40 protein-coding genes (1 of these 40 running past the window's edge) are annotated in these 57,671 nt (G+C 34.0%); 22 read left to right on the top strand and 18 right to left on the bottom strand.

Features of this window, described 5'->3' with window-relative positions:
- The 9 genes from DB891_RS11660 to DB891_RS11615 form a co-directional block, all read left to right on the top strand.
- Positions 1-1,579 carry the 3' portion of a serine hydrolase domain-containing protein gene (locus tag DB891_RS11660; RefSeq protein WP_116763736.1) on the top strand. Its footprint begins 68 nt before the window's first position, so the window shows 1,579 of its 1,647 coding nt (coding positions 69-1,647); its start codon lies beyond the left edge, outside the window; it ends in the stop codon at positions 1,577-1,579.
- 368 nt (positions 1,580-1,947) lie between these two features.
- Positions 1,948-4,248 (top strand): type IA DNA topoisomerase, encoded by a 2,301-nt coding sequence (locus tag DB891_RS11650; RefSeq protein ID WP_116763733.1) that lies wholly within the window; start codon positions 1,948-1,950, stop codon positions 4,246-4,248.
- 449 nt (positions 4,249-4,697) lie between these two features.
- On the top strand, positions 4,698-5,177 hold the full coding sequence (locus DB891_RS11645; RefSeq protein WP_116763731.1) for a DUF6265 family protein: 480 nt from the start codon (positions 4,698-4,700) through the stop codon (positions 5,175-5,177).
- A gap of 195 nt (positions 5,178-5,372) precedes the next feature.
- A complete protein-coding gene (locus DB891_RS11640) occupies positions 5,373-7,739 on the top strand; it encodes a TonB-dependent siderophore receptor (protein WP_116763729.1) in 2,367 nt (788 codons plus the stop codon).
- Positions 7,740-7,804: 65 nt separating this feature from the next.
- Positions 7,805-8,359 carry a PepSY-associated TM helix domain-containing protein gene (locus tag DB891_RS11635; protein WP_116763727.1) on the top strand — a complete coding sequence of 185 codons (555 nt, stop codon included), beginning with the start codon at positions 7,805-7,807 and terminating at the stop codon, positions 8,357-8,359.
- Positions 8,360-8,572: 213 nt separating this feature from the next.
- Positions 8,573-12,640, top strand: coding sequence for a response regulator (locus DB891_RS11630; RefSeq protein ID WP_116763725.1), 4,068 nt, complete (start codon positions 8,573-8,575; stop codon positions 12,638-12,640).
- Positions 12,641-13,453 (top strand): CheR family methyltransferase, encoded by an 813-nt coding sequence (locus DB891_RS11625; protein ID WP_116763723.1) that lies wholly within the window; start codon positions 12,641-12,643, stop codon positions 13,451-13,453.
- 100 nt (positions 13,454-13,553) lie between these two features.
- A complete protein-coding gene (locus tag DB891_RS11620; RefSeq protein WP_116763721.1) occupies positions 13,554-14,117 on the top strand; it encodes a chemotaxis protein CheB in 564 nt (187 codons plus the stop codon).
- On the top strand, positions 14,107-15,204 hold the full coding sequence (locus DB891_RS11615; RefSeq protein ID WP_116763719.1) for a sensor histidine kinase: 1,098 nt from the start codon (positions 14,107-14,109) through the stop codon (positions 15,202-15,204). Before DB891_RS11620 ends, DB891_RS11615 begins: the two co-directional genes overlap by 11 nt.
- A 172-nt stretch (positions 15,205-15,376) precedes the next feature.
- Here DB891_RS11615 and DB891_RS11610 read toward each other — a convergent pair whose 3' ends face one another.
- Entirely contained in the window at positions 15,377-18,010 is a 2,634-nt protein-coding gene (locus tag DB891_RS11610; RefSeq protein WP_116763717.1) for a valine--tRNA ligase, read from the bottom strand.
- Between the two features lie 160 nt (positions 18,011-18,170).
- Here DB891_RS11610 and DB891_RS11605 point away from each other — a divergent pair, with 160 nt between their 5' ends.
- Positions 18,171-18,560: a DUF1573 domain-containing protein gene (locus DB891_RS11605; protein ID WP_116763714.1), complete on the top strand. Its 390-nt coding sequence runs from the start codon at positions 18,171-18,173 to the stop codon at positions 18,558-18,560.
- 57 nt (positions 18,561-18,617) lie between these two features.
- Here the strand turns inward: DB891_RS11605 and DB891_RS11600 are convergent, their stop codons facing one another.
- On the bottom strand, positions 18,618-19,949 hold the full coding sequence (locus DB891_RS11600) for a PDZ domain-containing protein (protein WP_116763713.1): 1,332 nt from the start codon (positions 19,947-19,949) through the stop codon (positions 18,618-18,620).
- Between the two features lie 126 nt (positions 19,950-20,075).
- Between DB891_RS11600 and DB891_RS11595 the strand changes: the two genes are divergently transcribed.
- The 6 genes from DB891_RS11595 (at position 20,076) to DB891_RS11570 (ending at position 26,437) form a co-directional block, all read left to right on the top strand.
- Entirely contained in the window at positions 20,076-21,296 is a 1,221-nt protein-coding gene (locus DB891_RS11595; protein ID WP_116763711.1) for a pyridoxal phosphate-dependent aminotransferase, read from the top strand.
- Between the two features lie 197 nt (positions 21,297-21,493).
- A complete protein-coding gene (gene folE / locus DB891_RS11590; RefSeq protein ID WP_116763709.1) occupies positions 21,494-22,165 on the top strand; it encodes a GTP cyclohydrolase I FolE in 672 nt (223 codons plus the stop codon).
- A 145-nt stretch (positions 22,166-22,310) separates the two neighbouring features.
- A complete protein-coding gene (gene cysS, locus DB891_RS11585) occupies positions 22,311-23,789 on the top strand; it encodes a cysteine--tRNA ligase (protein WP_116763707.1) in 1,479 nt (492 codons plus the stop codon).
- Positions 23,790-23,927: 138 nt separating this feature from the next.
- Positions 23,928-24,215 carry a membrane protein insertion efficiency factor YidD gene (gene yidD, locus DB891_RS11580; protein ID WP_223256094.1) on the top strand — a complete coding sequence of 96 codons (288 nt, stop codon included), beginning with the start codon at positions 23,928-23,930 and terminating at the stop codon, positions 24,213-24,215.
- A gap of 78 nt (positions 24,216-24,293) precedes the next feature.
- Positions 24,294-25,220, top strand: a complete 927-nt coding sequence (lgt, locus tag DB891_RS11575; protein WP_116763705.1) for a prolipoprotein diacylglyceryl transferase — start codon at positions 24,294-24,296, stop codon at positions 25,218-25,220.
- Positions 25,221-25,666: 446 nt separating this feature from the next.
- A complete protein-coding gene (locus DB891_RS11570; protein WP_116763703.1) occupies positions 25,667-26,437 on the top strand; it encodes a type IV pili methyl-accepting chemotaxis transducer N-terminal domain-containing protein in 771 nt (256 codons plus the stop codon).
- A gap of 848 nt (positions 26,438-27,285) precedes the next feature.
- On the opposite strand, the gene secDF is transcribed toward DB891_RS11570, so the two are convergent.
- From secDF to DB891_RS11530, 8 genes are all read right to left on the bottom strand, one after another.
- On the bottom strand, positions 27,286-30,255 hold the full coding sequence (secDF, locus tag DB891_RS11565; RefSeq protein WP_116763701.1) for a protein translocase subunit SecDF: 2,970 nt from the start codon (positions 30,253-30,255) through the stop codon (positions 27,286-27,288).
- A 224-nt stretch (positions 30,256-30,479) separates the two neighbouring features.
- Positions 30,480-31,415: a malate dehydrogenase gene (locus DB891_RS11560; RefSeq protein ID WP_116763699.1), complete on the bottom strand. Its 936-nt coding sequence runs from the start codon at positions 31,413-31,415 to the stop codon at positions 30,480-30,482.
- Positions 31,416-31,469: 54 nt separating this feature from the next.
- Complete coding sequence (gyrB, locus tag DB891_RS11555) at positions 31,470-33,413, bottom strand: DNA topoisomerase (ATP-hydrolyzing) subunit B (RefSeq protein WP_116763697.1); 1,944 nt, start codon at positions 33,411-33,413, stop codon at positions 31,470-31,472.
- Positions 33,414-33,593: 180 nt separating this feature from the next.
- Complete coding sequence (gene asnB, locus DB891_RS11550; RefSeq protein WP_116763695.1) at positions 33,594-35,270, bottom strand: asparagine synthase B; 1,677 nt, start codon at positions 35,268-35,270, stop codon at positions 33,594-33,596.
- Positions 35,271-35,461: 191 nt separating this feature from the next.
- A complete protein-coding gene (locus DB891_RS11545) occupies positions 35,462-35,911 on the bottom strand; it encodes a hypothetical protein (RefSeq protein WP_116763693.1) in 450 nt (149 codons plus the stop codon).
- A 52-nt stretch (positions 35,912-35,963) separates the two neighbouring features.
- Positions 35,964-37,796, bottom strand: a complete 1,833-nt coding sequence (locus DB891_RS11540; protein ID WP_223256093.1) for a TonB-dependent receptor — start codon at positions 37,794-37,796, stop codon at positions 35,964-35,966.
- A gap of 47 nt (positions 37,797-37,843) precedes the next feature.
- Positions 37,844-38,707, bottom strand: a complete 864-nt coding sequence (locus DB891_RS11535) for a PhzF family phenazine biosynthesis protein (protein WP_116763691.1) — start codon at positions 38,705-38,707, stop codon at positions 37,844-37,846.
- Positions 38,708-38,716: 9 nt separating this feature from the next.
- Complete coding sequence (locus DB891_RS11530; RefSeq protein ID WP_116763689.1) at positions 38,717-41,731, bottom strand: tetratricopeptide repeat protein; 3,015 nt, start codon at positions 41,729-41,731, stop codon at positions 38,717-38,719.
- Positions 41,732-41,991: 260 nt separating this feature from the next.
- Between DB891_RS11530 and DB891_RS11525 the strand changes: the two genes are divergently transcribed.
- Positions 41,992-42,675, top strand: a complete 684-nt coding sequence (locus DB891_RS11525; protein ID WP_116763687.1) for a cell division ATP-binding protein FtsE — start codon at positions 41,992-41,994, stop codon at positions 42,673-42,675.
- Entirely contained in the window at positions 42,675-43,559 is an 885-nt protein-coding gene (locus tag DB891_RS11520) for a glycosyltransferase (RefSeq protein WP_116763685.1), read from the top strand. Before DB891_RS11525 ends, DB891_RS11520 begins: the two co-directional genes overlap by 1 nt.
- A 3-nt stretch (positions 43,560-43,562) precedes the next feature.
- Here the strand turns inward: DB891_RS11520 and DB891_RS11515 are convergent, their stop codons facing one another.
- Genes DB891_RS11515 through DB891_RS11505 form a run of 3 tightly spaced genes read right to left on the bottom strand, consistent with a single transcriptional unit; the run spans position 43,563 to position 46,158 of the window.
- Positions 43,563-44,657, bottom strand: a complete 1,095-nt coding sequence (locus DB891_RS11515) for a glycosyltransferase family 4 protein (RefSeq protein WP_116763683.1) — start codon at positions 44,655-44,657, stop codon at positions 43,563-43,565.
- The gene (locus tag DB891_RS11510) at positions 44,654-45,058 is read right to left on the bottom strand and encodes a sugar 3,4-ketoisomerase (RefSeq protein ID WP_116763680.1); all 405 of its coding nucleotides are present in this window, start codon (positions 45,056-45,058) and stop codon (positions 44,654-44,656) included. Before DB891_RS11510 ends, DB891_RS11515 begins: the two co-directional genes overlap by 4 nt.
- Positions 45,059-45,060: 2 nt before the next feature.
- Positions 45,061-46,158, bottom strand: a complete 1,098-nt coding sequence (locus DB891_RS11505) for a glycosyltransferase (protein ID WP_189337139.1) — start codon at positions 46,156-46,158, stop codon at positions 45,061-45,063.
- Positions 46,159-46,210: 52 nt separating this feature from the next.
- Here DB891_RS11505 and DB891_RS11500 point away from each other — a divergent pair, with 52 nt between their 5' ends.
- On the top strand, positions 46,211-47,122 hold the full coding sequence (locus tag DB891_RS11500; RefSeq protein ID WP_116763662.1) for a glycosyltransferase family 2 protein: 912 nt from the start codon (positions 46,211-46,213) through the stop codon (positions 47,120-47,122).
- A 35-nt stretch (positions 47,123-47,157) separates the two neighbouring features.
- Here the strand turns inward: DB891_RS11500 and DB891_RS11495 are convergent, their stop codons facing one another.
- Genes DB891_RS11495 through DB891_RS11475 form a run of 5 tightly spaced genes read right to left on the bottom strand, consistent with a single transcriptional unit; the run spans position 47,158 to position 52,366 of the window.
- Positions 47,158-48,657 (bottom strand): oligosaccharide flippase family protein, encoded by a 1,500-nt coding sequence (locus DB891_RS11495; RefSeq protein WP_124019515.1) that lies wholly within the window; start codon positions 48,655-48,657, stop codon positions 47,158-47,160.
- Position 48,658: 1 nt separating this feature from the next.
- Entirely contained in the window at positions 48,659-49,678 is a 1,020-nt protein-coding gene (locus DB891_RS11490) for a glycosyltransferase family protein (protein ID WP_116763658.1), read from the bottom strand.
- Positions 49,666-50,781 (bottom strand): DegT/DnrJ/EryC1/StrS family aminotransferase, encoded by a 1,116-nt coding sequence (locus tag DB891_RS11485; RefSeq protein WP_116763656.1) that lies wholly within the window; start codon positions 50,779-50,781, stop codon positions 49,666-49,668. The genes DB891_RS11490 and DB891_RS11485 overlap by 13 nt, the downstream gene beginning before the upstream one ends.
- Positions 50,778-51,728: a FemAB family protein gene (locus DB891_RS11480; RefSeq protein WP_116763654.1), complete on the bottom strand. Its 951-nt coding sequence runs from the start codon at positions 51,726-51,728 to the stop codon at positions 50,778-50,780. Before DB891_RS11480 ends, DB891_RS11485 begins: the two co-directional genes overlap by 4 nt.
- Positions 51,729-51,760: 32 nt before the next feature.
- On the bottom strand, positions 51,761-52,366 hold the full coding sequence (locus DB891_RS11475; RefSeq protein ID WP_116763653.1) for a trimeric intracellular cation channel family protein: 606 nt from the start codon (positions 52,364-52,366) through the stop codon (positions 51,761-51,763).
- A gap of 198 nt (positions 52,367-52,564) precedes the next feature.
- On the opposite strand from DB891_RS11475, the gene DB891_RS11470 reads away from it, so the two are divergent.
- From DB891_RS11470 to DB891_RS11460, 3 genes are all read left to right on the top strand, one after another.
- Positions 52,565-53,350: a TrmH family RNA methyltransferase gene (locus DB891_RS11470; protein ID WP_116763652.1), complete on the top strand. Its 786-nt coding sequence runs from the start codon at positions 52,565-52,567 to the stop codon at positions 53,348-53,350.
- Between the two features lie 128 nt (positions 53,351-53,478).
- Positions 53,479-55,026: a serine hydrolase gene (locus DB891_RS11465; RefSeq protein ID WP_116763651.1), complete on the top strand. Its 1,548-nt coding sequence runs from the start codon at positions 53,479-53,481 to the stop codon at positions 55,024-55,026.
- 177 nt (positions 55,027-55,203) lie between these two features.
- Positions 55,204-57,423 (top strand): RelA/SpoT family protein, encoded by a 2,220-nt coding sequence (locus DB891_RS11460; RefSeq protein WP_116763650.1) that lies wholly within the window; start codon positions 55,204-55,206, stop codon positions 57,421-57,423.
- Positions 57,424-57,671 lie beyond the last annotated feature (248 nt).

Genomic DNA, 57,671 nt, shown 5'->3' with positions numbered 1-57,671 from the left:
CGAATTTATAAAAAGCGATAGCATAATTTATCCAATTCACAAATCAAACATTGGTAAAATTGCTTTTATGGGACAGGCAATTGCAATTGAAAACTTTAAAGAAACCGATTTTCTAAAATCATTTGAATTAAAAGAGAAAACCGATTTAAATATCAGAGTTTTTTTAGACAAATCTTTGACAAATTATCTTCATTTGCTATCACCTCAATCAACTGCTGACGAACTGACTAAAAACGGGAATTATCAATTTACATTTATTATTGACAGTAAAAAAATTTATGTTGAAAATCTAAATATTGGAGCAGGAAGTGCAGAAAGCAAAAATCAGAAAACAATTTTCAGAGTTCCTTTAATAAGTTCTACCAACGAAGATTCTTGGGGTAAATTTCTTTGGAATAGATTTTTAGGCAATGGCGGACAAGAAGCACTTTCAGAGGAAGAACATCTACTTAAAATTGAAATCAGACCCTATTTAAAACTGACAGAGGTTTTAACAGGAAACATAATTGCCGAAGGACAAATAAAAATTATCGTTCCAGAAATTAAAATTGATAAAAAACTGGTTAAAGTTCAATCGATAAAGCCAATTAAAGATTGGCAGATTTCAATAGAAAAAATTGATGTTGCTAAAATTGAAGAATTAAACCGAAATATCGCAAAGAAAACCTATAAAAATATCACCAGTATTGTTGCAATAAAAGATGGAAAAATTCTAATTGAAGAGTATTTCAATGGAGCAAATAGAAATACACTTCACGACACACGTTCTGTGGGAAAATCATTTGCATCAACTCTTTTAGGTATTGCAATCAAAGACAAATACATAAAAAGTGAAACGCAAACCTTAAAAGAATTTTACGACCTAAAATCCTTTCAAAACCATTCTACAGCAAAAGACAATATTACTTTAAAAAGCTTACTTACAATGAGTTCAACTTTTGAAGGTTCTGATATGAATACTGAATCAATTGGTCACGAAGAAAATATGTATCCTACTAAAAATTGGATTGATTTTACATTAAATCTTCCTATTGACAAAACAAAAGTAGCGTATAAGCAGTGGGATTACTTTACAGCAGGTGTTGTAGTTCTTGGCGACATCATCCATAAATCTGTACCAAATGGTTTAGAGAAATATGCCGACAAAAATTTATTTCGTCCTTTGAACATAACAAAATACAAATGGCAATTCACACCTCAAAAAGTAGCAAATACGGCAGGAAGTTTGCAATTAAGTTCATTAGACTATGCCAAATTTGGGCAATTATACAAAAACCAAGGAACTTGGAATGGCAAACAAATTTTGTCGCAGGAATGGATAGCAAAAAGTTTATCGCACCAAATGATAATATCTGAAAATGAATTTTATGGTTATCTATTTTTCAATAAAACATACAAAGTAAATGGTTTGGACTATGAAGTTTATTATTCAGACGGAAATGGTGGGAATAGAATTTATATTTTCAAAGACCAGCCTATTGTAATTGTAATTACTGCCACAGCATACAATACTCCATATGGTGAAAAACAAGTTGAAAAGATTATGCAAGAATATTTGATACCAGCAATGACGAAATAAAAAAATAAAAAAAGGCAGTTAAACCAGATTACTATGACTTTTTTACTTGTTTAAGTCATAGTAATCGGAAATACATTGCGGAATAGTATTGCGGTGATCCTCCCTTCGTCATGATGACAATATTGCGGGAAGTAGACTGCAAAAAAAACAATCAAAAGCAAGCCCAACAAATCATTGGAACGGATATAGCAAATGAGATTGCTTCGTTCCTCGCAAAGACGCACAGAATGGGAATACATTAACTAAAGCAAACAACTCGCTCCCTCCCAATCCATCACCCCTCTTACCCCCGTTCATAACTCCATAAACTTTCTCTTTAATACCAATTTCTAAATTCCTAATTTGCGCCTTCAAATTAGAAGGAGAAAATGAAGGTCTGTATTGCCGAAAAACCAAGTGTAGCACGCGAAATCGCATCCGTTTTGGGAGCCAATACCAAACACGATGGGTATTACGAAGGCAATGGCTATATCGTAACCTATACCTTTGGGCATTTATGCACCTTAAAAGAGCCTAACGATTACAAACCCAATTGGAAAAGTTGGGATTTGAACAACCTACCCATGCTTCCCGAAAAATTCGAGACCAAAGTGGTGCAAAATTCAGGTATTCAAAAACAATTTAGAATTGTAAAAAGTTTATTTGATAAAGCCGAGCTAGTTATAAACTGCGGGGATGCCGGGCAAGAAGGAGAACTCATTCAGCGCTGGGTCATGAATGAAGCCAATTACAAAGGCGAAGTACAACGCCTTTGGATTTCATCCTTAACCACCGAAGCCATCAAAGAGGGTTTTGAAAACTTAAAACCATCCGCCAACTATGATAATTTATACTACGCGGGCTTTTCCAGAGCCATTGGCGACTGGTTACTCGGTATGAATGCCACCCGTTTGTACACCGTAAAACATGGCGGGTACAAACAAGTATTGTCTATCGGACGGGTGCAAACCCCAACCTTAGCCATGGTGGTCGATCGATTTAAGGAAATTGAGAATTTTAAACCTCAACCCTATTGGGAGTTGCAAACCTTATACAGAGAGACACTTTTCAGCTATGAAGAAGGACGCTTTCTGAAAAAGGAGGATGGCGAAATTTTGGCCAATAAAGTCAAGGAAAGTGATTTTGAAATTGTTTCTGTTGAAAAAAAGAATGGCAATGAGTTTGCTCCCAAGCTATTTGACTTAACAGGCTTACAGGTGTATTGCAATACAAAGTTTGGGTTTTCGGCAGATGAAACGCTTAAAATTGTTCAAACCTTGTACGAACAAAAGGTAGTCACGTACCCGAGAGTCGATACCACGTTCTTACCAAACGACATCTATCCAAAAGTACCCGGTATTCTGCAAAACTTAACCAATTATGCCACGTTGACGCAACCACTTTTAGGGAAAAAGATTAAAAAATCGGCTAAAGTTTTCAACGATAAAAAAGTAACAGATCACCATGCGATTATCCCAACGGGGATACAAAGCAACTTGCAATACAATCAGCAACAAGTGTATGATATTATTACAAAACGTTTTATTGCCGTATTTTACGACGATTGTTTGGTCGCCAATACCACAGTAATTGGAAAAGCAGCCGATGTACTATTCAAAACCACTGGAAAAGAAATCTTAAAAAAAGGATTTCGCATTGTTTTTGAAGACCCCAATGCAAAAGAAAAGGAAGCCGATATATTACCGAGTTTTGTTGTAGGCGAAAAAGGGCCACACGAACCTTCATTTTTAGAAAAAGAAACCAAGCCACCCAATCAGTTTACGGAGGCCACCTTACTACGCGCCATGGAAACTGCGGGCAAGCAGGTTGATGATGAAGATTTACGCGAATTGATGAAAGAAAATGGTATTGGACGTCCATCAACGCGAGCCAATATTATTGAAACTCTTTTTAGACGACAATATATCGTTCGAAACAAAAAACAAGTTTTACCAACGCCAACGGGGATTCAGCTGATTGACACCATTCAAAATGATTTAATAAAGTCGGCTGAACTTACTGGTTCCTGGGAAAAGCAGTTGAAAGATATTGAAAAAGGGACATTTACCGCCGGTGCATTTATCAACAATATGAAACAAATGGTCGAAGCCTTAGTGTATGAAGTACGAAGTGAAACTAGGCGTGCCAATATTTCGCATGTAGATACTATTAAAAAAGAAGTGGCTACCATAGAAAAAAAGAAAGCGGCAGGAATTTTGGCGGAAGCCTGTCCGAAATGCAAAAAAACGACGCTTATAAAAGGAAAATCGGCTTATGGATGTGGCGATTATAAAGTAGGCTGTACTTTTGTACTGCCTTATACTTTTGCAGAGAAAAAAATATCAGAGAATCAATACTTGCGGTTGCTTCAAAAAGGGTCTACCGTAAATTTAAAAGACTTTAAAACCGATGCTGGTACTGTGGAAGGTTTACTCCGCTTTGATGAAAATTTCAAACTCAAATTGGAACCGAAGAAAACTGCCGCGAAAGCAACAACCGATGAATTAACGTGTCCGAAATGCAAAAAAGGAACAGTTCTTAAAGGGAAAACAGCTTATGGTTGTGGGGATTATAAATTGGGTTGTGATTTTAAAGTCACTTTTGATGTGGTTAGGGAAAAACTAAAAGAGCAAAAACCAACCAAAGAACTGGTTTATTCCATTTTGAATGAAAGCAAAAATGATTTTTGATTTTTGATTAACGCTTTTTGATTTTAGATTTATTGACAATTCATAACTAATGCAAATGAAATTTTATACATAAATTCTAAAACTAAACCACTATGGACTGAAAGTCCATAGATTTGGTTGGCAGACTGAAAGTCTGCAAGGTTGCAGCACTTTTTTATTTACCACAAATTTCACAAATTAGCACTAATTAATTTGTGAAAATTTGTGTAATTTGTGGTAACAATATTTTTAGAAGCTATAGCAAAATGCACTAAAGTACATAGTTTTAAACTATATCTGAGACCAATAAAAAAACCTTAGAAGTGATTATTTGATATTATCTGCTTAATAAGTCAACAATCCCCTTTTTATCAATCAGAAATCAAAAATCGTTAATATAAAATCAAAAATCTTTCTATTCTATTTTTTTATAAATTAGCATTTCAAAATAACACCAAATATTCACACCAATGTTTCAAAAAACAACCCTTATACTGCTTTTGTTAGTAATAGTTTCTTGTAAAAACTCAGAAACTAACGAGAAAGAAAAAATAAAAACAGCCAACTGGTTATTAGGAAAATGGGAAAATAAAATGACAGAAGGCAGACTTTCTGAAAGCTGGAAAAAAGGTAATGACAGCACTTTTCAAGCCGAATCTTTTTTCATAAAAGAGAAAGACACTTTGCATTTTGAAAAAATAACATTACAACAAAATGGAGAAAATTTAATCTATAGTGCAACAGTAAAAGGACAGAACAATGACAAACCCGTTTCTTTTAAGATGACTTCTGAAACAGATAAAAAATTGGTATTTGAAAATCCTAAACACGATTATCCTCAAAAAATCACTTATACCTTAATTAAAAAGGACAGTTTGGTTGCGGAAATTTCAGGAATCCAACTCGGAAAACCAAGCTCTGAAAAATTCGGAATGAAGAAATTAGAGTAAAAAGCTCGCTGTTTCTAACCTTACCATAAACCTTGCTCCTAACCAGCAAGGTTTTTTTACATCTTAAAATACTGAAAACGAACTACTAAAAAATTATTAAATTATATTATTCATATTTAGTCTAAATAAACTTGTCGAATCGAGAATGAGGTTCTATATTTGCATCGTTATTTTTATTTATTCTAAATAAACGATATGAAATATATTTTACTACCCTCAATTTTATCCCTATTTTGCTTCAGCATCCAAGCTCAAGAAACGGCTAGTGTTACACCAAATTCAAATGATAAAGAAATATATTATTTCTCATCCGATACTATAAACTCAATCAATGACACCGTAAAAAAAAGAAGAGGTGAAATTCTAAAAGAGGTTGTTGTAACTGCAAACAAACAGCCTAAACCTGTAACCGCTTTACGTTCTGGATTAAAACCAATGGACACACCGCAAAGTGTACAAGTAATTGGTGCTGAAATAATTGAACAACAACAAGCCATCCGCTTGAGTGAAGTGCTGAAAAATGCCAATGGTGTATATGTAAGTTCTGCTCGTGGTGGAGCTCAGGAATCTTTTTTCTCTAGAGGATATGATATGTCTGCCAATAATATGTTTAAAAATGGTTTCCGCTATAATGCAGGTTCTATCCCTGATGTTGCTTCTTTAGACAAAGTAGAATTTCTTAAAGGAGGTTCTGCCTTATTATACGGAAATGTGGCTCCAGGTGGAATCTTAAATTTGGTGACCAAAACACCTTCTTTCAAAAGCGGTGGAGAAATTACTATACAAGCAGGAAGTAACGCTTTCTACAAACCCTCTGTAGATTTTTATGGTCCTTTAAATAAACATATTGCTTATAGAATCACCGGTTCTTACGAAAACGCAGAAAGTTTTAGAGATGTGGTAAAAAGCGAACGTCTTTATATTAATCCCTCTTTTTTATTTAACGTAAGCGATAAGACTCAAATTACAGTACAAGGAGATTATTTAAACGCTGATTGGACTCCCGATTTTGGAACAGGGATAATTGGAAAAGATATTTTAGATATTCCACGCAACACCTATTTTGGGTCTCTTTGGTCAAATGGAAAAACAAAAACTGCCAGTGCATCTATATTAGTAAACCATGATTTCAACAAAAACTGGAAGCTTAATTTCAATAGCTCTTTTCAAACTTACGATAGAACTCAAAAATCAACAGCTCAATTATCTGGTTTAGACGACACTAAAACATACCCAATTCCTGGTTACTGGAACAGAGGATTGGTTCAGAATAAAAACTTAGAACAAATACTTGGAGACCAATTGAGTTTGCAAGTAACATTCAATACTGGAAGCATAAAGCACCAAGTGTTTACAGGAGTAGATTATGAAAATTCATTTGCAACTGCTTACACTTATCTTTTTGATGAAAAATTTTTAGTAACAAGTACAAACCCTGATGGTTCCCCAAAAACATATAATCCAAGTATATACGATACTATCAATCTTTATACTTTCGATCCTTCAACACAAAGAAATGATATCCCTACTGCTAGAGTTTCAGCAATAGCTGATACAAGCACAGATCGTTTCGGGGTTTATGCCCAAGATTTAATTTCGTTTACAGAACAAATTAAACTTTTGGCTGGTATTCGTTGGTCTTGGCAAGAATCACAAGTAATTACAGATACTTACAAAATTAACCCAACATCAATCACGACGGTAGAAGCTGCAAAACGTAAAGACCAAGCCTTCTCACCAAAAATTGGATTAGTGTATCAACCAACAAAAGATATGTCTTTGTTTGCAAGTTATTCTAGCTCTTTTACGCCAAATACTGGACTTACAGTTGATGGTGATGTACTAGAAGCTTCTATCATAGACCAATATGAAGCAGGTATCAAAAAAGACTTTTGGAGAGGAATTTTGAGTACTAACGTAACTGTTTATCAAATTAAAAACAGTAATTTAGCACAAACCGCTCCATTTTTGGCAGACGGAGTTACTGTTAATACAAGTTCAACCATAAAAGTTTTAGGTGGAGGAACTAAAAGCAAAGGAGTTGAGGTTGATGTTACCGCAAGACCTCTTGAAGGTTTGAATATCAATGCGGGTTATAGTTATAATGATATGCGTTATACGAATACTTCAGGAACAAACGGAAGTTTCGTTGAAGGTGATCTTGTTGTAAGAACTCCAAAAAACACAGCTAATTTAAGCTTTTTCTATACTTTGCCTTCTGGAGTATTAAAAGGACTTTCTTTTGGGGCTATAGGAAACTATGTTGGAGACCGTCTTGGAGGATGGAATGATGATTATTTATGGACAGATGTTACACCTAAACCTACACCTGCTAATCCAAAACCAGATAAAGCTTACACTGTAACCATCAGAGACCGTGATATCCCATTAGAAGGTTACACTACAATAGATGTATCTGCTGGTTATACTTGGAAGAAATTCTCAATCTTGTGTAGACTATCAAACATTACAAATGAGTTGAATTACACGGTACACGAAAATTACAGTGTAAACCCAATTGCACCACGTCAGGTAATGACTAGTTTAAGATATAAATTCTAATTAAACCTTTAATTTAAAAATGCTTCTAACACATTTTAAACTCAATTTAAATCTTATTAATTTACATGAAAAAAACTAAGCTCCTTAGAAACCTACATCGTGACCTAGGCTATTTCTATATTGGGTTAATCATATCATTTTCCTTTTCAGGAATTTTAATGAACCATCGCGAACATTGGCATCCTGAAAAATACACTACCGAAACCAAAGCAATCGAAGTAAAACTACCGGAAGAAAGCAAAATAAACGAAAAATTTGCCGAAGATTTAGGTAAAAAATTGGGTGTTGACGACAAAATGAGACGCCACATGGTAAAAAAAGGAACATTTAAAATCTCTTTTGAAAACCATGATGTGGAAATTGACATGAAAACTGGAAAAGGGGAAATCGTATCTTTCCTAAAAACGCCCATTATCAGCCAGACTATGAAACTGCACAAAAGCACTTCCGATTTTTGGATTTATTACTCTGATATTTTTGCTTTGAGTTTAATTACTATTGCCATAACTGGAGCCATAATGATAAAGTCGGCCAGTAAATTTAGTTTCAAACACCGAGGCTGGAAACTGGCTTTGGCTGGGATTCTATTTCCTTTATTATTCTTGTTTATGTTGAGTTAAATTCCATTTTCAATAAAGTTAGAAACCTCGTTTAGAAATAGACGAGGTTTTTTTATCTTAAAAAAAATACCCCGGCCTGAATCACAAAACGGCAACATAAAAACTGATTCCCACATTGTAGATTGCAAAAAACATCGACAAAGTAATATTTTTTGCTTTTTTAACCATATTAATCATAAAAACAGTAACTTAGGTCTATCAAAACCTAAAACTATGTGGAAATATTTATCTATTAAGTCGCAGTTGATTTTAGTCTTATTAATACCCATATCGGGATTAATTTATATGACAGTATCCAATATTAATTCCTCTTTAGACCATTATAAGGATATTGATTCCAGTTCAGAAAATATAAAGAATATATCTATCCTCTCCAGAGGAATATTCGAAATTAGTGTTGAAAGGGGATTTTATAATTATTCCTATTATGATGCTTCAAAAAAAAATCGGTTTAATCTAGAGAAACAATTAACGAATGAATGGTTCTTAAGAACTCATATTAAGGATACCGTAATCTCAAAAAACCTTAAATCGTTACAGAATTCCGTATTAAATCTTCAATCCAATATTGAATTTGGAAAAGAGACACCAAAAACCGCTTATATAAAATACACTCATTTTAATTACATTTTAAACAATTTAATTGAAAGAGAAATTATTAATTGTAAGTCTCCTGAATTAACCAAATTAGCCAACAATTATTATAATTATGTAATATTAAAAGAAGCAGCCTTATTAAAAAGGGAGATTATTTTACAACGATTAATAGATGATAAAAAAAATGAAGAATTAGACAATTCACTATTAAAATTGTTCTATAAAGCAAAAGAGTATGAAAAGGGAGTTGATTATAAATTAATTAACTTCGATTTTAATACTTTAAACAAAGATTTACTTGAGTTTAAGAGTTCAAGTAGTTTGTCCTCATTTAAGACTGATTCTGATTTGATTTTTGAAAAGAAATTAGAAATGTCCCCTGACGTATGGTGGAAAAAATCATCGACTATAATTCCAAAATTCTCTGAATTAGAAAAAAATAATTTGGCATTTATTCTTGATTATGCCCATAAAGAAAAACAGGCGGCATTACAATCAATTGTACTATTATTTTCAATTTTATCCATATTTTTATTGGGAGCATTTGTTCTTATTTATAAACTGATTAAGAATTTATCTACTTCCCTCAATGCAATAGCTGAATCGATAAAAAAAATATCCCATGGAGAGATTATTGAAAAACCAACTTTTTCCGGAAATGCCGAATTTATTACCATAAGCCATTCTTTTAATGAATTATTAATCGCCATAAACGAGCAAATCGATTTAGCGTTAAAAATAAGTTCGGGAAATTTTGGTTCCAAAATTAGCTTAAGAAGCCCCAACGATTTGCTTAACAACTCGCTAAACACCATGTCGCTAGAAATCAATAGATTAGATAAAGAATCTAAAGAAACCAGTCTAATGGAAAAGAACATAATTGAAGTCAATAAATCAATTGTAGAATCAAAAGACTTGAATGAGTTTGGAGCTAATATTTGCCAAACCCTCGTAAAACAAACTCAAGGTTGCCAAGCTAATTTTTACATTAGCAAGAGTGTTAAAAATACAAATCAATTGCACAAGATTGGCGGATATGCCGATGACAAAAACTCGCCCGAAGTAATAGCGATGGGAGAAGGATTAGTCGGGGAGGTTGCAAAAATGAATCAACAAAATTGCCTGAATAATTTACCCAACCAATATTCCCATATAGCCTCTTCGCTTGGTGAATATCCGTATTACAACGTTTTAATAACACCAATATCATACAAAGAAGAAGTAATTGGGGTTGTCGAAATTGGATCGTTTGAAAATTTCAATGACAACCATAAAAAATTATTGGTAGCCATATCCGATTCAATTGGAAGCGCCATCAAAGTTTTTATGCGTAATGAAGAGTTACGAATATTTTCCGAGGAAATAAATGAAAAAAACAGCATCCTTCAAGTACAGGAAGAAGAACTCAGATTAAGCAATGAGGAATTGAGCCGACAAACTATGCTGTTGCAATTATCCGAAGAAGAATTTAGACATCAGGCTGCCGAATTAAAACAAACCAATGCTTTTTTAGAAGAAAAAGGACAGGAACTTGAATATAAAAACAATGAAGTTGGTTTGAAAAATGAGGAATTAGTTACCGCACAAGAAGAGTTAAACCTTAAAGCAGAGGAAATTGCGCAAGCCAGTAAATACAAATCGGAGTTTTTGGCGAATATGTCCCATGAATTGAGAACCCCTTTGAACAGTATTTTAATTCTCTCCGATCTATTAAAAGAAAACACTGCGGGAAATTTATCCGATACACAAATTGATAATCTTTCGGTCATTAATTCTTCCGGAAAAGATTTGTTGAATTTAATAACCGACATCTTGGATATTTCTAAAATTGAGGCCGGTAAAGTTGAAGTTTATCCAGAAGAATCAATTGTTGAAAGGATTTATTCAGATATGGATGGGTTATTTAGAGTCCAGATGCTAAAAAAGAATATTGAGTTCACAACCAGTATTTCTGATGATTGCCCAAGAGAACTTCATACCGATATCGGAAAATTAGAACAAATTCTTAAAAATTTCTTATCTAATGCGCTCAAGTTTACGCCAGAAAAAGGAAAAGTTTCATTAGTTTTTTCCTCATGCAAAGATAAGAATGAGTTCGCTTCACCCTCATTATCTAAATTAAGCCCAAATAAAATTCTTTCTATACATATAGAAGACAATGGAATTGGTATCTCTGAAGAAAATAAAAAGAAATTATTTCAAACATTCCAACAAGCTGACAGTTCTACCAGTAGAAAATATGGCGGAACAGGATTAGGATTATTTATTTCAAAAGAATTGGCGATACTCTTGGGAGGAGAGGTTGATTTTAAAAGTGAACTGAATAAGGGAAGTATGTTTAGCGTGTATATCCCGACAACTTTTCAAACGAATGTTTCTAAAAAAAATGTAACTGTAATGGGTTCGGTTGAAAAAAATCACCTGAAATCAGAAGAAACACCAAAACCCTCAGATGTCACTTTGGATTTAACAGAGAATTTAAACGATGATAGAAAAGAGGTAACTATTGATGATAAAACAATATTAATCATAGAAGACGACGCATCATTTGCAGAAGTACTATTACAAGTGGCTCATGATAACGGATTTAAAGCTATTGTTGCTTATCAAGGAGAAACGGGTTATCAATATGCTAAAAAATACAAGCCTAAAGCAATTATTCTGGATATGAAATTACCCGGAATTGATGGTTGGACTGTTTTAAAATGGCTAAAAGAAGATAAGGAGTTGCAACATATTCCGGTACATGTAATGTCTGGTATGAATAGAGAAAAATTGGCTAAAGAAATGGGTGCATTTGATTTCCTGATCAAACCAATAACGACAGAAAAACTAAAAAGTGCTTTTGCATCTATCGACATTCAAATAAATAAGATTTTTAAAAAGGTTTTGATTGTGGAAGATGATGTAAGCCTTAATTATTCAATCAAAGAATTGGTTCATAATTGTGATAGAAATGTCATTTGTATTCAAGCTTATACTTTCAATGAAGCTGCAAACATTCTAAAAAATGACGATATAGATTGTGCCATTATGGATATTGGATTACCTGATTCTAAAAACATTGATAATATATCGGCACTAAGAAAAATATCAAAAAACAAGGACATTAATATAATTGTAAATACAGGAAAATCATTAACTCAAGAAGACGAATTAGAACTTCAAAATAGTGCCGATAAGATTGTTATTAAAACTCACAATGTTACCGAAAGATTAAAAGATGAGTTAGTACTCTTTTTGGATATGGTTGAAAACACAGATAAAAAAGAATATAAAACAGGACCCAATTTATTGGCAGGAGAAATCCTTAAAGACAAGAATATATTGATTGTAGATGATGACATTAGAAACATCTATGCCTTATCGAGCGCTTTAGCAACAAAAGGGGCATCAATTTTAACTGCTTTTAATGGAATAGAAGCCCTTGAAATGCTTAATAATAATTCTAACATTGATATTGTATTAATGGATATTATGATGCCAGAAATGGATGGATATGAAGCAACCCGAAAAATCAGAGAAAATCCGAAATGGAAAAACCTCCCTATCATTGCATTAACTGCCAAGGCAATGAAAGGAGACAGAGAAGAGATATTAAACGCAGGAGCTTCTGATTATCAATCAAAACCAATCGACATCCAACAGCTTATTTCATTAATTAGTATATGGATTTACAAATAGATGATAGAATTTAACGATCTCAAAGAAATTGTTTTTCTGATAGAAAAGCAATATGGATACGATTTCTCAGACTACTCTAGAGCTTCAATGCTTAGGCGTATCAATCGGTTTATGGAAATTTCAAACATGGGATCCGTTGTTGATTTAAAATATGAATTAATAAACAATTCAGTAAATTTCAATACGTTTTTGAATGAAATCGTAGTCAATGTCAGTGAATTTTTTAGAGACCCCAGTTTTTTTAAATCTTTGAAAACCAATGTCTTTCCCTATTTAGAAAGTTACCCCAAAATAAATATCTGGAGTGCCGGATGTTCTTTTGGAGAAGAAACGTATTCGCTGGCTATTCTTTTAAAAGAACTCGATTTATTGCATAAATCCAGATTGTATGCCACGGATATCAGTTCAAACGCTATTGAAAAATCAAAAAAAGGAATTTACTCGAATAAGAGTTTCAAGGAATACTCCAACAATTATTTTTCGTGTGGTGGAAAAGAATCACTAAATGAGTATTTTATTTCTGATGGAAAAAAATCAATTATTAATTCAGATTTAAAAAAAGAGATCTTATTTACTCGCCATAATTTAGTTGCCGATGGTGTTTTTAAAGAGTGTCAACTTATATTATGTAGAAATGTGCTGATCTATTTTAATGAAGATTTACAGGATAAAGTATTAAATCTGTTTTATGATAGTTTGCCAATACATGGTTTCTTGGCCTTAGGGAAAAAGGAAACTTTACGATTTAGCAGTGTTTTTGATAAATTTAAAGAAATTGATAGCACGGAAAAAATTTATCAAAAAATAAAATAATACCGATTATGTATTCAATATAGTCCAATGAAAATTGAACTATTTTTATACTATATCGGCATTATACCAACATTTTTTTGGATTAATTAAATGGTATAATATGGAAATGATTATTATTGGCGGTTCTGCGGGTTCTTTTAGTATCATTTTATCAATTCTCAAAGGGTTGGATAAAAAGGTACAAACACCAATTGTAGTTATTCTGCATAGATTAAAAAATGTCGATTCATCTCTGGAAAAACACTTGCAACTACACTCCCACTACAAAGTTAAAGAAGCAGAAGATAAAGAAATCGTAAAAAAAGGGCATTTATACACAGTGCCCGCTAATTATCACTTACTTCTGGAAGAAAACCGGCATTTATCATTAGACTCATCCGAGTTAATAAATTATAGCAGACCCTCAATTGACGTCACATTTGAATCATTCTCAACTGTTTTGAAAGAGAAATGCAGCGGAATATTGTTATCTGGATCCAATCATGATGGTGCAAGAGGGCTAAAATTAATTGCCGAGAATGGTGGCAAAAGTATTGTTCAGGATTGCAATGAAGCCGAATTTGATGTGATGCCAAAAGCAGCAATTCGAATTTATGAGCATCACAAAGTGTTAACGTTAAATAATATAATTAAAAACTTAAACGAAGAAAGCTATGGCTATTAAGAAACATACCGTATTACTCGTAGATGACTTGCCTCAAAATTTAATAGCCCTAAAAAGTATTTTAGAGCATCCCGATAGAAAAATAATTACCTGTTTGTCCGGGATGGAAGCCTTGCAAATTTTATTGAAAGAAAAAATATCCTTGATTCTTGTTGATGTTCAAATGCCAGAGATGGATGGATATGAATTTGTGGAAATCGTAAAAAATCATCCCGATACGGCCTTTATTCCTACCATTTTTGTAACTGCCATAAGCGATGAACCAAAATATATGAATAAAGCGTATGACTTAGGAGCAATTGATTTTTTATTCAAACCTTTAATTACTGAGGTAACCCGCAAAAAAGTGGATTCTTTTTTACGAATTTGGGATTACGACCAAGAGTTGAAATCATTAAACAATAAACTTCATGAAAAGAACGCAGAATTAGAACAGTTTGGCAGCATTTTAGCACATGATTTGAAAGCTCCTTTAGGAAATATCAAAATTCTTTTGGGAATAATTGAAGAAGATCACCTTTTGAATCTTAAAGGGGATTCTGCTGAAATGTTTGAGATGGTTAAAACCTCTACGGCTATTATGTCTAATCTAATAGAAGATTTGCTTCATTACACCAAGTGTGTCCAAAATAATGAAGGAAAGGAAAATGTCAATTTATTGGCTGTTGTTGAGAAGGTAATCAAGCTCATAAACCCGTTGGGCAACGTTCAAATTGAAAAAGTAAATTTGGATAAAACCATTTTATTTCAGCCTCCAGCCATTCACCAAATACTGTCAAATTTAGTGTCAAATGCCATAAAATACAATGACAAAGAGATCATAGAAATTATTATTGAGTTTAATACCACAGAACGCTCTTTGTCTGTTAAGGACAATGGTCCGGGCATTGATGAAAAATACCATCAAAAGGTATTCGAAATGTTTCAGACCTTAGGCAATAAATCCAGAGGCGAGAGCAGTACGGGAATTGGCTTGGGCTTAGTAAAAAAATTGATTGAGCGAAATGATGTGAATATCCAAATAAACAACATCCCGAACTCCGGCAGCGAATTCTTAATAACCGATCTGGTTGTTGAAGACTATTAATTGAAATAATTTTCCGAAAAATAAAAATCCCAATTCTGTACCGATACTTTCGGAATCAGAATTGGGATTTTTTATTTTATAATCAACCATAAAACCAAACACTGCTTAGTCTCAAAAATAAATCCGACAGGTTTTAAAAACCTGTCGGGTCTAATATCAAAAAGCAAAAAAATTATTTCAAACTCACTAAACTCTGCTCAATCGTAGCAATTTTAGAAAGTGCGTCGGCTTCTTTTTGTCTTTCGTTTGCCAAAACTTTCTCTGGCGCACCAGCAACAAATTTCTCATTCGAAAGTTTGTTTTGAACCGATTTCAAGAATCCTTGCGTATAAATTAACTCGGCGGTTAATTTTGCAATTTCAGCTTCCACATCAATGTTTCCATTTATTGGAATAAAATATTCGTTCGATTTTACTCTAAAGGACAACGCCCCATCCACTTTATCCGAAACGTATTCTAACGAAGTGATATTTCCTAATTTGGTCACAACCGAATCAAAATAAGTAGAAGCTTTGTCGTTGTTCACCACTTTCAATTCGATAGTATCTTTAAACGGAATGTTCTTGTCTTTACGAATCGTTCTAATTCCTGAAATCACCTCAATCGTACTTTCAAAATCTACAATTAATTGCGCGTTGAAAGGTTTTATTTCTGGCCAAGTCGAAACAATCAATGCTTCTTCTGTAGTTCTTTCTTTCAATATTTGCCAAATTTCCTCAGTCAAGAAAGGCATAAATGGGTGCAATAATTTCATATTGTTTTCCAACATTTCTATCGCTTTCGCAAAAGTTACGCTGTCAATCGGCTGTTGGTACGCTGGTTTGATCATTTCCAAGAACCAAGAACAGAAATCATCCCAAACTAATTTGTAGATTCCCATTAAAGCATCAGAAATTCTGTATTTTTCAAAATTATCTTCAATTTCCAAAAGGGTTTGTTGCAATTTAGCTTCATACCATTCGATTGCAACTTTAGAAGATTCCGGTTGTGGAATCGAATCCGATACTTCCCATCCTTTAATCAATTTGAAGGCATTCCATATTTTGTTAGAAAATGCTTTTCCTTGGTTGCATAATTCTTCGTCGAACATAATATCGTTTCCGGCAGAAGCACTCAAAAGCAGTCCTACACGAACACCATCTGCACCAAACTTTTCAATTAATTCTAATGGCTCCGGAGAATTTCCCAAAGATTTAGACATTTTTCTACGTTGCTTGTCACGAACCAATCCGGTTAAATACACATTCGTAAAAGGTTTTTTCCCTGTATATTCGTAACCCGCGATAATCATTCTCGCTACCCAGAAAAATAAAATATCCGGCCCCGTTACTAAATCATTCGTTGGGTAATAGTATTTAAAATCTTCACTTTCTGGATCCATAATTCCTCCAAAAACCGACATTGGCCACAACCAAGAAGAAAACCAAGTATCAAGAGCATCAACGTCTTGTTTTAAATCGTTTATGGTTAATTGTTTGTTGTTTGTTGTTTGTTGCGCTAAAACCAAAGCTTCTTCAATAGTTTCGGCAACCACAAAATCCTCTTTCCCGTCTCCGTAGAAATAGGCCGGAATTTGTTGTCCCCACCACAATTGACGAGAGATATTCCAATCACGGATATTATTTAACCAATGCGCATAAGTATTATTAAAACGAGCTGGGTGCAATTTCACATCGCCATCAACCAAAACCGATTGTATCGCTGGTTTTACTAAATCTTCCATTTTTAAGAACCATTGGTCAGATAAACGAGGTTCAATTACCGCTTTGGTTCTTTCGGAAGTTCCAACTTTATTAAGATGCGTTTCGGTTTTTGCCAAAGCACCACTGTTTTCTAATTCTTGAGTAATCTCGGCACGAACCACAAAACGGTCTTTCCCTTGATAATGCAATCCGAAGCTATTCAGCGTTGCATCTTCATTAAAAATATCAATAATTTCAAGGTTGTGTTTCTCTCCTAATGTTTTATCATTCATATCGTGGGCAGGTGTCACTTTCAAACATCCCGTTCCAAATTCGATATCTACATATTCATCTTCGATAATAGGAATCACTCTTCCGCAAATAGGAACAATGGCATTTTTTTCTTTCAAATGGGTAAAACGTTCATCATTTGGATTGATACAAATAGCTGTATCCCCAAAAATAGTTTCAGGACGTGTTGTCGCTACTGTAAGGAAATCTTCAGATCCTTCAATTTTATATTTTAGGAAATACAATTTCCCTTGTTGTTCTTCATAGATCACTTCTTCGTCAGACAAAGTTGTTTTGGCTTCGGGATCCCAGTTTACCATTCGGTAACCACGATAAATCAATCCTTTGTTGTATAAGTCCACAAAAGATCGAATTACAGATGCCGACATATCCGGATCCATAGTAAACTTAGTGCGTTCCCAATCACAAGAACAACCCAATTGTTTCAATTGATCAAGAATTACCCCACCATATTTATCCGTCCATTCCCAAGCGTGCTTCAAAAACTCTTCACGCGTTAAGTCATTTTTATTGATTCCTTCGGCTTTCAATTTGGCTACTACTTTAGCTTCAGTGGCTATAGATGCGTGATCCGTACCAGGCACCCAACAAGCGTTGAAACCTTTGAGACGTGCTCTTCGAATCAAAACATCTTGAATTGTATTGTTAAGCATGTGTCCCATGTGCAAGACTCCAGTTACATTGGGTGGAGGTATTACAATGGAATAAGGCGTTCTATGGTCTGGTTCCGAATGAAAATAATTATTTTTCATCCAATAGTCATACCATTTATTCTCGATAGTTTTAGCATCAAATTGTGCGGGAATTGTCATAAAAAAGTAACTGTTAAAACCAAAATTATACTTTGGTTTGATTTTTGCTATTCATATAAAGGACAAAAGTAAATAATTAAGCACAGTATAAAAAGGGAAATAATAAATTGTGCATTAATTAAAAGTTGGTATATTTACTAACCTACTAAAAAACATCAAAATGAAAAGAATTGCAACTTTTATCGTAATGCTAATGACTAGCAGCATTGGCTTTGCTCAAAGTGGCTCAAAAATTGAATTTCATCAGGCAGAGAACACTATAGATTACGGAAAAATATACAAACACAGTGACAATGGGATTCGGGAATTTACATTTACCAATACCGGAAACGCTCCATTAACCATTATGGCCATTCAATCTACAGCCAGTTGTACGGTAACTTATAAACCAAGCCAACCTATTTTACCCGGAAAATCCGATCGAATTGAAATAAAATACAATATGGTTCCTGGCCCAATACGAAAAACAATAACAGTTGAAACGAATGCAACGAACTACGAAGAAGGCCGAGTACCGTTAAAAATTAAAGGAGAAGTCATTTCTAATTAAAAACAAATTCATTCTAGAGAAAAACCGCTAATTGACAAATTCAAAATAGCGATTTTTTTACAAAATATCCAACAATTGAAACTTAAATTTCATTACTTGACCGTTTCTTTCTATTTCAAAATTGATCCATTTGTCGTCTTCGAATCTAAACATTTCATTTATTTTTTGCAAAGAATAAGTATAAACAGCTGATCTATTAATCGAAACAATAACATCTCCAACTTTTAAACCACATTGTTCTGCAGGTGAATTTTTTCTAACATTTGAAATTTCATAAATGGGTTTTAAATTAAATTTATATTTAAAGTTATCCTTTACCTTTTCTCTATTTGAATCAAAAGTAGTCCCACCAGAAATAGGAATTGTTTCTAATTTTACCGTTTCCTGCACCCATTGCAACCCATGATGCTGTATCTCTAAACCACTCTTATTATAGGTGAATGGCTCATTAAAATCAGAATTCTTCCTTAAATACAATTTCGCATTTTTATAATCAAAAACAACCGAGAATCGCTTTAAAATTCCACCTCCTACAGAACCAAGCCGATTATCAACCATGCGAACACTTTTTATGGAACTAGAATCAGGAAAAGCAACAATTGGCAATGGAAAGCTATATTTATCGAAAGAAAAACCTTTAATTCTTGCTCTTTTTCCTCCTATGTCCCCGCTAAATCCCTTACCCAAAAAGTCATCGAAATTTCTTGAAGGAACATTTATATCATCCGATAAATTTTGAAAAAGCCAAACTGAATCACTATTCCCATTATCAATTAACAACTTCACAAACACATTTTTTTCATCTATAAAAACATTTGCTGACAAATATGGTTTATTCTTTTCAATAGTAATTGGAATCTCATTATACGTCTTGCGTATTTTATTGATATTTGCATCATTATTCTTAGAAACCATCAGTTTTTTTTTCGCATAATTTATACTCACTAAATGGTCTTTAAAAAACTGGTATCCGATAATTCCATTAACAGGGATTCCAATTTGAGACGATAAATTAAAACTCTCATCAAGAATAACATAAATAAGCTGATTCTTCGACTTCAAACCGTTAATTTCAAGAATATTATTTGTGGTTTTTAATCCTTCTATAGACTCTTTACTTCCCAAACCTCTTAAGTTTATTTTCTCTGAATTATAAAATTTGATAGTAGTATTATCTTCTAAACTGAAAAGAATAATTTCCTCAACACCTGTATCGAGCAGAAAATTAAGCTCTACTCCATTGACTTTTATAGGAATAAAAACCAAATTGTTAATTATTTTAATTGGTATGCTTATTTTATCTATACCCTTATCAAAAACAAAATCATCCTGCGCAAAAACAGGTGTCATTATTATTAAAATCAATAATATTAGGCCGATTTTTTTCATTTAAATTCGTTTCTATAAATTTAATCAATTATACAATAATAATATAACAAAAACAACAAAATAGGCACAATGCTTGCCGCTAATTTGAAAAATAAATTGCAAATTTGCACTTCAAATTTTACAATCATGCCTGAAATTTCAATCAGAGGTCGAAGAATGCCGGAATCGCCAATCAGAAAATTGGCTCCTTATGCCGACATGGCTAAAAAAAAGGGACATAAGGTTTATCATCTAAACATTGGACAACCCGATATAAAAAGCCCCGAAATTGCAATCAAAGCGATAAAAAATATTGATTTAACTATCATCGAGTATGGCCCTTCTGAGGGATATGAAAGTTACCGAAAAAAACTAGCCCAATTTTACACCAAACAAGATGTAAAAGTAGGTTACGAAGATATAATGATAACTACAGGTGGTTCTGAAGCACTTTTGTTTGCTCTTGGAAGCATCATGGACCCGGGAGATGAAGTCATTATTCCTGAACCTTTTTACGCCAATTACAGTGCTTTTTCAGAAGAATCAAGTGCAAAAGTTGTACCTGTAATTTCCACTATTGAAAGTGGATTTACATTGCCAACAATTGAAGAATTTGAAAAAGCAATTACCCCAAAAACAAAAGCTATCTTAATTTGTAATCCAAATAATCCAACAGGATATTTATATTCAGAATCTGAAATTAAACAACTGGGAGAATTGGTTAAAAAACATGATTTGTTTTTAATCGCAGACGAAGTGTATCGTGAATTCATATATGACGAAAGAGACCTTCACTTTTCTGTGATGAACCTAAAAGGAATCGAACAAAATGTAATCATGATTGATTCGGTTTCTAAAAGATATAGTATGTGTGGCGCACGTATTGGTTGTATGGTAACTAAAAATAGAGAAGTTATTGCTGCCGCAATGAAATTTGCACAAGCTCGTTTATGCCCACCAACAATCGAACAAATTGCTTGCGAAGCTGCAATTGACACACCTCAAAGTTATTTTGACGAAGTAATAGTTGAATACAAAGAACGAAGAGATATTTTAATTAGCGAATTGAATAAAATAGAAGGCGTAATCGTAAAGACTCCGAAAGCTGCTTTTTATTGCATTGCACAACTTCCTATTGACAATGCAGATGATTTTGCCCAATGGTTATTAGAAAAATACGAATTGAATGGTGAAACGGTTATGGTGGCACCAGCAGCGGGATTTTACTCCACTCCAGGAGTGGGATTAAACCAGATTCGTATTGCTTATGTATTAAAAAAAGAAGACTTGATTAGTGCGGTTCAGATTTTAAAAAAAGGGTTAAGTATTTACAATTCCAAACAAAAAAGCACTTTGCTTTGTACATAAAAACAATTACTGGATTCCTATAGATTAAAAAGGCAATAACACTAAAATGATATTGCCTTTTTATTTTTTGCATCAACACAAACAATCCTAAGATAAATTTTAGATATAATTAAAAGCAGAAACGATAGAAAATGTTTCCTTTTTATTAATTATCTTTACCCCTTAAAAATAGACACCCATAAAAATAGTACCTTTTAATGATAAATAACGAAGAATTTCAAAACGAAATAGGAGACAATCATATCAGTACAAATGCTAATAATCCTGTAAGAGAGGATGCTTTTAACATTACAGATGAAGAGAAAATTGAAAAAATAAAAAAAGATGTCGAAAATATTCTATTAACACTTGGAATGGATTTGACAGATGATAGCATGAAAGGCACACCAAATCGTGTGGCCAAAATGTTTGTCAAAGAAATTTTTGGCGGATTGAATCCAATAAAAAAACCAAAAGCCTCTACTTTTGAGAACAATTACAAATACGGAGAAATGCTAGTTGAAAAAAACATCACTCTCTACTCTACCTGCGAACATCATTTATTACCCATAATCGGAAGAGCGCATGTTGCTTATATTTCGAATGGAAGAGTTATTGGTCTTTCAAAAATGAATCGTATTGTAGATCATTTTGCCAAAAGGCCTCAAGTACAGGAACGCTTAACGATGCAAATTGTTCAAGAATTACAACAAGCGCTTGGAACTGAAGATGTAGCTTGTGTAATTGATGCCAAACACCTTTGCGTAAATTCAAGAGGAATTAAAGATATTGAAAGCAGTACGGTAACCTCAGAATTTGGCGGAAAATTCAAGGACCCTCAAACAAAAAGAGAGTTTTTGGATTATATCAAATTAGATACTAAATTTTAATTTGTTTCAAAATATCAATTCCAAAACATTTAACCATTAAGAAATTAAGCAACATTAAAACTTAAATTCTTAATTCTTTAATGGTTTTTTTTATACAAAACCTACAATTTACTAATTAATTGTCACATTTTCTAATCACACAAAAATGCCATTATACAAGACACAAACCTTGAAAATATACAATTCTCTTTCGGGAGAAAAAGAAACATTTACGCCTATCAACGAAGGAAATGTGGGGATGTATGTATGTGGACCAACGGTTTACAGCAATGTGCATCTAGGAAATGTGAGAACTTTTATGTCATTTGATGTGATTTTTAGATACTTCTTGCATTTGGATTACAAAGTGCGCTATGTTCGAAATATTACGGATGTAGGCCATATTGTGGACGATGTGGATGAAGGAGAAGATAAAATTGCCAAAAAAGCGCGTTTAGAACAATTGGAACCTATGGAAGTGGTGCAACGCTACACGGTCGATTTCCATGATATTCTGAATGCTTTTAACTTTTTGCCACCTAGTATTGAACCTACTGCAACGGGACATATAATTGAGCAAATCGAAATTATAAAAACCATTATTGATAAGGGAATTGGCTACGAAGCCAATGGATCGGTTTATTTCGATGTGGTTAAATTCAACGAAACCAATCATTACGGTATATTAAGCGGTCGAAATATCGAAGATATGCTGGCTAATACACGCGATCTTGACGGACAATCAGACAAAAGAAATCCACAAGATTTTGCACTTTGGAAAAAAGCCGAACCGCAACACATCATGCGTTGGCCTTCGCCTTGGAGCGATGGTTTTCCGGGTTGGCATTTAGAATGTACCGCGATGAGTACTAAATATTTAGGCAATCATTTTGACATTCACGGAGGTGGAATGGATTTAAAATTCCCTCACCATGAATGTGAAATTGCACAAAACGAAGCTTGCACAGGACACACTCCCGTAAATTACTGGATGCATGCCAACATGCTGACTTTGAATGGTAAAAAAATGGCAAAGTCTACTGGAAATAATATTTTACCAGGAGAGATTCTGACAGGAGATAACGCTTTTTTAAGCAAAGCTTTTTCGGCATCGGTAGCACGATTTTTCATGTTACAAGCACATTACAGAAGCATCCTTGATTTCTCTGACGAAGCTATTATTGCTGCGGAAAAAGGGTATAAAAGATTGATGGAAGCAATGGATTCCTTAAAAGGGATATCAGCAAGCACAACCAGCACTTTAGACATCGCCAGTTGGAAACAATTTTGTTATGATGCCATGAACGACGATTTCAATACGCCAATTCTTATTGCACAATTATTCGAAGGTGTTCGTTTTATCAATTTATTAAAAGACGAGAAAGAAACTTTAAACACCGCCGACTTACAATTGTTTACAAAAACAATGCAGGCTTTTGTATTTGATGTTTTGGGACTAGAAGAAGAAAAAACAAACGGCAATACTGAAAAATTAGAAGGTGTGGTTCATATGCTTATCGGCATGCGTAAACAAGCCAGAGACAATAAAAATTTTGCATTGTCGGATCAAATTCGCGACCAATTAATAGCTTTAGGCATTCAATTGAAAGACGGAAAAGAAGGAACAACTTTTAGTGTTCAGTAATCAGTTTATTAGTATTCAGTAAGCAAGTTTCGGTTAATAAATACACACTAAAATTCATCATTAAACTTCAAAGAAGTAAAACGATTTAATTAAGTACCGCTAGCTCTGATCACTAAAAAACTGATTACTGAACACTCTATGTTAAAAAAAATCCTCATATACCCATTTGTATTACTCGTTCGGTTTTATCAGGGAGCAATCTCCCCATTTACTCCTGCGGCTTGTCGGTTTGAGCCCACTTGTTCGACTTATATGATTCAGGCTTTACAAGTTCATGGATTATTTTACGGAGGTTATTTAGGAATAAAAAGAATTTTGAGCTGCCATCCTTGGGGTGGAAAAGGATATGATCCTGTTCCAACCTCACCCCGGCCCTCTCCTCCAGAGAGGGAGAAAAAAAATAAGAAGTGCAATCACAATCACTAAAAAAAGAAATTTTCTTACCTTTTACTTAACACAATTACTCGAATCAAAATAGTATTTTCACAAAAAAATAAAATATAAATGACACACGCTTTAAATATAGTTTGGAATCCTTCTGAAGGTATTGATTTAGGTTTTTTCATTATTCGCTTTTACAGCTTAATGTTTGTAATTGCTTTTGGATTGGGCTGGTACATTATGAAACATATTTTTGAAAGAGAAAACATCTCCATCGATAAATTAGATTCTTTATTTGTATGGACTGTACTAGCAACTCTAGTTGGCGCTCGTTTGGGACATGTTTTCTTTTACGATTGGGAATACTACCGCAACAATCTAGCCGAAATCATTTTACCTTTCCGATTCAGTCCCAAATTCGAATTCACAGGATACCAAGGATTAGCAAGCCATGGAGCAGCTATTTCAATTATCGTTGCTATGTATTTTTTTAGCAAAAAAGTACTTCAAAAACCGCTATTATGGATATTGGATCGTGTGGTAATTCCGGTTGCCAGTGGAGCTATTTTTGTGAGATTGGGTAATTTTTTCAACTCCGAAATTGTGGGTAAAGAAACAACCTCTTCGTTTGGAATACGTTTTGTGAGAGATCATTTTACACCTAGAGAAGCAGTCAATTCAACTCAACTTCCAACACCAAAAGAGGCCTACAATGCTATTGCAACCAATCCTCAATATGCCAATTTACTAGAACAAGTTCCCGCAAAACATCCTGCACAATTGTATGAAGCAGTTTGCTATATCTTTGTTTTCGCTGTATTGTTTTTCTTGTATTGGAAAACAGATGCACGTAAAAAATCAGGTTTCTTGTTTGGCTTATTCTTAGTGCTTTTATTCTCGGTACGTATGGTTGTTGAATCCGTAAAAGAAAGCCAAGGCGGCTTTGAAAACGCTTTAGGATTGTTATCTACCGGACAATGGTTGAGCATTCCTTTTATACTTGTTGGTTTTTATTTTGTATTTACTGCGAAGAAAACGAGTGTAAATTAATTAAGTTTATTACAATATAAAAATAACTCGCTCTTCTAAGTCTAGATAAATTTGTCAATATGAACTTCACAAATATGTCAGCCTTTGTTCTTGAATCTCTTTAGAATTGTATACTTTTCAAATATTTATAAAAAAACTACAAAGTAACAGACTTGTTATTTTGTAGTTTTTCTTTTTCTATCTTTAGGGTACAACCTTTTTCGGCATATAAAGAAAAAGTATTGAATTTCTGAGTTATTCAGGGCAAAAGTCGGCTGTCTTTTATCATAGAATGCGCAGCGGGTTTAAATGGAGTAATTTCAGCCTTATAAACAAACACATCCTAATGTTAAGAAACAAATACTAACCTATTCCTTATAAAAAATAAAGTACATTTCAAATGACACACATCATATTTCATAAAAACAAATGTGCGTAATTTCGTATCTCACTTTAAAAATTAAATCATGAAAGTTAGAATAAGCGTATTAGTCTTTACATTATTTTTTTCAATAACAGCAAACTGTCAAAATATTAGCCTGGGATCAGCCATTAATCAAGCTGGAAGACAACGCATGTTAACCCAACGTATGGCTAAAGATTACATGATGATTGGAGCTGGAGTTAAGATTGAGAATACCACTAAAGAAATTGACGAGTCAATTTCAATATTTGAAGAGCAATACAATACTTTAATAGGATATGCTCCAAATAAAGAAGTAAAGGATGCTTTAAAAATGGTTAACACCATATGGGTTAAATTCCGTATAGATGTAGCAAATGTTCCAGATGTTAACAATGCTTCTCAAATTATAATGGATGCAACGATGTTGATGAATGCCTGCGACAATGTAGTTGAAAAAATTCAGGAATATGGAAATGTAAAAAACACAAAGTTGACTAACGTATCAGGTAAACAACGTATGCTTTCTCAAAGATTAGGGATGTTTTACGCAGCTTACTATTGGAAAGTCCCTTATCATGACTTAATCAAAATTTTTGATGCAACAGTAATTGATTATGAAGAAAATTTAAAATTTCTAATTGATGAATCGGAGAACTATCCTGAAATTACGGAAACCCTTACTAAGATCAAATCGACTTGGTCTTTTTCTAAAACGGGATTTGACTTAAAAAGCAACAAACTTATGCCGTCTGTAATTTATGTGACTACAAATACAATGACCAACGATTTTAACAAAACTACCAGTCAATATGAAAAATTGATAGGTAAATAAATTTCTATCGCAATTACAGCTAAATCTTAAAACAAACACTCCGTATCAAGCTCACAATCAATTATTTTTGACACCAAAAAGACGTCTACTTCTATTTGAACTAGACGTCTTTTATCTTATATTAAATTCCATTTTTCATTAGTTTTCTTAAACACTATTTTCTGGTGTAGCTCCATAAAAATTCCCATCTCAAGTATCACTGTTTGAATTTTAATGACTGAATTCAAAAAAAAGTTCTAGATATGTTCTAAATTTCTCGTGTACGACAACGCGCTTTGCGGTCCGCATCCACGCTTTTCAAAAAGTATGTCGTGCGGGATACACAAACGTCGCTAACTTTGCTTTTTTTTTAAAAAAATTCTTGAAAATGGTAAATATAGCAAAAGAGTCTCCTGACTTTTTCCGAGATGATTTTTATAGAAGTAGCACGTTTTCATAAAAACAATAAAGCAGTAAAAACAAAAAAAAACCTCTTAACTAAGCTACTTTTGTTGATAATAATAATCTTTTAAGATATAAAAGATATTGCTTTACGACCTAGACTTTACAAAAAAAAGGGATTCAAATTTCGTTGAACCCCGATGGTCCTTTCTTTCGTACGATAGCGGTTTTGCAAACCGTGCCCACACAGTAAGACACAAAACAAACAAAAGCAACCTCATAACTGGGTTGCGTTGTTGTTAAAACAACATCTATGAAAGAACTTATCTGGTAAGTTTTCTAAAATCGACTGTTGTTGTTTTACAATCCATATCTACTTCGCTGAACAAGCCAGACAAGTCTAGGCATAAAAAAAAGGATTCAACTTTCGTTGAATCCTTTTTTTAGAAATATGATTAAACTCTAAACTAGGCTTCTTGATGTTGTAATTCAACATTAACCTTATCTTCTTTAGAAATCGTATCTACCAATACTGGTGTAGCAATAAACAATGAAGAATAAGTACCAATTATAATACCGATAAGCATTGCAAATATAAATCCTCTTATTGATTCACCTCCAAAGATGAACATGATCAACAAAACCATAATCATTGTCAATGAAGTATTAATAGTTCTTGACATTGTAGAGTTAATAGATTTATTAACGATCTCAGAGAACGTCCCTTTTGTTTTTCCTTGTAAAAACTCACGAACTCTATCAAATACAATAACAGTATCATTCATGGAGTACCCAATAACGGTAAGGATCGCTGCAATAAAGTGTTGATCGATTTCCATTCCAAAAGGCATGAATTTCCAACACAATGAGTACACACCCAATACAAAGATAACATCATGTGCTACCGCTGCGATTGCTCCTAAACTGTATTGCCATTTTCTGAAACTGATCATTAAGTACAAGAACACAATTGCCATTGCTCCAAGAACCGCCCAATACGCATTTGTTTTGATATCCTCAGCTACAGTAGGCCCAACTTTTGAAGCTTGTAAAACCCCTAGTTTTTTACCATCATAAGCATTGATGAATTTATCATAAGTAATTCCTGCAGAATAGTGCTTTTTCAAGCTTTCAAACAACATTTTATTTACTTCTTCATCAGCAGCACTTCCTGTTTCTTGAATTTTATATTTAGTTGTGATTTTTAATTGATCATCATCTCCAAATATTTTTACCTCGGCACTACCAAATACAGTAGCCAACTCATTTTTAACTTCTTCAGGTTGCATTGATTTTTCAAAACGCACCTGAAAAGTTCTTCCTCCAACGAAATCAACACCTTGGTCAAAACCATTAGTTGCAATAGACGCGATACTAACAATAGTTACAACAGCAGAGAAAACGTAAGTCCATTTTTTTATTCCTAAGAAATCAAAGTGGAAATTAGTAAAGAAATTTTTAGAAAATTTAGTTACAAATGACAAGTCATTTTTACCTGCGATGTTTTTATCAATAAAGATTCTAGCAATGAAGATAGAAGTAAACAAAGAGGTAACGATACCAATTAATAAAGTAGTAGCAAATCCTTTGATTGGTCCTGAACCGAAGATAAACAATACTGCACCTGTCAAGATGTGCGTTACGTTCGCATCAACGATAGAACGCATAGCACCTGTCCAACTATAAGAAGCTTTAACCGCTTCATCAAGTGTTTTTCCAGCACGTAATTCTTCTTTTGCTCTTTCATATATAATGATATTCGCATCAACTGCAGTACCCATAGTCAAAACAATACCCGCAATACCAGGCAATGTAAGCACAGCACCTAAGCTTGCTAAAATACCAAACATAAACAATAAGTTGACCGCCAATGCAATATTAGCATACCAACCTGCTTTACCATAATAGATCATCATCCAAAGTGACACTAAAAGCAATCCAATGATAGCTGAGTTTGTACCATTATCAATAGCTTCTTGACCTAAGGATGGCCCTACCACTTCTGATTGTACTATATCTGCAGCTGCCGGTAATTTACCTGCTCTTAATACATTTGCTAAATCTTTAGTTTGTGTAACATCAAACGAACCAGAAATTTCAGATCTCCCACCAGCAATTGGTCCACTAGAAACCCCAGGAGCAGAATATACAATATCATCAAGAACGATAGCTATATTACTTTTTTGAGTATAAGCTCTACCCGTTAATTCTTCCCATTGTTTTGCACCTTGGTTGTTCATTTGCATAGAAACAGCCGGTTTACCCATTTGATCAAAAGTATCACTAGCATCTGTTACAACACCACCACCCATTGAAGCAACATTATCTCTATTTCCTTTCAATGCATATAACTCAACTACTTCAACATCTTTTTGTTTATCATCTTTAATAGTAGTTGGTATCCCCCATACAAATTTTGCATAACGTTGATCACCTGCCAATAAAACTCTAATGTCCGCTCTTTTAAAATAAGAGTTTACAACAGCAGTATCTTTTGGAGAGAAAAGACCTAAAACCGGTCCACCACCTTGAGCAACAATTTTATCAAACAAAGGATTATTTCCTTTTTTCGTAGCTACAGAATCTTTACCATCAGTTAACAAAGCACTTAACGAGTCTTTTTCAACTTTTTTAGTTTCAACTTTAGTAATCTCAGTTTTTTTCAATGACTCATTGGCAGCCATCATAAAATTACCAATTTCTTCAATTTTAAACGTTTCCCAAAACTCTAATTGAGCAGTACTTTGCAATAATTTCTTGATTCTATCCACATCTTTAGCACCCGGTAATTCAACAAGAATTCTTCCAGACTCCCCTAATTTTTGAATATTAGGTTGTGTTACACCAAATTTATCGATACGTTTTCTCAATACTCCAAAAGCACTTTCAACAGATTCATCAACTTTTCTTTTGATTACTTTCTTAACTTGAGCATCTGTCATTTGAAAAGTAACACCACCTTCACCTTGTAAACTTCTGTTTGCAAAGATATCTGGAGACGCTAATTTTACAGTTCCATTAGAATTGGCTTCAAAAGCGTCAAAAAATGCATCTAAATACGTTTGATTTCCTTTTTGATTTGCAGTAGCATCAGCTAAAGATTTATTAAAAACAGGATTTTTCGATTTATTAGATAATCCTTTTAAGATGTCTTTAACAGAGATTTGAAGAATCACATTGATTCCTCCTTCTAAGTCAAGACCTTTGTTGATTTGTTTATCTTTTACTTCATTGAATGTAAAATCAGTAAAACCTAAGCTAAAAACTTTTTCTTTACCAATAGAATCCAAATATTTTACTTCTTTCCCTGGGTTATTACCAGCAAAAGTTTTTGCATCACTTTTTATTTTGCTTGAGACAAAAGTGAAAGAAAGTTGGTAAATGCTCACCAACGCAAATAGAATTGCGAAAAATTTAATCAGTCCTTTATTCTGCATTATTACTAAAAATTAATTATTTTTATTTATTTATTTTTGTTTTAAACCCTATAAAATAAGCCACTACGTCGATTTTTGAAAACAAAAAAGAACTGCACGATTTATGTCATTTTTTTTAAACCGAGCAAATATATAATTAACGCTAAGATTAACCAATTTTTTATTGATTATTATCAAAAAAAAGACTGCAATACTGCAGCCTTCTTTTTTTATACGCCAATTTATTATGCCAATACCGATTTTAAATCAGCATTCATGTTTCTAACAGCCTCAGCACTTTTTGCAAAAGCAGCTTTTTCAGCATCATTTAATTTAATGTCAACTATTTCTTCAACTCCGTTTTTGCCTATAATACAAGGTACCCCGATACAAATATCATTTTGTCCGTACTCCCCTTCAACAAAAACAGAACAAGCAATCATTTTCTTTTGGTCATTCAATATACTATCTACCAAATAAGCAACAGAAGCTCCCGGAGCATACCAAGCAGATGTTCCCAAAAGACCAGTAAGCGTAGCACCACCAACCATAGTTGCAGCAGCTACTTTTTCTAACTCTTCTTGAGATAAAAATTGAGAAACCGGAATACCATTATAAGAAGCCAAACGAGTTAACGGAATCATTGTGGTATCACCATGACCACCAATAACCATAGCCGAAATATCATTAGACGGTTTATCTAACGCTTTAGACAAATAATATCTAAAACGAGAACTATCTAAAGCTCCTCCCATTCCTATAATTCTATTTTTTGGCAAACCTGTTGATTTCAAAGCCAAATAAGTCATGGTATCCATTGGATTAGAAACCACAACAACAATACAATTTGGCGAATGCACCAATACATTCTCTGCAACTGTTTTCACAATTCCTGCATTAATCCCGATTAATTCTTCTCTGGTCATACCTGGTTTTCTAGGAATCCCAGAGGTAATCACAACCACATCACTGTTTGCTGTTTTAGAATAATCATTAGTAACACCTGAAACATTTGTATTAAAACCAGTGTTTGTAGCACATTGCATAATATCCATTGCTTTACCTTCGGCAAAACCCTCTCTAATATCCAATAACACTACTTCACTTGCAATTCCTCTATAAGAAATTGAATCTGCACAGGATGCTCCCACATTTCCTGCTCCTACAATGGTAACTTTCATTTTATATGTTTTTTTGTTAATTTATAATTAAAAAAAATACAGTATTATAGAACATTACGCGTCGATATTTGCATAAACTGCATTTTTCTCGATAAATTCTCTTCTTGGCGGAACTTCATCCCCCATTAACATAGAAAAAACTCTATCCGCTTCTGCTAAACTGTCAATAGTAACCTGTCTTAAAGTTCTAAAACTTGGATCCATTGTTGTTTCCCACAATTGCTCCGCATTCATCTCTCCAAGACCTTTATAACGTTGAATCGCTGCTCCTCCGCCCATTCTAGCATTTGCATCATCACGACTTTTATCGTCCCAAGCGTATTCTTTATTTTTTCCTTTTTTAACCAAGTACAAAGGTGGAGCTGCAATATATACGTGTCCTTCTTCAATTAGTTCTTTCATAAAACGGAAAAAGAAAGTCAAGATTAAAGTAGCGATATGACTACCATCGACATCGGCATCACACATAATAATTACTTTATGATATCTTAATTTTTCAATATTTAATGCTTTACTATCTTCGGCTGTTCCTATGGTAACTCCAAGTGCCGTAAATATATTTCGAATCTCTTCATTTTCAAAAACTTTGTGATGCATGGCTTTCTCAACGTTCAAAATCTTACCTCTTAATGGTAAAATTGCTTGAAACGCCCGATCACGGCCTTGTTTGGCCGTTCCACCTGCCGAGTCTCCCTCGACAAGATATACTTCACATTTTGCAGGGTCTTGCTCTGAGCAATCGGATAATTTTCCTGGCAATCCGCCTCCACCCATTACGGTTTTGCGTTGCACCATTTCACGGGCTTTTTTGGCCGCATGACGCGCTTGTGCTGCAAGAATAACTTTCTGAACAATTATACGAGCATCATTTGGATTTTCCTCCAAATAATTCTCAATCATTTCACTAACCGCTTGACTCACCGGAGAAACTACTTCACGATTTCCAAGTTTGGTTTTCGTTTGTCCCTCAAATTGTGGTTCAGCTACTTTTACCGAAATAATTGCCGTAAGACCTTCACGAAAATCATCTCCAGAGATATCAAACTTCAATTTTTCCAACATTCCAGAGGCATCTGCATATTTCTTCAACGATCTTGTAAGACCTGTTCTAAAACCTTGCAAGTGCGTACCTCCTTCGTGAGTATTGATATTATTTACGTAAGAAAAAATATTTTCTGAGTAACTTGTATTATATATCAAAGCTACCTCAACTGGAATTTCTCCTTTTTCGTGATCCATAGAAATTACATGCGCAATAATTGGCTCACGATTTCCATCAAGATAACGGATGTATTCTTTAAGTCCTTCATCTGAATGAAAGATTTCTGAAACAAAATTTCCGTCTTTATCAACTTCTCTTTTATCTGTAAAAGTAATAGTGATTCCTTTATTCAAATAGGACAACTCACGCATACGAGCAGACAAAGTATCATACGAATATTCTATGGTTTGAGTAAATATAGAAGGATCTGGGTAAAAAGTTACTATTGTACCTCTTTTGGTCGTTTCTCCAATTTGTTTTACCGGATAAAGCGCTTTTCCTTTTTCATATTCTTGCTCATATACTTTCCCGTCGCTACTGTGAACTGTTGCTCTTAAATGGTTCGACAAAGCATTTACTACAGAAACCCCAACACCGTGAAGACCTCCAGAAACTTTATACGAATCTTTATCGAATTTACCCCCAGCACCAATTTTGGTCATTACAACCTCTAATGCTGAAACTCCTTCTTTTTTATGAATTCCTACTGGAATACCACGTCCATTATCTTCAACAGAAATAGAACCGTCTTCATTGATATCAACTCTTATGGTATCACAATGACCCCCCATTGCCTCATCAATAGAGTTATCTACAACTTCATAAACTAAATGATGCAACCCTCTTACACCTACATCTCCAATGTACATCGATGGACGCATTCTTACGTGCTCCATTCCTTCTAATGCCTGAATACTGTCTGCTGAATAATTATCCTTCTTGATTTCTTCGCTCATATATTTTAATCTAAAAAAAAATGTAATTTTCGTCTAACACGCAAATATATAAAAACACTATCTATTTTACCTATTTATTCCTGTTTTAAGCGTTTAAGTTATTAACATTTATGGTTTATATCCATAAAAAAAACGGCTTCAAAATAGAAGCCGTTTTTAAAACTAAATTCAAAATTATATTTATGCTTTTACATAAGCGTCATCATGCACACTGGCAACTGCTCTACCCGATGGATCATTCATGTTTTTGAATGCTGCATCCCACTCTAAAGCGATTTTTGTACTACAAGCCACACTTGCCTCTTGTGGCACGCATAAAGCGGCTGCATCACTTGGGAAATGCTCATTAAAAATAGAACGGTAGTAATACTCTTCTTTTGAAGTTGGTGTTTGCAACGGAAAACGGAATTTTGCATTTGCTAATTGCTCATCTGAAACAGCCTCAGCCACCACTTCTTTCAAAGTATCAATCCAGCTGTATCCTACTCCATCACTAAATTGTTCTTTTTGTCTCCATGCCACACTTTCCGGCAACATGTCTTCAAAAGCTTTACGAACCACCCATTTTTCCATCGGATGTTCTTTGTTAATCATTTTATCTTGTGGATTGATTCTCATCGCCACATCCATAAATTCTTTATCTAAAAATGGAACACGCCCTTCAATTCCCCATGCTGCTAAACTTTTATTAGCACGCAAACAGTCGTACATGTGTAATTTACTTAATTTACGGACATTTTCTTCATGAAATTCTCTTGCATTTGGCGCTTTATGGAAGTATAAATACCCTCCAAACAATTCGTCTGCCCCTTCTCCAGACAGTACCATCTTTATACCCATCGATTTAATCACTCTCGCCATTAACCACATTGGAGTTGACGCTCTAACCGTGGTAACATCATAAGTTTCCAAACTGTAAATCACATCGCGTACCGCATCCAAACCTTCTTGGATGGTGAATTTTATTTCGTGATGAATAGTACCGATATGGTCTGCTACAATTTGAGCAGCTGCTAAATCCGGAGAACCTTCCAACCCTACAGAAAAAGAATGTAATTGTGGATACCAAGCATCGGCTACATCTCCTGATTCAACACGTTTTTGAGCATATTTTTTGGCTACAGCCGAAGTAATCGAAGAATCCAAACCACCTGAAAGCAAAACTCCATAAGGCACATCACTCATCAATTGTCTGTGAACTGCAGCTTCCAATGCCACTTTAATATCCGAAATACTAGTTTCGTTATCTTTTACGGCATCATAATCGACCCATTCTCTTTTGTACCATTGTACAAATTCACCATCTTTGCTTGACATATAATGTCCTGGAGGAAACAATTGAATTTTGGCACAATATCCTTCTAGAGCTTTCAATTCTGAAGCCACATAAAAAGTTCCGTGTTGATCCCAACCAATGTACAATGGAATAATTCCCATGTGGTCACGAGCTACAAAATACTCGTCTTTTTCAACATCATAAATCGCAAATCCAAAAATACCATTCATTTCATCTATAAAATGTGGCCCTTTTTCTTTGTATAAAGCCAAAATAACTTCACAGTCACTTTCGGTTTTAAAATGATATTTCCCTTCAAATTGTTTACGCAATTCTCTGTGGTTGTATATTTCTCCGTTGGCTGCCAAAACCAAATTTCCATCTTCACTGAATAAAGGTTGTTTTCCAGAAGCTGGATCAACAATCGCTAAACGCTCATGAGACAAAATTGCTTTATCATTGCTAAAAATTCCGCTCCAATCCGGTCCACGATGACGAATGATTTTAGACATTTCCAACACTTGAGGTCTTAAAACTTCTGCTTTTTGCTTTAGGTCAAAGGCACATACTATTCCACACATAACTTTATATTTTAACTGTTAGTTTATTTTGATATGGCAAAGATGTATATTTAGTTTTAATTGAGAAACACATTCGCATTATTTAGTTTCAAATTATAACTAAAAAACAAAACAACCCGTAATTATGTAATCAAAAACTAATCAAACCACAAAATAAGGTTAAAAATCGTAAGATGAGATTTAAAACAAAGCTACTCCACACTTTCGATAGTATAAGTAGTCGTATTTATCTCAAAAGTAAATCCCTCCTTGTTTCCCATTAATTTATTCCCCAAAGGCGATTGTGGAGACAAAGCAATAATATTAACTCCCTCGACATTGATTTTTGGAAGCGCAAGACTGAGATACAAATAGATTCCATTCGCTTTTACCAAGCTTCCTAAAACAATAGTTTCGGCAACTAAAGAAGCATCTATTTTGTCTAAAACTGCTTTTTGAGTCAATACTTCTTTGAGTTTCGTATTGAGTTTCTCTTGTTCAAGATGCATCATAGACAAGGCTGTCTCGTGCTTATCTCCGGCCGAACCTTTCGCATCGTTTTTTGAATCTTCGGTAAGAGCCACAATCATGTCTTTGAATACGTCGATTCTATCCTGAACTAATTGATGGTATTGTTGGTATATTTTTTGTTTGAAAGTCATATTTAGACTATTAGATTATTAGACTACTTAGATTTTTTAAATTATTCTATATCTAAAAATCAAATTTACAATTCGCTCCCAATAGTACTTGAAAACCTTGTACAGGATAATTCAGCCATTTTTGATAGCCGTTGTTTGTGATGTTATTCGCTTTTAAAAAGGCTGTGAATCTTTCGTTGTATTTGAATCTTACATTGGCATTCAAATCCAAATAACTGTCTAACGTTATAGGAACAAAATCTGGAGCTACAATATAAACAATATCTGTATTTGACTGCTGGTCTTTACGCTCCCCTACATAAAACAAATTAACTCCTGCAAACCATTTTTCGGTAATTGCAAAATCTAAAGTCGAATTCAATTCAATAGCGGGTAAATTCCATGCTTCACTTTGTATTTTATTGTAATAACTACTAAAAGTCGCATCAACTCCAACTGTCACTCCTTTTGTCAAATCGGCTTTTAGCTCTCCATAAAAACGGATCGTTTTCATGTCATCGTAAACCACACTTAAGGAATTTCCAAAAGCATAATTGGCATTGGTGCTTTTTTCGTTATAATCATTACTTACAAACAAGGCGCAATTTTCATCATATATATAGGAAGCTTTTATATCATAACTAACCGTACTTGCCAGTTTTCCTTTTAAACCTGCATGAACATCATACAATTCATTGGTTGGTTTTATGTTTAATGTAGGCGAAACAAACGGATTGGCATCCACAAAATCGGTATACGTATTTTGCCTTAAATCCCCAACTGCACCCGAATAGAAAATCATCAAATCACCCACTATTTTACAGGAAGCTGTCACCGAAGGATACACATAGAATTTGTTCGTTTTATTTTCGGTTCCCATACTATACATCAAACCGGCACCTATATTCAGTGTCCAATCTTCTTTTATCATTTCAAAACTTGGAACAATACCCAAATTTGTATAACCATATTTTAAAGGAGTCGTATTGGTCCCTAAATAATCACTTTTGAAACTTCCACCAACATAATCGACAATAACTTTTGTTTTTATTGCTTCGTCCATAACATCAAACTTAAAAGTTGGCGTTAGCAAAAATCGATTTTCAGATGAGCTATACGCATCCGAAAAATGATTGAATTTTAAATTAGCATTGTTCAAAATACCTTCTTCAAAAGCAATATCACCTCCCACCGAGATCGAATTATAGGATTGTTGCGGATTAATGCTATTCACCAACGCTATACTTTCCGGAAGTGTCAACGTATTCCCAAAATTATCTGGCAATCCGAACCAATTATAGATTTGGTTTTGATATCCAGCATTGACATTCCACGCCATTTCTTTTTCGTTTGTTCCATAAACCAGATCAATCGCAGTGTCATAAAAGCCATTATCCAGGACAACATCTTTCAATCCGCCTTGAGAGGATTGATGACGAAACATCCCACTAACGTACTCATTGTTATTAAGATCATCTGTTACAAATAGCTCAGCGTTTAGGACACCATAATTACCTAAACCCAAAGTTGCATAATTCTTGAACAAACGTACTTGTTTTGCTTTTTCAACTCCTTCGGCATTTCCTTTAGAAGGCAAAAAAGTAGAGGCTACAGGAAAAGGCAAAATGGAATATTTCACACTTTCTTTTTTGGCATTCTCATCGTTTGTAATCACTGGAACTTCTTTTACTTTGAAAGCATCTGAAATTGTTGGAGCATATGGTTTTACCACATTTACAACTTCTGTTCCTATATTTTCTTGTTTGTTTTGAGCAAATGAAAATTGGGAAAGGAATAGGAGCAAAATCCCCACCCCTCCCGATAACCATCGGGACTCCCCCAAAAGAAAGGAAGCCGAAAACCTTGATTGTTTATTCATGAATGCTTTTATGTTGTTGATTATCATCTTTTGTCTATTTTCTATTTTCTGCCTTCTCACCTCTAACTTCTGCCTTACACATCCCATTCTCCCTTTGCAATGAATTGCGTTTTTCCACCAATTTTTATATCAAAATGGTCTTCGGATAATTTTCCATCGAAATAGATTCGTGAAGGTCTATCGATAAAATCCCCTTGATGATTGATCAATTTAATTTCTGGCGAATGGTATTTCAAAAGAAAAGCTTGCAGGCACGTACTCGCACTTCCGGTTGCAGCATCTTCTATAAGCTGATTATTTTCAATACATAACATTCTACTGTAAAGTTCCCCTTGGTCAAAACAATAGAAATATAATGCTCTATGATTTGTTTTACAATGAGCTTGCAACCATTCTTTCATTTTGATCAATTCGAGATTTAAATCTTCCAGAGCTTTTATATTTTTAAGTGGTACAACCACAAACGCACTTCCCGTAGAAACTTCTTGAATGGAAAATTCATCATCAAAATCTTCAGAACTCAAATTACTAAAAGAAGCAAAATCTTCTTTTGAGAAAACATCTAAAAATTCAGGTTGAGCTGCCTGTAGCCAAACCAAATCCTCTGACTGCTGAATTGGAATTTCACCAATTGGAACCGATAATTTAAAATTTCGAGGATGAGTCTCTACTATTTTATTCATCAAAACCCACGAAGTCCCAATTATAGGATGACCTGCAAATTGCATTTCACTAACGGGAGTAAAAATTCTAATAGATGCACTATTATTTTCAGGTTGCATCTTAGTAATAAAAGTACTTTCGGCAAAGTTAATTTCGCGTGCTATTTCTTGCATCTTTTCTGTACTTAAAGTATCAGCCTCCAAAAAAACAGCCAATTGATTTCCATCATATTTTTTCTCTGCAAAAACATCTACTATATAAAAAGGTAATTTCATTCTGTTTTTCTATTTCGTTATTGATGAATTGGTTTTGGCTTCTTCTGCTTTTATTCTATTCAATTCCGTTTTTGCTTCTTCAATTACATCTGAATAATCCGTGAAATTTTCGATTACGTTCTCTAATACATACGTCGCTTGATAACTATCTTTCAAACCATAATAATTCTTAGCCATTAGAATCAAACCTTTGGCTCCAAAATAGCGGTAACTAGAATAATTTTTGGCTAATTTTTGAATTACTGTATTCGAAATCTCAAATTTTCCGTCTTTATTTTTAAAATAGGCATCATAATACAACGCTTCGGCGGCCAATTCTCCTTTACTCACACTCAGCAATTTTGCGTAAGCTCCTTTCGCTTTAGCTTCATCACCAGATTGCATGGCAGAACGAGCAACGATGATTTGGGCATCACTTTTCACGTTTTCTTCGGTTTTTGGGTTAGCCAAAACTTTATCGGCATAAGCCACGGAATTTGGATAATCCTTTACATCATAATAACATTTCATCAAATTGGCTTGGGAGAATGTTTTGTTTTGCGAAAAATCGGCCTCTTTTTCTAAACGAACCAATACCGAAATTCCCTTATCACAATTTCTATCTTTCAAAAATATTTCTGCCAATCGAACTAAAGCTTGCTCGGTGTATTCGCAACGGGGTTGATCTATCACAAATTCGTAATTGGGAACCGATTTACTTTCGGAACCTTCAGCGAAATACAATTGCGCCAATACGAAATTCGCTTTTAGAATATGAATCCCGTTTGGAAACTTCTTTATATAATTGCTAAATCCTGAAATGGCCTGTTTCGCATTACTGAGTTCGTATTGCTTTTCGGCAGCCTCAAAAGTGTCGTTATCTAGATCGACATCCGTTACTGCCACAAAATCTAAAGTACGCACCCAAGTGGCATATTCATCTACTTTTCCGTTATCAACATAAATCAATCGAGCGGTAGCAACAGCTTCATAAGCTTCGGGGGTTTTAGGGAAATCAGAGGCTACTTTTTTAAATTTGGTTAAAGCCAAATCATCACGATCCGAATTATAATAAATCAATCCTTGACGCAAAACAGATCTTGAAGTATAGGAACTGTTTTTATTGGTTGTGATTAACTTATCATAGGTTTTTATAGCCAAATCGGGTTTGTTCTCGGCCACATAGGTATTTCCTAATTCAAACAAAACATCATCTTGATAGTCTGATTTTGGATACGATGTCAAAAACGCATTGAGTTCTTCTATTTTTTTACTGTTTTTGGAAAGAAACCCATAGCAAAGTGCTTCTTGAAAATAAGCATAATCTCCATCCACACTTTTCGATTCTATCACCTTAATATAAGCATCTAAAGCTGATTGATATTTAGTAGTAACAAATCGGCAATCAGCAAGGCGCAAGTAGGAATCATTCAAACGGAATTTATCCGCTTTATTATTGTCTATTTGGCTTTGGAAAGAATTCCCGGCCGCATCATATTCTTTCAACTTAAAATTAGCATAAGCAATATTATAATTGATGTTTTTAAATTCGGCAGTTTCTTTGGCTTTTGCCAAATCCGAGAACTGCTGATAACCCAACAAAGCTTCTTTGTAATCTTCTAAATTATATTCAGATTCCCCTTTCCAAAAAGTGGCACGTGCAGTAATGATGGGATCTTTTTGTTCTTTGATGGCTTTTTCGAATAGTATCAAAGATTGAGAATAATTCCCTTCGGTAAACAATTCCAGTCCTCTATAGAAAACTACTTTTTGATAGGCAACGCTGTTTTCTGGAGTTTTGTTTTTCTCCAATAAAGTCAGTGCTTCTTTATAGTTTTTGGATGAAATATAAGAATCGATCAATAATTTTTCTATCGCAGAATTATTGGGGTTATTAGGATATTTATTGACAAAACCCAACAAAACCTCTGGGACACTTTGATAGGAATTCCCAATTTCATAACTCAATTTGACATAATTCAAACTCGCATCTTCTTGCAGCTTTAAATTAAAATTCATTTCGGAAGCATTCTTAAAAGCATTAAGAGCCTGTTGTTTTTTACCCGATTCTAAATAACTTTCTCCCAAATGATAATAGGCATTTTGGGCAATAAAATCCTTTCCGTCTATAATTTTATTAAATTGTGAAATGGCATTGTCATAATCCTTTTGCATATAATATGCATAGCCCAATTGATAAAAATCAGTGTTATTCCATTTTCCATTTTTTCCTTTATAGCCTACTAAATAAGGAATAGCCTCATTGTATTGTTTTAGATTGAAATAACTTTCGCCAATGATTTTATTCAATTCCGATTTTTCTAAAGCAGTGGATTTTGGCATGGCCTTGATTCCTAAATCAATCGCTTTTTGAAAATTCCCCGATTTGAAGCTCATATCCGATTTGTAATACGATAATTTTTCGGCGTATTTCTCATCGCCAGAAACCTGATCAAATTGCTTGTTAGCTTCAGCATAATCATCCGATTCATAAGCCATAAAGCCCAGATAATACTTGCTTTGCTTCGCATATTCTTCAGAATTGACCACTCTATTAAAATAGCTTTTGGCTTCTTTCATTTTTTTTGCAACAAAATAAGAATAGCCTTTTTCAAAATTGAACTTGTTGCGTTCATTATTTCTCAAAACAATTTCGTCCACTTTCTCAAACCATTGCAAAGCTTCTTTATATTCTCTATGATCAAAGTAATAGTAGGCTACATCGATAAAAGCCTGATTTTGTTTACGACTGGCAGGATAATCTACAACGAAGTTATTAATCAATTCTTCGGCATTGTCCTGATCGGTACGAATGGCGCAATTGGCAATGTAATACGCACAATCCGATAGCGTTCCCTCATTTTTAGAAACTGCTTTTATGTTTTCAAAAAGGATTTGCGCCGACGCATATTGTTGGTCTTCATATAAAGAAAGTGCTTTATCGAAATCCTTCAATGGGTAGGTATAAATGGCTGATTCTTGTGAATAAAGGGAAGTTATTTGAACAATAAAAAGGAATAAAAAGAGCTTCGGAAGTTTCTGCATTGTTATTTTATTTAATGATCAAATGTATTTATTTCTGTGTCTATAACGAAACGCTGTCTGCTTTTATTATGAACTATTTTTAAACCTCACCCCCAACCCCTCTCCAAAAGAGAGGGGAGCTAGTCTATGAATTGGAATTTTATTTTTTTGTTTTTTTGAAATTAAGCCTTTTGGAATTTGCAATTTGCCTTTTATTTTTCACTTTTACTTTTGTATTTGGATTTTATCTTTTTACTTTTACCCAATAAACAAATTCTATTATGTCTCAATCTGTACTGTCTTTAAAAAACGTAAACATATACCAAGAAGGAAAAACTATTTTATCTGATGTTAATTTAGAAGTCAACCATGGGGAATTCATCTACATCATTGGAAAAACCGGTTCTGGGAAAAGTAGTTTATTAAAAACATTATATGCAGATTTACCATTAACGGAAGGTGAAGGTAAAATCGTTGAATTTGATTTGGCTACTTTAAAAGAAGATGACATTCCATTTTTGAGAAGAAAAATCGGAATCGTTTTTCAAGATTTTAAATTGCTTCCGGATCGTACCGTAAAGGACAACATGCTTTTTGTTTTGAAAGCAACCGGATGGGTTGATCAAGATGGAATGGATGCCAAAATTGATGAAGTACTTGACAAAGTAAACATGAAAGACTTTGCCAACAAAATGCCACATCAACTTTCTGGCGGAGAACAACAACGAATTGCAATTGCAAGAGCATTATTGAACAATCCAGAATTTATCCTTGCTGATGAGCCAACCGGAAATCTAGATCCACAAACCAGCGCCGAAGTACTTGAGGTATTACGAAAAATCAATGCCAACGGAAAAACAGTCATTATGGCAACACACGATTATGCCTTATTGATGAAATTCCCAAACAAGACATTGAAATGCGAGGATGCCAAGATTTTTGAAGTGGTACAAAGAACGGTGTAATGCTATCCATTCTAATTCCAACTTACAATTACAATGCATATCCGCTTGTTACCGAATTACAAAAGCAATGCATAGACTGTACAATTGAATTTGAAATTTTGTGTCAAGATGACGCTTCGAATTCAAAATGGAATACAGAAAACCAAAAAATAGACTCCATAAAGAACTGTTTCCTTTTTATTAACAATTACAATCTCGGAAGAGGAAAGAACATCAATTCATTAGTAGAAAAATCGAAATACCGTTTGTTACTAATAATGGATTGTGATACTTTTCCAATACAGAATAATTTCATTCAAAAATATTGCGAAGTCATTCCAAATTCATCAGTCACATTTGGAGGTATACAATACGAGAAAGAAACACCTAACAAAGAGAAGCTATTACGTTGGATTTATGGAAACAAAAGGGAATCTATTTCTGTTGATAGCAGGAATAAAAAACCTAATTTCAGGGCTCTAACTTCCAATTTATTGATAAAAAAAGAAATTTTAGAGCAAAATCCTTTTGATTCAACTATTACAAAATATGGTTATGAAGATTTGTGTTTTTTGTCTGCTTTAGAAACCAATAATATTAAGGTTTCTCACATTGACAATCCGACTTATCATTTGAATTTAGAAACTTCTATTCTTTTTTTGGAGAAAACAAGAACAGCTATTGAGAATCTAGTTTACATTATCAATTCTGATAAATTTTCTACTATCGAAACTAAAATCAATTCGGCTTATATTATTTTAAAAAAATTAAGACTCGTTGCGATAACTACTTTCATTTTCAAGAAAACAGAATCAACAATCACTTCTAATTTACTTTCCAAAAGCCCTTCCCTGTTTCTATTTGACCTTTACAAATTGGGCTATTATTGCAGTATTCAATCCTAACAATTATTGCTTCACCAAACTTTCAAAAAGCGATTTCCATTGTTGCATTGTACTCTCTAAATCATATTTTTTTACATTCTCTTGAGCATTTACAGCCATTTGTATTCTCAAATTTTCATCTTCAATAAGCAATTCCAGTTTTTGAACAAATGAATCTACATTTCCATCTTCAATCAAAAAACCATTTTTTCCTTCATCTATAATTGCTCTTGGACCACAAGGACAATCATAGGCTACACAAGGCAAACCAGAAGCCATAGCCTCGAGCAACACCATAGGAAATCCTTCTGAACGAGAGGTCATAATACACACAGATGAAGACAAGTATTTTTCTGAAATATTTTTTACAGGTTCGTTTAAAATCACATTGGATTCCAATCCTAGTTTTAGAATTGTATGCTTCAAATCCGTCACCGAATCTCCATAAATATCCAGAGTCCAATCGGGGTGTTTTTTAACAATTTCCCTCCAAATAATCAGCAATCTATCTAGTCCTTTTTCATACGAATTTCGAGCAATAGCGATTACTTTTTTAGGTTTTAAATCTAATACTTTTTCGCTTTTAATCCAAGATGGATTAGAAATAACCAAACCGTTAGTAACATTCCATTCATCCAAACCTTCGTTGGACAACGCTACTACTTTTGAAAATTTATTGGCACTAAAATCTTTGAATTTATATTTAAGAAAGCTTGTAAGTTTTGAAATTAAATTTGTCTTTAAATAACTTTCTTCAATATATTTTGAACCATGGCATTCAAAAATAATTGGAATATTAACAGAGAGAATAAATGGTATTATATACCCTTTTAAACCATTATCACAAACGACAATAACATCTGGCTGAATGGTTTCTACTTTACTTTTTAAAGATTTACGAAAAGAATTTAAAAAACTAAAAATCGTTCCCTCCAGCATCATATCATGAAAAAAAATCTTTTCATGAAAAGAATAGAACAAAGGAAAACTCCCTTGATTTTGAGTAAGAACATGAACTTCATAACCAAAATTCTCGATAAGATAATTTAGTTTTAGAGACAAAACTCTGGCAACTCCTCCTTCATTATTCAGTTTGGGAACTATATACAATAATTTCATTTTTTTGAAATCAAAAATTCATCAAAGTCTCTTATATAATCCTCTTCCGAAAAATCATCCGAAGCCAAAACCAAACAAACCGCACCCGAAGAAAAATTCTCCAATTCTCGCCAAATGCCTGTTGGAATCAATAGTCCAACATTCGGTTTATTCAACAAATAACGATTTTCTTCAATTCCGTCATTTACGGTTACTTCAAAACTTCCACTCAAAGCAATAAGTACTTCCTGTTGATTGATATGAGCGTGCCCCCCTCTAAAAGCAGTGCTTGGCACATCAAAAAGATAATAGACTCGTTTGAATTCAAAGGGTAAAAAATCGCTTTGAATGATTCCTAAATTCCCTCTTACATCTTCAACAACGGGTATTTTTAGTATTTGAATCGCTTGTATTGTTTCCATTCTTAAATCGTGTTAATTTGCATTAAATCCAACCATTGTTTTCCTATTGTATCCAATAAAAATGGAGTTACACTTTCTTTTGCATTTTGCTTACAATGTTGATACATTATTTCATCCTCTGCCAATACATTCATCGCTTCGGTAAGTTTTTCTATATTTTGGTCTTCAACGAGAATTCCATTTTTTAAATTACTGATAGTTTCTCTCGGTCCACAAGGACAATCAAATGAAACCACAGGAGTTCCACATGCCAATGACTCCAAAACAACATTTGGCAAGCCCTCATTTTTACTGCTCAAAACTAAAAATCGAGCCTTTTTTAAATAGTTAAAAGGATTATTTTGATATCCTAAAAAGTGAACAAAACCAATTACATTACATTCTTTTGCAACTTTTTTTAATCCTTCATTGTTACCTTCTCCTACTATTACAAGGTGAATTTGTTTATCCTTTAAAACAGAATTGCCATAAGCCAAAATCAATTTATCAAACTGTTTTATATTATTCTCATATTGTCCAATTGCAATTATATAGTCAAAATCAACAGCAATTGGCACATCACACTTTTCATAAATCTCCACTAAATTAACAGGATTGGGAATCGTAATAACATTTCCCAACCCATGTTTTTTTACAATCAATTCTTCCATTTGGTTGGTTAGCGCCACATTGGCATAACAATGATTGTACATTAATCGTGTTAACCAAGAATTATTGGGCATATAATGGTCAATCAAAAAACTATGAACAGTAAATATTGTTTTAGTATTGTACATAAATCTGGCTAAAATCAATTCCTGAATGACTTTGGTTCGAAAACGAAAATCAATGATGAAATCAAAATCGTTTTCTTTAAGATACTTTCGCAAGGAAATCAGTCTTTTAATCTTATTGAATATTCCATTACTTTTATTCTTCAACAAACCCAAATTGACCAATTTTCCGGAATACGGATACGAGACTTCGTCTAAAACAATAATAACATGAACATCAATATTGTTTTTGGCAAAGAAAACAGATAGATTCGCCATCACTTTATCACTGCCACCACCACTTAATCGATAACCAATTAATGCAATTTTATATTTTTTGTGAGGCAATATCATTTTCGTTTTGTTATTTTCGTCTCAAATATAACTATTTTAAAAAATAATGCAGAACAATCCACTCGTTACTATTATTTGTTTGTGCTACAACCACGAGGCCTACGTAGTTGAGAGTTTAAATTCTGTCATCAATCAATCGCATCCCTTTATTGAACTCATTATCGTTGACGATTGCAGTACAGATAATTCAAAAAAAATCATTACGACCTGGCTCGAAAAAAATCCTGAAATTCAGTTTATAGCTAATGAAACCAATTTGGGAAATACTAAATCTTTTAATAAAGCACTAAAACAAGCCAAAGGCGAATATGTAATCGACTTGGCATCGGATGATGTATTATTACCCAATTGTGTGACGTTGCAAATTGATGCTTTCAAAAACAGTCTCTATAAAAACCTTGGAGTGGTTTATGGCAATGTTGAATTGATTTCGGAAAATGGCGCATTTGACTCTTATTATTTTCCAGTAAATGAGCAAAAAAAAGTAATCAAAAACAGAATTACGGGAGATATTTATCACTCTGTTCTTTCTGGCGGGAATAGTATTTGTTCCGTATCTGCTATGATAAAGAAAACCGTTTTCGACCATTTACAAGGATATGATGAAACGCTAACCTATGAAGATTTGGATTTTTGGATTCGTGCTTCTCGTCTTTATGAGTTTGATTTTATTGACGAGCCCCTTGTTCAAAAAAGAATAGTCACTAATTCATTAGGAAGTGACTTCTTTAAAAAAAATGATGCCCGGGCCAAAAAAATAAATCACTCTACGTACTTAATCCTAAAAAAAGCAATTGTGCTAAATCAAACTAGAGCAGAGGATCTAGCTATTCAAAAAAGGGTGCATCATGAAATTGTACATTGTTTTAAAAATCAAAACTATGGTTTGATGTTCAAAAATATCCAACTAAGATTTGAATTGATTTGGCATAAAAGTTTTAAAAATTATTCCTCTTAAAAACAATCTGCTACTACTGTTTTCGCAAATCTATTCTATCGGTTTAAAAATTTATCACACACTTTTTTGATACTTTCTATTACACCAATTCTTTTATCCAATTGCCAATACGAATAAACTACCGAGAACACTAAAACAAGTAAAAGGATACTTTCGGAATAGCATTTATCGACAAAACAGACTGTTGAACAACACATTAAACCCACAAAAATTGAAGAAATCACAATATTCAAAGTATCCTTGCGAAAACCAAATTGATACTTTTTACGCACAATATAATAGACGTAAAATCCATAAAGACTAAAATTTAATACACTTGCAAAACCAATGCCAACTAGTCCGAAAAAGTTATAAAACAAAATAGTCAAACTCACATTTAAAAAATCACCAACCAATTCTTGTTTAAAATACTGTCGCTTATTACCATTTGCCAAAATTACAAATCCTAGTGGCCAAATAATTGCTTTGATTACAATTGAAAAAAGAGCCGCTTTCAATATTAAAATTACCGGCAAAAACTCCTTGGTATAAAGCAACTGTATTACTATTGGAGCAGCTAAATAAAAGAGAGCGATAGCCGGTGTAATGAGCAAAAGCGCAACTTCAATTTGATTGTTGACTAACTCTTTCACGGAAGTGTTTTGTTGATGAATTGCCGTTAATCTAGGGTAAAAATCAATAGACATGGCGCTAAAAACCATTCCAACATAAGAAATTAAAATCACAGTACTAACTTCGTAAAAACCAAGAATCTCAGAAGTAGCACCATTATTATTCAAATACAGTTTGATTAAAAAGGTGCACAAATGACCAAAAACAACATTGATAGACAGCAACAAACCTAGCTTTAAAACAGGAATTGATCTTTGTATAATTTGAGACAATGTAAACGAAACATCAACCGCTCTAAAACTTCTAGTATAATATAAATTAACCCCTAGGTTTATAGCACTTGCGGATAAAATAACAGGAATAATTCCGTCAAACTTATAAACATAATAAATACAAACTGTTGCAATTGTGATTCCTATTGAAGATACAATATTAGAAATTGCAATTTGTTTCAACATTCGTTTTCCTTGTAAAATAGCCACCCGACTTGCGGTACAACTGGTCATCAAAAAATGCAGAGACAAAAAAACAAACCAATGGTAATAATTTGTAGTTCCAAAAGTCCATTGACTTAATAACGTACAAAAAACAACCGCTACAATGACTCCAAATACACCAACACCAAATGCGACTTTTTGAATAATGAAAATTGTTTTATTTAACTCAGAACCATCATCACTTTCATCGGCAATTGCAATTTCACGAACACTTGTTGTATTAAATCCAAAACTTGTGATCGAAGCAATTACAAGTAAGGTATTGTTTAACAGTCCAACAATTCCTATACCGATTGGGCCTAAAAAAATAGCTACAAATTTAGAACCAACAATACTAATAAGCATTTTCATCAATTGCATGATTCCAAAAACTCCAGTGGCTTTCAAAATCGTTTTATGCGAAGTATTTTTGCAGTTCTTACTCATTTTATTCTGTTTTACAACCAAAAGATTGAAATTGATTTTTAAAACAATTTACCCATTTTTTCCATTCAGAAACTCTCAGATCTTGGCTATTTACTCGTTCAAGAATTGATTCAATTTGTAAAGAACATAAATCATTTGGATAATTTTGCATCACATCAAAACTAACATTTAACCAGGCATCGTTAAGGGTTTTATTGAATAAAAACATATCCATTTGGACATTTTGGTAATTTTTAAATTGGTTTGTAGCCGAAGAAAGAAAACCTGTTTTTACTATTTCAGTTTTGGTGTGTGCAAATGCAATTTTAGTTGCATTAGTATTGAGATACTTCACAGCATTATACAATTGCAAACCTTCATCCACTTCATTACCATGATCATTCCACAAAGTCAAAAAATATTCTTTCTTGAACATTACCGCTGCAGTAGAATAAATGGAGTAATAACTTAATGCCCGATTGAAAGTATGAATTTTTAATGCTTTTAAAATTTTTCGTATCTTAAAACAATCATATTTATAAAAAACAAACTTGTACAATCCGGGATTTTTTATATATAAATCGGGCTCAAAGACAACAATAGTCTCTTTTAAAGTTTGCGTTTTGCATTGAATTAATTTGTTGTTTCCCAGCCAGAATAGCTTAACAAACAATAGCTTGTCTTTCGTGCTTTTAATTTTTAAATCATTTAAATCAAAAGATTCAACAAACCACATATCATCCTCTAATAAAACAAAATAATCTGTAGCCTCACTGGCCGCTTTAAGCCAAAGATTTATAGGTATTTTATTAGTTTTTGGTGCACATCCTTTTTCAGTATATGCTACTTTTTTAGCATAAAATTCTGAATGATAAATTTCAATATCCGGGTATTTTCCTTTTATTTTATCAAGGTATTTTTGAGGTGTTCCGTCATCTAAAATTTTTATTTTAAAATTGGGTTGTGCGCTATTCAAATAAATACTTTGAATACAACGATCTAAATAATAAGGCCGATTGAATGATTTAATTAATAGATCCATTGGTTTATTTTTTCAATAATACAACTCACTTCGTCCACAGTCATTATAGGACTTATCGGCAAACTCAACACTTCATCGTGAATTTTTTCGGTTATGGAAAAAGACAATTCATTCCAAGATTGCAATGCCTTTTGTTGATGCGGTGGAATGGGATAATGAATCACTGCTTCAATAGTATTTGCAACTAAATAATTTTGCAAATCTTCTCTGTTTTGGGTTCGAATGACAAAAAGATGAAAAACATGAGATTGCTTCGTTCCTCGCAATGACACGGTTGGTAAAATGATTTTATCATTTTTTATTTCTGATAAATATCGTCTAGCAATGATTCTTCGTTTTTCATTATCGGAATCCAAGTTGGGTAATTTCAAGTTCAAAAAAGCGGCTTGCAATTCGTCTAATCTAGAATTGACTCCTATAAAATCGTTTTGATATTTGTTGACCGAACCATAATTACGCAGCGCTTGTATGGTTTTAGCGAGCTCGGCATCATCTGTTACGACTGCTCCGCCATCTCCGAGCGCACCGAGGTTTTTACTTGGATAAAAACTGTACGCTACAGTTGATTGTAGATTTTTGATTACTGATTTTTGATTGCTGATTGCACCTGCCGATTGCGCTGCATCTTCAACGACTATCAAATCATTTTGACTTGCTATTTCATGTATTGCATCCATTTCTGCCAATTGACCGTAAAGATGTACGGCAAGAATAGCTTTGGTTCTAGATGTTATATTCTCTTGAATTAAACTCGGATCGATATTGTAGGTTTCCAACTTTGGTTCGACCAAAACGGGTACCAAATCGGCTTGCAGAATGGCGAGTATGCTGGCAATATACGTATTGGCGGGCACAATAACCTCATCTCCTTTTTGCAGTTTACCCAGTTGAATAAATCCTTTAAAAATCAGCGTTAATGCATCCAAACCATTCCCTACTCCAATGCAAAATTGAGCTCCACAATATTGGGCAAAATTGGTTTCAAACTCTTTGACTTCCTTGCCCAAAATATACCAACCGCTATCCAAAACCGATTTCAATTTCTCTTGAAAAGCAGTTTCATAGGGTTCGTTTATTTTTTTTAAGTCTAGGGATTTTATCACAGTAACTTGATTTTATAAAAATCCTGACTATAGATAGTACAGCCTAATTCTTCTTTCTGTTTTAAAAGTCCTTTATTATAACCTTCTTCATTATCATCATTTACAATTCCCATATCGAAAAAAAACTTCCCGTCTTGCTTGTACTTTTCGATTAAATTAATACACAAAAAATCAAAAGCTCTCAACTTTTCACCTTGTTTTGTAGTTGCTCCATATTGCGACTTTACTCCATTTTCAGTTTCAAATAAAGTTAAACCTGCCAATATATTATCTTCAAAATAAACAGAATACTGCTTTATATTTTTTGGGAATTTTTTTTTTAAAAGCGAAATTTCGAATATTGAATGTACGGGTTTTGCACTATGCTTTTCTAATAATCTTGGCTGCAAAACTAAATCCCAAAACGTTACTAATTGATCCTCTTCGATTATTTGCAAATCAAACTTTTGATTTCTTCGAAAATGTTTTAATTTACTTTTTGAGATATTTAGCGTAACCGTTAAATTGATTGCCAAATTCATTTCTTTTTTTTCTAAAAAAGCCCCTCTTTTCAGCAATAAAAAATCAACTTCAGCATTACCATTCGGGAAATAAAAAGAAGGTATTGGCTTATACAAAAAATATTTTATCGAATTATCTCTAAAAAAACGTAAAAGATTGTCAACAATATCAGCGACACTTTCGCCATTGACAGCACAATGAAAAACCAATCCCCCATACGTCAATCCTTGATGAGAATATACCACATCATCTACTCTATTGGCAGGCAAAACAGCCACTAACTTTTCGTTTTTATAGACCATCAAAGAATAATCCTCGAATCGATCTTTGTGGTAATCCATAAAATCCCGATGAAACAGGAAAGTAGCATTTTTGGCTTGACTTATAAAGGCATTCCAATTGGCATAATCGCTTTCTTGATACCGTTTGACAGCGTAATTTTTCACAATTTTATTTTAGATTTCGGAAAAGTAAGCATTTATTGTTTATGTTCTAAAGGAGATAAATACCATTTGTATTTTACCGCCATCAAGCGCACGGTAATAATAACCAAAGAAGTGATTAGGTATAAAACATCGTCGTTTAGATTTAGTTTTTTCAGCGAAAAAAACACAATTCCACCCAGAATACAAATGGTAGCATAGATTTCTCTGCGAAAAATCACGGGAATTTCGGTACATAAAATATCTCGAATGACTCCTCCAAAACAGGCTGTCATGGTTCCCAAAGCGATACAAATAGTAGGATGAAGGTGGTAATCTATTCCTTTTTGAATACCAATTAACGTAAAAACCCCCAATCCGATAGTGTCGAATAAGGCAAGTGAAGTACGGAGTTTATCTAATCTTTTTCGGAATAGTATAGTCAAAATAAAACCCAATATAATCACATAAACATAAGTCAAATCCTGCATCCAGCCCACCGGTGTGCGCCCTATCATGACGTCACGCAAGGTTCCGCCTCCAACTGCCGTAACAAATGCAATGATAAAAACGCCAAAAGGATCTAGCTTTTTGTTCATAGCCGTTAATGCGCCTGACATAGCAAATGCCATGGTTCCGATGATGTCGAGTAGATGAAACATTTAGATTGTAGAGTTTAGTCCCGAAAGCTTTCGGGATCTGATTGTAAATTGCAGAATTTAGACCCGACAGGTTTTTGAAACCTGTCGGGTCTAAATTTGATTTTTCAAAATTAAATAAAAAACTACTTACTATTGATTATTTTAGAATTTAAAAAATGGTAGTACCTTAGCGACTTAGTAACTTATCCCTTTACAGACTTGAAACAAATCACTTCCATCCAAAATCCTTTTATAAAATCCTTGGTGTTATTGCAAGAAAAAGCAAAAGCACGCAAACAATCGGGAACGTTCTTGATTGAAGGAAAACGTGAAATTTCATTAGCTTTAAAAGGTGGGTATGAAATAGAAACGATTTTGTTTTTACCCGAAGTTTGTTCGGAAACAGAAACCCGAAAGCTATCAAATAACGCTGAATTGATAGAAATCAACAAAGACGTTTATCAAAAACTCGCTTACAGAGATACTACCGAAGGAGTTTTGGCTGTAGCCAAAGCCAAATCGACGCAATTATCCGATTTGCAATTATCCGAAAACCCATTGATTCTTATTGCCGAAGCTCCAGAAAAACCGGGGAATATTGGCGCGTTATTGCGCACCGCCGATGCGGCTAATCTAGATGCCGTAATTATTGCCAATCCCAAGAGTGATTTGTACAATCCTAATGTGGTTCGGTCCAGCGTAGGATGTTTGTTTACCAATCAGATTGCAACCGGAACAACTACCGAAATCATTGCTTTTTTGAAAGAACGCAACATCAATTTTTATTGTGCTACGCTGCAAAACTCCACTTCGTATCACACCCAAGATTACACTACTCCTACCGCTCTAGTTGTGGGTACGGAAGCAACGGGACTGACCCAAGAATGGCGCGATGCAGCGACCCAAAATATCATTATTCCCATGCAAGGCGAAATAGACAGCATGAACGTATCGGTAGCCGCCGCTATTTTGATATTTGAAGCCAAGAGACAGAGAGGGTTTTAGATTTTAGAATTTAGTCCCGAAAGCTTCGGGAGCAGATTTTAGATTTTGGATTGAGAAATTAAGAATTTAGATTTTTCAGAATAGAGAACATAGAATATAGATTTTGAAACAATTTATTTAGAAAAAATATGAAAAAATACAGTATTTCCCTTTTAGTACTCCTTGCTTTTAGTATTCACTCTTTTGCTCAAATTTCTAATGAAGAAGTGGATAATGTAGTCAATCGGGCTTTAACTGCTTTTAATGTCCCTGGAATTGCAGTAGCGATTGTCAAAGACGGAAAAGTGATATTGGCAAAAGGATACGGAGTAAAATCAATTCAAACCAATGAAAAAGTGGATGCGAATTCACTTTTTGGAATTGCTTCCAACAGCAAGGCTTTTACCACTGCCGCATTGGGAATATTAGTAGACGAAGGCAAAATAAAATGGGGTGACAAAGTCATTGCTTACCTACCCACTTTCAAAATGTACAATGATTATGTGACCAATGAATTTACCATTCGGGATCTATTGACCCACAGAAGCGGATTGGGACTTGGCGCAGGGGATTTGATGATCTGGCCTGACGGCAGTAATTTTACAGCGCAGGATATCACACAAAATTTACAGTATTTAAAACCTGTTTCGGCTTTTAGAACGCAATATGATTATGACAATTTATTATACATCGTTGCAGGAGAAGTGATTCATAAAGTGAGTGGTTTGAGTTGGTGTGACTTTATCGAAAGTCGAATCATGAAACCACTGGACATGAAAAACAGCGCTGGATCTTTTGTCCGTTTGAAAGACACCAGCAACGTCATAGCTCCCCACGTTCCTATTGACGGAAAACTAAAAGTGATATCAAGATACAAAAATCAAATATTGGATGCCGCAGGCGGAATTTACTCAAACGTTAACGACATGAGTAAATGGATAATTATGCAATTGAATAATGGAAAATACGGCAATGATAAGCTACAATTATTCTCCGAAAAAGAACACAATGAAATGTGGAGTCCTCAAACCATTATCCCTATAAACACAAAACCTCCTTACAATAGCCACTTTAGCTCTTATGGATTAGGCTGGTTTTTGAGCGATGTAAAAGGATATAAACAAGTCACGCACACGGGCGGTTTAGAAGGAATCGTCACTCAGGTTACCCTATTACCCGAATTGAATTTAGGGATTGTGGTTTTGACCAATCAACAATCAGGAGCAGCTTTTAGCGCGATCACCAATACCATAAAAGACAGTTATCTGGGCATAAAATCAGAAGATTATGTTACCGTTTATAGTAATAGAGTAAAAGCCAGCGAAGAATCTGCAGATAAAGTAACCGATGAAGTTTGGGCAACTGTAGCCAAAAACAAAAAAGAGAACATAAAAATCGACTTTAACAACTATGTCGGTACCTACAAAGACAATTGGTTAGGGGAAATTATGATTAGTGAAAAGAAAGGAAAGTTACTTTTTGCCTGTAAGCGCTCTCCACAACTTTCGGGAGAATTATTCTTTTACAAAGACAAAAACTTAGTCGTAAAATGGAACAATGCTTATTTTCATGCAGATGCCCATTTGTTTTTTGAATATGATGCAGCCGGAAAAGCAATTGCAATCAAAATGAAACCGATTTCAGAATTAACCGACTTCAGTTACGATTTTCAAGATTTGGATTTCAAGAGAGAATAATACATGTTAGAATATAGAGAATAGAATATAAAGAGTTCGATGAATTCTATATTCTATTCTCTATATTCTTTATTCTAAAATCTTAAATCAAAATTCTAAAATCTACACTCTAAAATCCTCCTCTCCCTTGCATATGTCCCAACTTATTCATATTTTTAAGAATTGAACCATGCCGTTATGATAGAAATAGATATAGAAAAAGAGAACAAAGCGATTGCGCAAGAATATAAAGAGTTACTTCGAATCAGTTACCAAACCCTAACCTCCGAAGATAAAAAGCTGATTCGTAAAGCATTTGACGTTTCCGTAGAAGCACATAAAGACCAACGCAGGAAATCTGGAGAAGCCTATATATTCCACCCAATCGCTGTTGCTAAAATTGTCGCCGCCGATATCGGTTTGGGCGCAACCTCAATTGCCGCAGCCTTAATGCACGATGTTGTCGAAGATACTCCGACCACCGTAAAAGATATTGAGCGTTTATTCAATCCCAAAGTGGCACAGCTAGTAGAAGGATTGACAAAAATCTCTATGGTTCAAAAGGATCTTAATGTATCCATGCAAGCCGAGAATTTCAGAAAAATGCTCTTGACACTAAACGATGATGTTCGCGTAATTCTGATAAAAATAGCCGATAGATTGCACAACATGCAAACTATGGATTCTATGGAAGCCTACAAGCAAGAGAAAATCGCTTCCGAAACCTTATACATCTACGCACCATTAGCCCATCGTCTAGGGCTTTACAAAATAAAAAACAAACTAGAGGATTTAGGTCTAAAATATACCGAACCCGATATTTATAATGACATTGTAAGCAAAATTAGGGAAACCAAGGAAGAACAAGATGCCTATATAAAAGACATTTCCGAAATCCTTAAAACATCATTAGACGCAGAAGGAGTCGACTATATTATAAAAGGAAGACCAAAGTCAATTTATTCTATTTACCGAAAAATGACCACCCAAAACGTTGGGTTTGATGAAGTCTATGACAAATTTGCCTTACGCATCGTTTACAAATCGAATCCGCACGACGAAAAGTTCTTGGCCTGGAAAATATATTCGATCGTAACCGACCATTACAGACCCAGCCCTAGTCGATTACGCGACTGGATTTCTTCCCCAAAATCAACAGGTTATGAGGCCTTGCACATTACCGTAATGGGGCCGAAAGGCCGTTGGGTAGAAGTCCAGGTACGAAGCGAACGTATGGATGAAATTGCCGAAAAAGGGTATGCCGCACATTACAAATACAAAAACGGAGCAACCGAAGAAAATGGTCTTGATGTTTGGCTGAACTTATTAAAAGAAGCACTGGAAAACTCCGAAATAAGCGCAGTCGATTTTGTTGAGGATTTCAAAATGAATCTGTACTCCAAAGAGATTTATATTTTTACCCCAAAAGGAGAAATCAAATCACTACCAAAAGGCGCTACCTCATTAGATTTTGCTTTTAGCATTCACTCCGAAATTGGAATAAAAACCAGAGGAACAAGAGTAAACGGTAAATTGGTTCCTTTAAACTACGAACTAAAAAGCGGGGATCAGGTCGAAATTATAACCTCTCCCAACCAAAAACCAACCATCAACTGGTTGGACTACGTAACGACTTCCCGAGCAAAAAATAAAATCCGAAATGTCCTCAACGAAGACACCAAGAAAATTGCCGAAGACGGAAAAGAAGTGCTTACACGTAAGCTAAAACACCTCAAAATCACACTAAACGAATCAACTATTAATGAGTTGGTCAACTTTTTTAAATTAAAAACAAGCTTAGATTTATTTTACAGAGTGGGTGTTGGATCGATCGATAATCAACAATTAAAAGATTACGCGGTTCAAAAAAGCAACACCTTAATTAACTTTTTCAAAAACAAAATAAAACGTTCACACAGCACTTCTGATGTCGATATCCACAGACAAGTCATCAGCAGTAATTATGACATGCTTGTTTTTGGCAAAACACAAGACAAACTCGACTACAAATTATCTTCCTGTTGCAACCCCATTCCAGGGGATGAAGTTTTTGGTTTTGTAACCATAAATGACGGAATAAAAGTTCACAAAAAAGATTGTCCAAATGCCCTAGCGATGCAGGCCAATTACGCCTACAGAATCATGCAGGCCAAATGGATTGACTCGACTCAGCAAGATTTCAAAGCCACCATCAACATCATGGGAATGGACACTTTGGGACTCACAAACGAACTGACAAAAGTGATTTCAAACAATATGAATGTGAACATTCAAAGCATTTCATTGAGTGGAGATGCAGGAATTTTCAAAGGACAAATATCCGTCATCGTTCCCAACATCACCATTCTGAAAAAACTAATCGACAACATCAAAAAAATTGACGGAATCGACAAAGTAACAAGAGTTTACAAAAACTAAGACCTAAAAATAACTACAACACTCTTAATTGTTAAATTCCAAAAAATAAAAACCGAGAACTTCACTCCAAATAAATAGTTTCAAAAACATTTGGGCGTGTCACCATTAGAGAAAGAGGCCAACTTATAGTACCGCCTATTTGACCTCTTTCCCTAATGCTGTCGGGCTATACGCCTTTACTTTGTATTTGATAAAACACTAAATTTATTCAAAGGAAAACAGAGGTGAACTATGCTATCCGCCAAGCT

Source organism: Flavobacterium laiguense (genome assembly GCF_003097655.1).
GTDB lineage: Bacteria > Bacteroidota > Bacteroidia > Flavobacteriales > Flavobacteriaceae > Flavobacterium > Flavobacterium laiguense.
This window is presented reverse-complemented; position numbering and strand designations above follow the sequence as displayed.

Excerpts from the sequence above, each read along its gene's own strand:
- DB891_RS11630 (WP_116763725.1), top strand. The coding sequence starts at position 8,573 with ATGTGGAAATATTTATCTATTAAGTCGCAGTTGATTTTAGTCTTATTA.
- folE (WP_116763709.1), top strand. The coding sequence starts at position 21,494 with ATGATAAATAACGAAGAATTTCAAAACGAAATAGGAGACAATCATATC.
- DB891_RS11510 (WP_116763680.1), bottom strand. The coding sequence starts at position 45,058 with ATGGAAACAATACAAGCGATTCAAATACTAAAAATACCCGTTGTTGAA.
- DB891_RS11515 (WP_116763683.1), bottom strand. The coding sequence starts at position 44,657 with ATGAAATTATTGTATATAGTTCCCAAACTGAATAATGAAGGAGGAGTT.
- DB891_RS11520 (WP_116763685.1), top strand. The coding sequence starts at position 42,675 with ATGCTATCCATTCTAATTCCAACTTACAATTACAATGCATATCCGCTT.
- DB891_RS11645 (WP_116763731.1), top strand. The coding sequence starts at position 4,698 with ATGTTTCAAAAAACAACCCTTATACTGCTTTTGTTAGTAATAGTTTCT.
- secDF (WP_116763701.1), bottom strand. The coding sequence starts at position 30,255 with ATGCAGAATAAAGGACTGATTAAATTTTTCGCAATTCTATTTGCGTTG.
- DB891_RS11465 (WP_116763651.1), top strand. The coding sequence starts at position 53,479 with ATGAAAAAATACAGTATTTCCCTTTTAGTACTCCTTGCTTTTAGTATT.
- DB891_RS11500 (WP_116763662.1), top strand. The coding sequence starts at position 46,211 with ATGCAGAACAATCCACTCGTTACTATTATTTGTTTGTGCTACAACCAC.
- DB891_RS11605 (WP_116763714.1), top strand. The coding sequence starts at position 18,171 with ATGAAAAGAATTGCAACTTTTATCGTAATGCTAATGACTAGCAGCATT.
- DB891_RS11635 (WP_116763727.1), top strand. The coding sequence starts at position 7,805 with ATGAAAAAAACTAAGCTCCTTAGAAACCTACATCGTGACCTAGGCTAT.
- DB891_RS11610 (WP_116763717.1), bottom strand. The coding sequence starts at position 18,010 with ATGACAATTCCCGCACAATTTGATGCTAAAACTATCGAGAATAAATGG.
- DB891_RS11460 (WP_116763650.1), top strand. The coding sequence starts at position 55,204 with ATGATAGAAATAGATATAGAAAAAGAGAACAAAGCGATTGCGCAAGAA.
- DB891_RS11625 (WP_116763723.1), top strand. The coding sequence starts at position 12,641 with ATGATAGAATTTAACGATCTCAAAGAAATTGTTTTTCTGATAGAAAAG.
- DB891_RS11600 (WP_116763713.1), bottom strand. The coding sequence starts at position 19,949 with ATGAAAAAAATCGGCCTAATATTATTGATTTTAATAATAATGACACCT.
- asnB (WP_116763695.1), bottom strand. The coding sequence starts at position 35,270 with ATGTGTGGAATAGTATGTGCCTTTGACCTAAAGCAAAAAGCAGAAGTT.
- DB891_RS11640 (WP_116763729.1), top strand. The coding sequence starts at position 5,373 with ATGAAATATATTTTACTACCCTCAATTTTATCCCTATTTTGCTTCAGC.
- DB891_RS11525 (WP_116763687.1), top strand. The coding sequence starts at position 41,992 with ATGTCTCAATCTGTACTGTCTTTAAAAAACGTAAACATATACCAAGAA.
- DB891_RS11650 (WP_116763733.1), top strand. The coding sequence starts at position 1,948 with ATGAAGGTCTGTATTGCCGAAAAACCAAGTGTAGCACGCGAAATCGCA.
- DB891_RS11530 (WP_116763689.1), bottom strand. The coding sequence starts at position 41,731 with ATGCAGAAACTTCCGAAGCTCTTTTTATTCCTTTTTATTGTTCAAATA.
- DB891_RS11490 (WP_116763658.1), bottom strand. The coding sequence starts at position 49,678 with ATGGATCTATTAATTAAATCATTCAATCGGCCTTATTATTTAGATCGT.
- DB891_RS11620 (WP_116763721.1), top strand. The coding sequence starts at position 13,554 with ATGGAAATGATTATTATTGGCGGTTCTGCGGGTTCTTTTAGTATCATT.
- DB891_RS11540 (WP_223256093.1), bottom strand. The coding sequence starts at position 37,796 with ATGATAATCAACAACATAAAAGCATTCATGAATAAACAATCAAGGTTT.
- DB891_RS11495 (WP_124019515.1), bottom strand. The coding sequence starts at position 48,657 with ATGAGTAAGAACTGCAAAAATACTTCGCATAAAACGATTTTGAAAGCC.
- gyrB (WP_116763697.1), bottom strand. The coding sequence starts at position 33,413 with ATGAGCGAAGAAATCAAGAAGGATAATTATTCAGCAGACAGTATTCAG.
- DB891_RS11615 (WP_116763719.1), top strand. The coding sequence starts at position 14,107 with ATGGCTATTAAGAAACATACCGTATTACTCGTAGATGACTTGCCTCAA.
- lgt (WP_116763705.1), top strand. The coding sequence starts at position 24,294 with ATGACACACGCTTTAAATATAGTTTGGAATCCTTCTGAAGGTATTGAT.
- DB891_RS11475 (WP_116763653.1), bottom strand. The coding sequence starts at position 52,366 with ATGTTTCATCTACTCGACATCATCGGAACCATGGCATTTGCTATGTCA.
- DB891_RS11535 (WP_116763691.1), bottom strand. The coding sequence starts at position 38,707 with ATGAAATTACCTTTTTATATAGTAGATGTTTTTGCAGAGAAAAAATAT.
- DB891_RS11560 (WP_116763699.1), bottom strand. The coding sequence starts at position 31,415 with ATGAAAGTTACCATTGTAGGAGCAGGAAATGTGGGAGCATCCTGTGCA.
- DB891_RS11595 (WP_116763711.1), top strand. The coding sequence starts at position 20,076 with ATGCCTGAAATTTCAATCAGAGGTCGAAGAATGCCGGAATCGCCAATC.
- DB891_RS11545 (WP_116763693.1), bottom strand. The coding sequence starts at position 35,911 with ATGACTTTCAAACAAAAAATATACCAACAATACCATCAATTAGTTCAG.
- DB891_RS11570 (WP_116763703.1), top strand. The coding sequence starts at position 25,667 with ATGAAAGTTAGAATAAGCGTATTAGTCTTTACATTATTTTTTTCAATA.
- yidD (WP_223256094.1), top strand. The coding sequence starts at position 23,928 with ATGTTAAAAAAAATCCTCATATACCCATTTGTATTACTCGTTCGGTTT.
- cysS (WP_116763707.1), top strand. The coding sequence starts at position 22,311 with ATGCCATTATACAAGACACAAACCTTGAAAATATACAATTCTCTTTCG.